This is a genomic window from Metabacillus sp. cB07, assembly GCF_016839225.1.
Lineage (GTDB): Bacteria > Bacillota > Bacilli > Bacillales > Bacillaceae > Bacillus_P > Bacillus_P indicus.
Window position 1 is genome coordinate 170,879 of record NZ_CP069296.1, and the last position, 56,480, is coordinate 227,358.

56 protein-coding genes, 11 tRNA genes, 2 rRNA genes and 2 riboswitches (2 of these 71 running past the window's edge) are annotated in these 56,480 nt (G+C 45.4%); of the genes, 57 read left to right on the forward strand and 12 right to left on the reverse strand.

What is annotated here, in order from left to right; translation table 11 throughout:
- From JOJ89_RS00965 to JOJ89_RS01065, 21 genes are all read left to right on the forward strand, one after another.
- A 23S ribosomal RNA gene (locus JOJ89_RS00965) occupies positions 1-1,968 on the forward strand (it extends 963 nt beyond the left edge of the window).
- Between the two features lie 127 nt (positions 1,969-2,095).
- Positions 2,096-2,211 (forward strand): 5S ribosomal RNA (gene rrf, locus JOJ89_RS00970).
- A gap of 23 nt (positions 2,212-2,234) precedes the next feature.
- Positions 2,235-2,309 (forward strand) — tRNA-Asn (locus JOJ89_RS00975).
- A gap of 1 nt (position 2,310) precedes the next feature.
- Positions 2,311-2,383, forward strand: a tRNA-Thr gene (locus JOJ89_RS00980).
- A gap of 18 nt (positions 2,384-2,401) precedes the next feature.
- Positions 2,402-2,476 (forward strand) — tRNA-Glu (locus JOJ89_RS00985).
- Between the two features lie 39 nt (positions 2,477-2,515).
- A tRNA-Val gene (locus JOJ89_RS00990) sits at positions 2,516-2,591 on the forward strand.
- A 27-nt stretch (positions 2,592-2,618) separates the two neighbouring features.
- Positions 2,619-2,694 (forward strand) — tRNA-Thr (locus tag JOJ89_RS00995).
- A 9-nt stretch (positions 2,695-2,703) separates the two neighbouring features.
- A tRNA-Tyr gene (locus tag JOJ89_RS01000) sits at positions 2,704-2,788 on the forward strand.
- Positions 2,789-2,902: 114 nt separating this feature from the next.
- Positions 2,903-2,977: transfer RNA gene (locus JOJ89_RS01005), tRNA-Gln, on the forward strand.
- 52 nt (positions 2,978-3,029) lie between these two features.
- A tRNA-Lys gene (locus JOJ89_RS01010) sits at positions 3,030-3,105 on the forward strand.
- Positions 3,106-3,119: 14 nt separating this feature from the next.
- Positions 3,120-3,200: transfer RNA gene (locus JOJ89_RS01015), tRNA-Leu, on the forward strand.
- Positions 3,201-3,207: 7 nt separating this feature from the next.
- Positions 3,208-3,282: transfer RNA gene (locus JOJ89_RS01020), tRNA-Gly, on the forward strand.
- A gap of 5 nt (positions 3,283-3,287) precedes the next feature.
- Positions 3,288-3,360: transfer RNA gene (locus JOJ89_RS01025), tRNA-Ala, on the forward strand.
- A 184-nt stretch (positions 3,361-3,544) separates the two neighbouring features.
- A complete protein-coding gene (gene rocF, locus JOJ89_RS01030) occupies positions 3,545-4,444 on the forward strand; it encodes an arginase (RefSeq protein WP_029286226.1) in 900 nt (299 codons plus the stop codon).
- A 212-nt stretch (positions 4,445-4,656) separates the two neighbouring features.
- Entirely contained in the window at positions 4,657-5,220 is a 564-nt protein-coding gene (gene sigW, locus JOJ89_RS01035; protein ID WP_029286228.1) for an RNA polymerase sigma factor SigW, read from the forward strand.
- Between the two features lie 16 nt (positions 5,221-5,236).
- A complete protein-coding gene (locus JOJ89_RS01040) occupies positions 5,237-5,848 on the forward strand; it encodes an anti-sigma factor family protein (protein ID WP_029286231.1) in 612 nt (203 codons plus the stop codon).
- Between the two features lie 173 nt (positions 5,849-6,021).
- Positions 6,022-6,843, forward strand: a complete 822-nt coding sequence (gene cdaA / locus JOJ89_RS01045; protein ID WP_029286233.1) for a diadenylate cyclase CdaA — start codon at positions 6,022-6,024, stop codon at positions 6,841-6,843.
- Entirely contained in the window at positions 6,836-8,104 is a 1,269-nt protein-coding gene (locus JOJ89_RS01050) for a CdaR family protein (protein ID WP_029286235.1), read from the forward strand. The genes cdaA and JOJ89_RS01050 overlap by 8 nt, the downstream gene beginning before the upstream one ends.
- A 32-nt stretch (positions 8,105-8,136) precedes the next feature.
- Positions 8,137-9,483, forward strand: a complete 1,347-nt coding sequence (gene glmM / locus JOJ89_RS01055) for a phosphoglucosamine mutase (protein WP_203289341.1) — start codon at positions 8,137-8,139, stop codon at positions 9,481-9,483.
- Positions 9,484-10,019: 536 nt separating this feature from the next.
- Positions 10,020-11,822, forward strand: coding sequence for a glutamine--fructose-6-phosphate transaminase (isomerizing) (glmS, locus tag JOJ89_RS01060; protein ID WP_029566305.1), 1,803 nt, complete (start codon positions 10,020-10,022; stop codon positions 11,820-11,822).
- Between the two features lie 115 nt (positions 11,823-11,937).
- Positions 11,938-12,357, forward strand: coding sequence for a hypothetical protein (locus JOJ89_RS01065; protein ID WP_029566306.1), 420 nt, complete (start codon positions 11,938-11,940; stop codon positions 12,355-12,357).
- 66 nt (positions 12,358-12,423) lie between these two features.
- On the opposite strand, the gene guaC is transcribed toward JOJ89_RS01065, so the two are convergent.
- Positions 12,424-13,407 (reverse strand): GMP reductase, encoded by a 984-nt coding sequence (guaC, locus tag JOJ89_RS01070; RefSeq protein WP_029286243.1) that lies wholly within the window; start codon positions 13,405-13,407, stop codon positions 12,424-12,426.
- 961 nt (positions 13,408-14,368) lie between these two features.
- On the opposite strand from guaC, the gene safA reads away from it, so the two are divergent.
- From safA to JOJ89_RS01090, 4 genes are all read left to right on the forward strand, one after another.
- Positions 14,369-14,989, forward strand: a complete 621-nt coding sequence (gene safA, locus JOJ89_RS01075; RefSeq protein WP_081414245.1) for a SafA/ExsA family spore coat assembly protein — start codon at positions 14,369-14,371, stop codon at positions 14,987-14,989.
- Positions 14,990-15,150: 161 nt separating this feature from the next.
- Positions 15,151-16,296 (forward strand): AI-2E family transporter, encoded by a 1,146-nt coding sequence (locus JOJ89_RS01080; protein WP_029566308.1) that lies wholly within the window; start codon positions 15,151-15,153, stop codon positions 16,294-16,296.
- A gap of 113 nt (positions 16,297-16,409) precedes the next feature.
- Complete coding sequence (locus JOJ89_RS01085) at positions 16,410-16,835, forward strand: organic hydroperoxide resistance protein (protein ID WP_029286248.1); 426 nt, start codon at positions 16,410-16,412, stop codon at positions 16,833-16,835.
- Between the two features lie 191 nt (positions 16,836-17,026).
- A complete protein-coding gene (locus tag JOJ89_RS01090) occupies positions 17,027-17,950 on the forward strand; it encodes a ring-cleaving dioxygenase (protein ID WP_029566310.1) in 924 nt (307 codons plus the stop codon).
- Between the two features lie 46 nt (positions 17,951-17,996).
- Here the strand turns inward: JOJ89_RS01090 and JOJ89_RS01095 are convergent, their stop codons facing one another.
- From JOJ89_RS01095 to JOJ89_RS01110, 4 genes are read right to left on the reverse strand one after another with little or no spacing between them, the layout of a single operon-like run.
- Positions 17,997-18,494 carry a GNAT family N-acetyltransferase gene (locus JOJ89_RS01095; RefSeq protein ID WP_029566311.1) on the reverse strand — a complete coding sequence of 166 codons (498 nt, stop codon included), beginning with the start codon at positions 18,492-18,494 and terminating at the stop codon, positions 17,997-17,999.
- Between the two features lie 53 nt (positions 18,495-18,547).
- Positions 18,548-18,994, reverse strand: coding sequence for a DUF4385 domain-containing protein (locus tag JOJ89_RS01100; protein ID WP_029566312.1), 447 nt, complete (start codon positions 18,992-18,994; stop codon positions 18,548-18,550).
- A gap of 40 nt (positions 18,995-19,034) precedes the next feature.
- On the reverse strand, positions 19,035-19,994 hold the full coding sequence (locus JOJ89_RS01105; RefSeq protein WP_203289342.1) for a tetratricopeptide repeat protein: 960 nt from the start codon (positions 19,992-19,994) through the stop codon (positions 19,035-19,037).
- Positions 19,994-20,947, reverse strand: coding sequence for an ATP-binding protein (locus JOJ89_RS01110; protein ID WP_203289343.1), 954 nt, complete (start codon positions 20,945-20,947; stop codon positions 19,994-19,996). The genes JOJ89_RS01105 and JOJ89_RS01110 overlap by 1 nt, the downstream gene beginning before the upstream one ends.
- Positions 20,948-21,191: 244 nt before the next feature.
- On the opposite strand from JOJ89_RS01110, the gene JOJ89_RS01115 reads away from it, so the two are divergent.
- Both JOJ89_RS01115 and JOJ89_RS01120 read left to right on the forward strand, forming a co-directional pair.
- Positions 21,192-22,166 carry a ring-cleaving dioxygenase gene (locus JOJ89_RS01115; protein WP_203290226.1) on the forward strand — a complete coding sequence of 325 codons (975 nt, stop codon included), beginning with the start codon at positions 21,192-21,194 and terminating at the stop codon, positions 22,164-22,166.
- Positions 22,167-22,357: 191 nt separating this feature from the next.
- Positions 22,358-23,086, forward strand: a complete 729-nt coding sequence (locus JOJ89_RS01120; RefSeq protein ID WP_203289344.1) for a YqcI/YcgG family protein — start codon at positions 22,358-22,360, stop codon at positions 23,084-23,086.
- Positions 23,087-23,130: 44 nt separating this feature from the next.
- Here JOJ89_RS01120 and JOJ89_RS01125 read toward each other — a convergent pair whose 3' ends face one another.
- Complete coding sequence (locus JOJ89_RS01125; RefSeq protein WP_242524645.1) at positions 23,131-24,372, reverse strand: MFS transporter; 1,242 nt, start codon at positions 24,370-24,372, stop codon at positions 23,131-23,133.
- 207 nt (positions 24,373-24,579) lie between these two features.
- Between JOJ89_RS01125 and JOJ89_RS01130 the strand changes: the two genes are divergently transcribed.
- From JOJ89_RS01130 to JOJ89_RS01155, 6 genes are all read left to right on the forward strand, one after another.
- Entirely contained in the window at positions 24,580-25,191 is a 612-nt protein-coding gene (locus tag JOJ89_RS01130; RefSeq protein WP_029566318.1) for a class I SAM-dependent methyltransferase, read from the forward strand.
- On the forward strand, positions 25,192-25,683 hold the full coding sequence (locus tag JOJ89_RS01135) for a cupin domain-containing protein (RefSeq protein WP_029566319.1): 492 nt from the start codon (positions 25,192-25,194) through the stop codon (positions 25,681-25,683).
- A gap of 514 nt (positions 25,684-26,197) precedes the next feature.
- Positions 26,198-27,568, forward strand: coding sequence for an aldehyde dehydrogenase (locus tag JOJ89_RS01140; protein ID WP_203289346.1), 1,371 nt, complete (start codon positions 26,198-26,200; stop codon positions 27,566-27,568).
- Between the two features lie 128 nt (positions 27,569-27,696).
- Positions 27,697-28,422, forward strand: a complete 726-nt coding sequence (locus JOJ89_RS01145) for an ABC transporter ATP-binding protein (RefSeq protein WP_203289347.1) — start codon at positions 27,697-27,699, stop codon at positions 28,420-28,422.
- A complete protein-coding gene (locus JOJ89_RS01150) occupies positions 28,419-29,432 on the forward strand; it encodes an ABC transporter permease (protein ID WP_203289348.1) in 1,014 nt (337 codons plus the stop codon). Before JOJ89_RS01145 ends, JOJ89_RS01150 begins: the two co-directional genes overlap by 4 nt.
- Positions 29,433-29,486: 54 nt before the next feature.
- Positions 29,487-30,143 (forward strand): TetR/AcrR family transcriptional regulator, encoded by a 657-nt coding sequence (locus JOJ89_RS01155; RefSeq protein WP_029286276.1) that lies wholly within the window; start codon positions 29,487-29,489, stop codon positions 30,141-30,143.
- A gap of 596 nt (positions 30,144-30,739) precedes the next feature.
- Here the strand turns inward: JOJ89_RS01155 and JOJ89_RS01160 are convergent.
- The 3 genes from JOJ89_RS01160 to JOJ89_RS01170 all read right to left on the reverse strand — a co-directional run bounded on the left by JOJ89_RS01160 (position 30,740) and on the right by JOJ89_RS01170 (position 33,675).
- A complete protein-coding gene (locus JOJ89_RS01160) occupies positions 30,740-31,216 on the reverse strand; it encodes a CarD family transcriptional regulator (RefSeq protein WP_203289349.1) in 477 nt (158 codons plus the stop codon).
- Between the two features lie 257 nt (positions 31,217-31,473).
- On the reverse strand, positions 31,474-32,766 hold the full coding sequence (locus JOJ89_RS01165) for a Na+/H+ antiporter NhaC family protein (protein WP_203290227.1): 1,293 nt from the start codon (positions 32,764-32,766) through the stop codon (positions 31,474-31,476).
- 124 nt (positions 32,767-32,890) lie between these two features.
- Positions 32,891-33,001: riboswitch (SAM riboswitch) on the reverse strand.
- Between the two features lie 185 nt (positions 33,002-33,186).
- The gene (locus JOJ89_RS01170) at positions 33,187-33,675 is read right to left on the reverse strand and encodes an SMI1/KNR4 family protein (protein ID WP_029566325.1); all 489 of its coding nucleotides are present in this window, start codon (positions 33,673-33,675) and stop codon (positions 33,187-33,189) included.
- Between the two features lie 242 nt (positions 33,676-33,917).
- Here JOJ89_RS01170 and JOJ89_RS01175 point away from each other — a divergent pair, with 242 nt between their 5' ends.
- The 8 genes from JOJ89_RS01175 (at position 33,918) to JOJ89_RS01210 (ending at position 39,436) form a co-directional block, all read left to right on the forward strand.
- Complete coding sequence (locus tag JOJ89_RS01175; protein ID WP_029566326.1) at positions 33,918-34,544, forward strand: TetR/AcrR family transcriptional regulator; 627 nt, start codon at positions 33,918-33,920, stop codon at positions 34,542-34,544.
- Positions 34,541-35,413: a GNAT family N-acetyltransferase gene (locus JOJ89_RS01180; protein WP_203289350.1), complete on the forward strand. Its 873-nt coding sequence runs from the start codon at positions 34,541-34,543 to the stop codon at positions 35,411-35,413. The genes JOJ89_RS01175 and JOJ89_RS01180 overlap by 4 nt, the downstream gene beginning before the upstream one ends.
- 49 nt (positions 35,414-35,462) lie before the next feature.
- Positions 35,463-35,780: a DUF3889 domain-containing protein gene (locus JOJ89_RS01185; RefSeq protein WP_203289351.1), complete on the forward strand. Its 318-nt coding sequence runs from the start codon at positions 35,463-35,465 to the stop codon at positions 35,778-35,780.
- Positions 35,781-35,928: 148 nt separating this feature from the next.
- Entirely contained in the window at positions 35,929-36,306 is a 378-nt protein-coding gene (locus tag JOJ89_RS01190) for a GntR family transcriptional regulator (protein WP_029286288.1), read from the forward strand.
- The gene (locus JOJ89_RS01195) at positions 36,296-37,165 is read left to right on the forward strand and encodes an ABC transporter ATP-binding protein (RefSeq protein WP_203289352.1); all 870 of its coding nucleotides are present in this window, start codon (positions 36,296-36,298) and stop codon (positions 37,163-37,165) included. The genes JOJ89_RS01190 and JOJ89_RS01195 overlap by 11 nt, the downstream gene beginning before the upstream one ends.
- Entirely contained in the window at positions 37,162-37,860 is a 699-nt protein-coding gene (locus JOJ89_RS01200; protein WP_203289353.1) for a hypothetical protein, read from the forward strand. The genes JOJ89_RS01195 and JOJ89_RS01200 overlap by 4 nt, the downstream gene beginning before the upstream one ends.
- Before the next feature lie 130 nt (positions 37,861-37,990).
- Positions 37,991-38,590: an undecaprenyl phosphate transporter UptA gene (uptA, locus tag JOJ89_RS01205; RefSeq protein ID WP_203290228.1), complete on the forward strand. Its 600-nt coding sequence runs from the start codon at positions 37,991-37,993 to the stop codon at positions 38,588-38,590.
- A gap of 87 nt (positions 38,591-38,677) precedes the next feature.
- Positions 38,678-39,436, forward strand: a complete 759-nt coding sequence (locus JOJ89_RS01210) for a class I SAM-dependent methyltransferase (protein ID WP_203289354.1) — start codon at positions 38,678-38,680, stop codon at positions 39,434-39,436.
- 179 nt (positions 39,437-39,615) lie between these two features.
- Here JOJ89_RS01210 and JOJ89_RS01215 read toward each other — a convergent pair whose 3' ends face one another.
- Entirely contained in the window at positions 39,616-40,671 is a 1,056-nt protein-coding gene (locus JOJ89_RS01215) for an LLM class flavin-dependent oxidoreductase (RefSeq protein ID WP_203289355.1), read from the reverse strand.
- An 80-nt stretch (positions 40,672-40,751) separates the two neighbouring features.
- Positions 40,752-40,858: riboswitch (SAM riboswitch) on the reverse strand.
- A gap of 57 nt (positions 40,859-40,915) precedes the next feature.
- Positions 40,916-41,236, reverse strand: a complete 321-nt coding sequence (locus JOJ89_RS01220; RefSeq protein WP_029286402.1) for a thioredoxin family protein — start codon at positions 41,234-41,236, stop codon at positions 40,916-40,918.
- A gap of 275 nt (positions 41,237-41,511) precedes the next feature.
- Between JOJ89_RS01220 and JOJ89_RS01225 the strand changes: the two genes are divergently transcribed.
- The 7 genes from JOJ89_RS01225 (at position 41,512) to JOJ89_RS01255 (ending at position 49,857) form a co-directional block, all read left to right on the forward strand.
- Positions 41,512-42,597, forward strand: coding sequence for a D-alanine--D-alanine ligase (locus JOJ89_RS01225; RefSeq protein WP_203289356.1), 1,086 nt, complete (start codon positions 41,512-41,514; stop codon positions 42,595-42,597).
- Positions 42,598-42,696: 99 nt separating this feature from the next.
- Positions 42,697-44,064 (forward strand): UDP-N-acetylmuramoyl-tripeptide--D-alanyl-D-alanine ligase, encoded by a 1,368-nt coding sequence (locus tag JOJ89_RS01230; RefSeq protein WP_203289357.1) that lies wholly within the window; start codon positions 42,697-42,699, stop codon positions 44,062-44,064.
- Between the two features lie 315 nt (positions 44,065-44,379).
- Positions 44,380-45,087 (forward strand): alpha/beta hydrolase, encoded by a 708-nt coding sequence (locus JOJ89_RS01235; protein WP_029286396.1) that lies wholly within the window; start codon positions 44,380-44,382, stop codon positions 45,085-45,087.
- Between the two features lie 153 nt (positions 45,088-45,240).
- On the forward strand, positions 45,241-46,743 hold the full coding sequence (gene cshA / locus JOJ89_RS01240) for a degradosome RNA helicase CshA (RefSeq protein WP_029286394.1): 1,503 nt from the start codon (positions 45,241-45,243) through the stop codon (positions 46,741-46,743).
- A gap of 112 nt (positions 46,744-46,855) precedes the next feature.
- Positions 46,856-47,824 carry a UV DNA damage repair endonuclease UvsE gene (uvsE, locus tag JOJ89_RS01245; protein WP_203289358.1) on the forward strand — a complete coding sequence of 323 codons (969 nt, stop codon included), beginning with the start codon at positions 46,856-46,858 and terminating at the stop codon, positions 47,822-47,824.
- A 121-nt stretch (positions 47,825-47,945) separates the two neighbouring features.
- Positions 47,946-48,425, forward strand: coding sequence for a PH domain-containing protein (locus JOJ89_RS01250; RefSeq protein WP_029286390.1), 480 nt, complete (start codon positions 47,946-47,948; stop codon positions 48,423-48,425).
- Complete coding sequence (locus JOJ89_RS01255) at positions 48,415-49,857, forward strand: PH domain-containing protein (RefSeq protein WP_203289359.1); 1,443 nt, start codon at positions 48,415-48,417, stop codon at positions 49,855-49,857. The genes JOJ89_RS01250 and JOJ89_RS01255 overlap by 11 nt, the downstream gene beginning before the upstream one ends.
- Positions 49,858-49,891: 34 nt before the next feature.
- Here the strand turns inward: JOJ89_RS01255 and JOJ89_RS01260 are convergent, their stop codons facing one another.
- Positions 49,892-50,488, reverse strand: coding sequence for a rhomboid family intramembrane serine protease (locus tag JOJ89_RS01260; protein WP_203289360.1), 597 nt, complete (start codon positions 50,486-50,488; stop codon positions 49,892-49,894).
- Positions 50,489-50,597: 109 nt separating this feature from the next.
- Here JOJ89_RS01260 and acpS point away from each other — a divergent pair, with 109 nt between their 5' ends.
- From acpS to JOJ89_RS01305, 9 genes are all read left to right on the forward strand, one after another.
- Positions 50,598-50,963: a holo-ACP synthase gene (gene acpS, locus JOJ89_RS01265; protein WP_029286384.1), complete on the forward strand. Its 366-nt coding sequence runs from the start codon at positions 50,598-50,600 to the stop codon at positions 50,961-50,963.
- 141 nt (positions 50,964-51,104) lie between these two features.
- A complete protein-coding gene (locus JOJ89_RS01270; RefSeq protein ID WP_203289361.1) occupies positions 51,105-52,115 on the forward strand; it encodes a LolA family protein in 1,011 nt (336 codons plus the stop codon).
- A 128-nt stretch (positions 52,116-52,243) separates the two neighbouring features.
- A complete protein-coding gene (gene alr, locus JOJ89_RS01275; protein ID WP_203289362.1) occupies positions 52,244-53,413 on the forward strand; it encodes an alanine racemase in 1,170 nt (389 codons plus the stop codon).
- 159 nt (positions 53,414-53,572) lie between these two features.
- Positions 53,573-53,854 carry a CopG family ribbon-helix-helix protein gene (locus JOJ89_RS01280; RefSeq protein ID WP_029286378.1) on the forward strand — a complete coding sequence of 94 codons (282 nt, stop codon included), beginning with the start codon at positions 53,573-53,575 and terminating at the stop codon, positions 53,852-53,854.
- Between the two features lie 4 nt (positions 53,855-53,858).
- Positions 53,859-54,209, forward strand: a complete 351-nt coding sequence (ndoA, locus tag JOJ89_RS01285) for a type II toxin-antitoxin system endoribonuclease NdoA (RefSeq protein ID WP_029286376.1) — start codon at positions 53,859-53,861, stop codon at positions 54,207-54,209.
- A gap of 139 nt (positions 54,210-54,348) precedes the next feature.
- A complete protein-coding gene (locus JOJ89_RS01290; RefSeq protein WP_029286374.1) occupies positions 54,349-55,185 on the forward strand; it encodes an STAS domain-containing protein in 837 nt (278 codons plus the stop codon).
- Complete coding sequence (locus JOJ89_RS01295) at positions 55,182-55,547, forward strand: STAS domain-containing protein (RefSeq protein ID WP_029286372.1); 366 nt, start codon at positions 55,182-55,184, stop codon at positions 55,545-55,547. The genes JOJ89_RS01290 and JOJ89_RS01295 overlap by 4 nt, the downstream gene beginning before the upstream one ends.
- Positions 55,548-55,549: 2 nt before the next feature.
- A complete protein-coding gene (locus tag JOJ89_RS01300) occupies positions 55,550-55,951 on the forward strand; it encodes an anti-sigma regulatory factor (protein WP_029286370.1) in 402 nt (133 codons plus the stop codon).
- Positions 55,952-55,962: 11 nt separating this feature from the next.
- Positions 55,963-56,480, forward strand: partial view of a PP2C family protein-serine/threonine phosphatase gene (locus JOJ89_RS01305; RefSeq protein WP_203289363.1) — the 5' portion only. The gene runs 490 nt beyond the window's last position; the window shows 518 of its 1,008 coding nt (coding positions 1-518); it begins with the start codon at positions 55,963-55,965; the stop codon falls past the right edge of the window.

The window sequence follows — 56,480 nt, forward strand, 5'->3', positions numbered from 1 at the left end:
ATGCCAAAGACTTGCTCCTCGGGAGTCAGACTGCGAGTGATAAGATCCGTAGTCAAGAGGGAAACAGCCCAGACCGCCAGCTAAGGTCCCAAAGTATACGTTAAGTGGAAAAGGATGTGGAGTTGCTTAGACAACCAGGATGTTGGCTTAGAAGCAGCCACCATTTAAAGAGTGCGTAATAGCTCACTGGTCGAGTGACTCTGCGCCGAAAATGTACCGGGGCTAAACGTATCACCGAAGCTGCGGACTGTTCTTACGAACAGTGGTAGGAGAGCGTTCTAAGGGCGTCGAAGCCAGACCGGAAGGACTGGTGGAGCGCTTAGAAGTGAGAATGCCGGTATGAGTAGCGAAAGAGGGGTGAGAATCCCCTCCACCGAATGCCTAAGGTTTCCTGAGGAAGGCTCGTCCGCTCAGGGTTAGTCGGGACCTAAGCCGAGGCCGAAAGGCGTAGGCGATGGACAACAGGTTGATATTCCTGTACCACCTCCTCACCATTTGAGCAATGGGGGGACGCAGGAGGATAGGGCAAGCGCGCTGTTGGATATGCGCGTCCAAGCAGTTAGGCCGGGAAGTAGGCAAATCCGCTTCCCATATAAGGCTGAGCTGTGATGGCGAGGGAAATTTAGTACCGAAGTTCCTGATTCCACACTGCCAAGAAAAGCCTCTAGCGAGGTGAGAGGTGCCCGTACCGCAAACCGACACAGGTAGGCGAGGAGAGAATCCTAAGGTGAGCGAGAGAACTCTCGTTAAGGAACTCGGCAAAATGACCCCGTAACTTCGGGAGAAGGGGTGCTTTTTAGGGTGAATAGCCCTGAAAAGCCGCAGTGAATAGGCCCAGGCGACTGTTTAGCAAAAACACAGGTCTCTGCGAAGCCGCAAGGCGAAGTATAGGGGCTGACGCCTGCCCGGTGCTGGAAGGTTAAGGGGAGAGGTTAGCGCAAGCGAAGCTTTGAACCGAAGCCCCAGTAAACGGCGGCCGTAACTATAACGGTCCTAAGGTAGCGAAATTCCTTGTCGGGTAAGTTCCGACCCGCACGAAAGGCGTAACGATCTGGGCACTGTCTCAACGAGAGACTCGGTGAAATTATAGTACCTGTGAAGATGCAGGTTACCCGCGACAGGACGGAAAGACCCCGTGGAGCTTTACTGCAGCCTGATATTGAATTTTGGTACAGCTTGTACAGGATAGGTAGGAGCCTTGGAAGCCGGAGCGCAAGCTTCGGTGGAGGCATTGGTGGGATACTACCCTTGCTGTATTGAAATTCTAACCCGCAGCCCTTACCGGGCTGGGAGACAGTGTCAGGCGGGCAGTTTGACTGGGGCGGTCGCCTCCTAAAATGTAACGGAGGCGCCCAAAGGTTCCCTCAGAATGGTTGGAAATCATTCGCAGAGTGTAAAGGCACAAGGGAGCTTGACTGCGAGACCTACAAGTCGAGCAGGGACGAAAGTCGGGCTTAGTGATCCGGTGGTTCCGCATGGAAGGGCCATCGCTCAACGGATAAAAGCTACCCCGGGGATAACAGGCTTATCTCCCCCAAGAGTCCACATCGACGGGGAGGTTTGGCACCTCGATGTCGGCTCATCGCATCCTGGGGCTGTAGTCGGTCCCAAGGGTTGGGCTGTTCGCCCATTAAAGCGGTACGCGAGCTGGGTTCAGAACGTCGTGAGACAGTTCGGTCCCTATCCGTCGTGGGCGCAGGAAATTTGAGAGGAGCTGTCCTTAGTACGAGAGGACCGGGATGGACGCACCGCTGGTGTACCAGTTGTCTTGCCAAAGGCATCGCTGGGTAGCTATGTGCGGAAGGGATAAGTGCTGAAAGCATCTAAGCATGAAGCCCCCCTCAAGATGAGATTTCCCATCACATTTGTGAGTAAGAACCCTGAAAGATGATCAGGTTGATAGGTCTGAGGTGGAAGCGCGGTGACGTGTGGAGCTGACAGATACTAATCGTTCGAGGACTTAACCACAGTCTAACTAAGCGTAAGTTGCACGTGAATCTTGTTATCAAACGTTATTCAGTTTTGAAAGAATAACTTCTTTCAAAAAAAGCTTGAAATCTTCGGATTTCATAGTATAATAATTTTTGTCACTATGTCTGGTGATGATGGCAAAGAGGTCACACCCGTTCCCATGCCGAACACGGAAGTTAAGCTCTTTAGCGCCGATGGTAGTTGGGGGTTTCCCCCTGTGAGAGTAGGACGTTGCCAGGCTTGTGAACAAATCATTATATTATTCCGCAGTAGCTCAGTGGTAGAGCTATCGGCTGTTAACCGATCGGTCGTAGGTTCGAGTCCTACCTGCGGAGCCATGCTTCCATAGCTCAGTCGGTAGAGCACTTCCATGGTAAGGAAGAGGTCATCGGTTCAAGCCCGGTTGGGAGCTTACATTACAACTTCAACTGGCCCGTTGGTCAAGCGGTTAAGACACCGCCCTTTCACGGCGGTAACACGGGTTCGAATCCCGTACGGGTCACCATTGTTTTTTTATGTGAAATACTAAACATTCTTTTCTTCTGGAGGATTAGCTCAGCTGGGAGAGCATCTGCCTTACAAGCAGAGGGTCGGCGGTTCGAGCCCGTCATCCTCCACCATAAGAATTAAATAATCTTACTTCAAATGCCGGTGTAGCTCAATTGGTAGAGCAACTGACTTGTAATCAGTAGGTTGGGGGTTCAAGTCCTCTCGCCGGCACCACTGAAATGTGGAGGGGTAGCGAAGTGGCTAAACGCGGCGGACTGTAAATCCGCTCCCTCCGGGTTCGGCGGTTCGAATCCGTCCCCCTCCACCATTTTATTTAGACAAGCTGGAATTGAATAGTTTTTGTCTGGACTGTAAATAATAAGGTTAGTTAACATAAACCTTTTTACGGTCAATTCCAATTTTATAAATTACATACTTTCATTGGGCTATAGCCAAGCGGTAAGGCAACGGACTTTGACTCCGTCATGCGCTGGTTCGAATCCAGCTAGCCCAGCCATTTTCTTTTGAACTGTGTGTCTGCGCAGGATCTTAAGACTGAATTCATTTATGTGCCATTAGCTCAGTCGGTAGAGCATCTGACTTTTAATCAGAGGGTCGAAGGTTCGAGTCCTTCATGGCACACCATTTTTCCTTAATATGCGGGTGTGGCGGAATTGGCAGACGCGCTAGACTTAGGATCTAGTGTCTTTGACGTGGGGGTTCGAGTCCCTTCACCCGCATGATGTTGCGGAAGTAGTTCAGTGGTAGAACACCACCTTGCCAAGGTGGGGGTCGCGGGTTCGAATCCCGTCTTCCGCTCCATATTCGGGGCCTTAGCTCAGCTGGGAGAGCGCCTGCCTTGCACGCAGGAGGTCAGCGGTTCGATCCCGCTAGGCTCCATCTTTAAACCTAAGACTATATGGTCTTAGGTTTTTTTGTTTTCCAAAAATGGTTCGGAGGAGTTATTGAGTCATTTATTTAACAGAAAACTCTGTATATATATACATAATTTTGTCGAGTTGAGTCATCTCCCTTTTTGAACGTACAATAGAGGCACAGGCTTCTAATAAGGGGGATGATTGAGATGAAAGAAAGAATATCAATTATTGGAGTACCAATGGATCTTGGACAAATGCGCCGCGGTGTCGATATGGGGCCGAGTGCGATTCGATATGCCGGTGTTGTTGAGAGATTAGAAGGGCTCAGCTATAAGATTGAAGATAAGGGCGATATTGAGATTGGTCGTGCGAACAGAGAAGAAGAAGCAGCCAATAACCTGAGAAATTTGAAAGCGGTGTCAGAGGCCAGTGTGAAGCTTTCAGATCAGGTGGATGAAGCGATCAAATCGGGTTCTTTTCCACTTGTTTTCGGCGGAGACCACAGCATTGCAATCGGGACGCTTGCAGGGGTGTCAAAGCACTATGAGAATCTCGGAGTCATCTGGTACGATGCCCATGGCGATTTAAACACTGGAGAAACGTCACCATCAGGCAATATTCATGGTATGCCTCTTGCTGTCAGCATTGGAATCGGTGATGAGGCACTCACGAGAATTGGAGGCTACACACCTAAAGTAAAGCCTGAGAACATTGTGATTATAGGTGCCAGGTCGCTTGATCAGGGTGAGAAAGAGCTGATTAAGGAAAAGGGAATCAAAGTATATACCATGCATGAAATTGACCGCCTTGGTATGACGAAGGTGATGGAGGAAACCATCGAGTATTTGAAGGAACGTACGGATGGAGTTCATCTATCATTGGATCTTGACGGACTTGACCCTCATGATGCACCTGGTGTCGGAACACCTGTTATTGGCGGCATCAGCTACAGGGAAAGCCATCTTGCCATGGAAATGCTTGCAGAATCAGAGATTATCACATCAGCAGAGTTTGTTGAAGTAAATCCGATTCTTGATGAAAAAAATAAAACCGCAACAGTTGCTGTTGCTTTAATGGGCTCTTTATTCGGAGAGAAGCTCAAATAATAACGGGTACAAAAGGCATAGCCGATTGAGGCTATGCCCTTTCCATTTTTACGGGATTCTTTTAAGATAGATTTAAGATAAACCTCCTCAAAAGCCATCTACAGGACACCTAAAATTTGTTAAACTATTTTTATGTGAAAAAAAATGAAACCTTTTATTCGGCTTATACGTAATAAGGGGAATCCGCGATTTGTGCGGAGGTAAGGGGTATCATGGAGACGATCGTAAAAAACAGAATTAAACAAGTGAAAAAAGGCGACCAGAATGCATTTGCCGAAATTGTAGATCTGTACAAGGACAAGATTTATCAGCTTTGCTACCGCATGCTTGGGAATTCTCATGAGGCTGAGGATATTGCTCAGGAAGCGTTTATACGGGCATACGTCAACATTCACAGCTACGATATGGATAAAAAGTTTTCAACATGGCTGTACCGCATAGCAACGAACCTGACAATTGACCGGATCAGAAAGAAAAAGCCCGATTACTATCTGGATGCAGAGGTTGCCGGAACAGAGGGGCTCACTATGTATTCCCAGGTTGCAGCGGATGTTGCGCTGCCTGAGGATCAGGTTGCGACAATGGAACTTCAGCAAATGATTCAGAAAGAAATTTTAAAGCTCCCTGATAAATATCGGTCGGTCATCGTATTAAAGTATATAGATGAGCTTTCTTTAATTGAAATCAGTGAAATTCTCAATATGCCGATCGGGACGGTAAAAACAAGAATTCACAGAGGACGGGAAGCTCTCAGAAAGCAATTAAGGCATTTATAAGTAGAGGTGATGTTAAGTGAAATGTTCAGAGGAAATGATCGAGCGGATTCATCAGTATCTTGATCATGATATTAAGCAGGCGGATGAAAGGATCCTCAGAGAACATCTTCAGTCATGCACTGAATGTGCACAGCACCTGCATGAACTGGAGAAATCCATCGCCCTGGTGCAAAGCACCTCACATATTGAAGCTCCGTCTAATTTCACGCAGGCAGTTATGAACAGCCTTCCTGAAGAAAAGAAGCGAGTAGGTGTTGGCAGGTGGCTTAAAGGTCATCCGATGCTTGCGGCTGCCTCCCTGTTTGTGCTGCTGATGACAGGAAGCCTGTTTTCTTCCTGGTCGGGAGATTCAGACTTCAGTGTATCCAAACAGCCGAATCTGGTTGTTGAAAATAATACGGTTATCGTTCCTGAAGGCGAAACGGTTCAGGGAGATGTAACAGTCAAGGGCGGTACATTGAAGATCGAGGGAAAAGTAGAGGGAGATGTGACTGTCATTAACGGTGAGCGGTATATGGCTTCAGCCGGCCAGGTGACAGGCAAAGTTGAAGAAATTGATGAAGCCTTTGAGTGGATCTGGTTTCAAATGAAGTCTCTTGCAAAAGAGGTCGTCGATATTTTTCAGTAATGGGCCCCGGCGGCCTTTTTTTATTGTCTGAAAGGGGTGCCGTGATATATGGACTCTGGAGCGCAGGCTGTCCGTCCTTAAATGACTACAATACGGTTTAATTGCAGATTATATGATATAATATCGTAGTTATAGTCCTGTGCAAATGACTAAAACTGATGGAGGAAGAGAATATGGCACTTGAGGATTTTCCATTCTTGCACTACCTCGGCATCGCCGTTGATATTCTCCTGGTTTGGTTCGTTATATATAAGTTGATTATGGTGATACGGGGCACGAAGGCCGTTCAGCTTTTAAAAGGCATTATCGTGATTATCCTCGTTCGGACACTCAGCCAGTATTTAGGGCTGCAAACATTGCAATGGCTCATGGACCAAGCGTTAACATGGGGTTTTCTTGCGATTATTATTATTTTCCAGCCTGAGCTGCGGAGAGCACTGGAGCAGCTGGGACGGGGAAAACTTTTCTCAAGAAGCGGGGCCCCAGAGGAGGAAGAACAGCAAAAAATTATTGATGCCATCCTGAAAGCAACGGATTACATGGCAAAACGCCGTATCGGCGCACTCGTAACAATTGAAAAAGAAACAGGGATGAGCGATTACATAGAAACGGGCATACCGCTTCACTCAGCTTTATCTTCTGAGCTTTTAATCAATATTTTTATCCCGAACACTCCGCTTCATGACGGAGCTGTCATTCTTCAGAAAAACCAGATTGCAGCAGCAGCCTGCTACCTGCCTCTTTCTGAAAGTCCGTTTATTTCAAAAGAGCTTGGAACGAGGCACCGCGCAGCAGTCGGCATCAGTGAAGTAACAGACAGTATTACAATCGTTGTATCGGAGGAAACCGGAAGTATTTCGGTAACGAGAAACGGCGAGCTTCACAGAAATTTGACGGTTGAAGCTTTGAGTGAGATACTCGTTTCGGAATTTGGAAAACAGGCGAAAGCCGCTTCTTCAAACCTGTGGCAGTGGAGGGGGAAGAAGAATGGATAAGATGATAAACAATCATTGGGTCATGAGAATCATCGCGCTGCTTATGGCGCTTATGCTCTATATATCTGTCAACATCGAATCTCCTGCACCAAAGAAGCAGACGACAGGACCTGTTACATCTGTCTTCCCTTCTGCACCTTCTCAATCATCTAAAGGGACAGAGACCATTCAGGATGTAGAAGTAAAGACGTATCAGGACCAGGACAATGTGGTGATAACAGGTGTTCCGGAGACCGTCGATGTCACATTAAGCGGGCCGACCAACTCCCTTTTGAAAGCAAAGCAGCTGAAGGACTTTGAAATTTATGCCGAGCTGTCTGACCTTTCAATCGGCTCACACAGAATTGAACTGAAGCATAAAAATATAGCGGATAACCTGGAAGTGAATTTAAATCCTTCGGTCATTACGGTGAATGTAGAAGAAAAAGTAACACGTGATTTCCCGGTTGAAGTGGATTTTATTAATAAAAACCAGATAGTAGCCGGATATACGGCACAGGATCCGATTGTAAAGCCAAGTGTTGTCAGGGTAACAGGATCCAAAACCCTTATTGACAGCATTGCGCTGATCAAAACAAGAGTGAACCTGCAAAATGCGAATGAAACATTGGAGCAGGAATCAAAGGTGACGGTGTACGACGAAGACGGCAATATCCTTCCTGTTGAAGCCTATCCGTCCGTTGTAGACGTGACGGTGCCGATTACAAGCCCGAGCAAAAAGCTGCCTTTAAACATTAAAAATGAGGGCGAGCTTGGTGAAGGAATCAGCATAGCGAGCATTGAGGCTGTGCCGAATGAAGTGACCGTCTATGGTCCGCAGGATGTTCTGAATCCTCTTGAATTTATTGACGGGGTGACAGTGGACCTGAGCAAGATCAAAGATGACACCGTACTGGATGTTGATATCCCCGTTCCTGACGGTGCGACTAAAGTAAGCCCGGAAAAAATACAAATTAAAGTTGACGTTGATAAGGAAGAAGAGCGCGTATTTGAGAATCTGCCTGTCCGGATCAGAGGACTTGGTGAAGGGAAAATCCTTCAGTTTACAGATCCTGAATCAAGGGAGCTTGATCTGAGTGTAACAGCAGCGCCGAACGTCCTTGAGAAGATGAAGGCTTCCGACCTCGAGCTTTTCATCAATGTGAATGACCTGTCGGACGGTGAACACGACGTGAAAGTTGAAGTGAACGGACCTCAGGACATTAAGTGGAGCCTGCCGCAAGAGCAAGTGAACGTAAAGATTTCTTCTAAGCAATCATGATGATTGAAACAGTCAAAAGGAGCGATACTAGAATGGGAAAGTATTTTGGAACTGATGGTGTAAGAGGCGTTGCAAACAGTGAGCTGACACCTGAACTGGCATTTAAAATTGGACGCTTTGGAGGATATGTTCTGACAAAGGATTCAACACGTCCAAAAGTGCTGATTGGAAGAGATACACGCATTTCGGGACACATGCTTGAAGGTGCCCTTGTAGCGGGACTTCTTTCAATCGGAGCAGAAGTTATGCGTTTGGGAGTCATTTCAACTCCAGGCGTTTCATATTTGACAAAAGCACTTGGAGCCCAGGCTGGCGTGATGATTTCAGCATCCCACAATCCTGTTCAGGATAACGGCATTAAATTCTTTGGCCCGGACGGATTTAAATTGTCAGATGACCAGGAGTTTGAAATCGAAGGACTGATGGATCAGGCAGAAGATACACTTCCAAGACCTGTAGGATCAGATTTGGGACAGGTAAACGACTATTTTGAAGGCGGCCAGAAATATCTGCAGTTCCTGAAGCAGACAGTTGATGAGGACTTTACAGGTCTTCACGTTGCGCTTGACTGTGCACACGGAGCGACTTCATCCCTTGCAACGCACCTTTTTGCAGACCTTGATGCAGATGTTTCCACAATGGGAACAACGCCGAACGGCCTGAATATCAATGACGGTGTAGGATCTACTCACCCTGAAGCACTTGCTGCCTTCCTGAAAGAAAAAGGAGCGGATGTTGGACTTGCATTCGACGGCGACGGCGACCGCCTTATCGCTGTTGATGAAAAAGGCGATATCGTCGATGGCGATCAAATCATGTTCATCTGTGCAAAATTCCTTAACGAACATGGCAGATTGAAAAAAGAAACGGTTGTATCAACGATCATGAGTAACCTTGGTTTCTACAAAGCAGTTGAAGCGAACAACATGAAGAGCGCTCAAACAGCTGTCGGTGACCGCTACGTTGTAGAAGAGATGAAAAAAGGCGATTATAACCTTGGCGGAGAGCAGTCAGGGCATATCATCTTCCTTGACCACAACACAACGGGTGACGGCCTTCTTACAGCCATCCAGCTTGTAAATATCATGAAAGTAACCGGAAAATCTCTTTCTGAGCTTGCTTCAGAAATGGCGAAATTCCCGCAGCTTCTGATTAATGTCAGAGTGACAGATAAGCATGCTGTTACGGATAACATGAAAGTAAAGCAGATCATTGCCGAAGTGGAGCAGGAAATGAACGGTGACGGCCGCATCCTGGTGCGTCCTTCCGGTACAGAGCCGCTTGTCCGCGTGATGGCTGAAGCTCCGACTGCAGAGCTTTGCGAGCAATATGTGTCACGCATCGTGGCCGTTGTAAAAGCTGAAATGGGAACAGAATAAGGATTGAAAGACCTGCCGGCAGCGGCAGGTCTTTTTTAGCTAATATTCACAGACATATTTGCATCTTTTGCTGCCCCATACTAAATATACCTCATTGTCTCCTCCCGACAGGTTTGAAAAACCGGATGAACAGGGTATGAAAGCGGGGGAACAATCTTTTTCGTAATTCATATACTAAAGGGTGCATCTTTCTGAATCACAAAACGAATTGACGATTTGATTGTCGTATAGTAAGATTACTTTTGTGTTTTGATTTTAGACAGAGAAAGGAGCATAGTTAGTACGTTTTACGAAAAGCGCCTGAACTGAGCAGAACGAAAAAAGCTTAGTTGACGAGGATGGAGGATTATCGAAAGTTCGGCGGATGCCTCCCGGTTGACGATTACAGCCGCAAGCTCTCTCCTGAAAACAAAGAGGCAACTTTTTGCACAAAGGGAAGAACGTAATCACCTAAAAATATAGACATGTGTGAGGGGACAGATTAACAGGTCCCCGAGACTTGGCCTGTCCCCCGCCTAATGGGAGGATACTTTAGTATGTGCGGAATCGTTGGTTATATTGGACAAAAGGATACAAAAGAAATTTTGCTTCGCGGTCTTGAAAAGCTTGAGTACCGCGGTTATGATTCAGCTGGTATTGCTGTAATAAATGAAGACGGAGTTCATGTGTTTAAAGAAAAAGGCCGCATCGCTATTCTTCGCGAAGAAGTAGATGCGAATGTTCTTTCTACAGCTGGAATCGGTCACACCCGCTGGGCGACTCATGGCGCCCCTAGCAAACGCAACTCACATCCCCATCAAAGTGCTTCAAGCCGTTTTACGCTTGTTCACAATGGTGTCATTGAAAACTATTCAAGCCTTAAACGTGAATACCTTCAGGACGTAGCTCTTGCGAGTGACACAGACACAGAAGTTGTGGTACAGGTTATTGAGAAGTTTGTAAACCAGGGTGCAGATGTTGAAGAAGCGTTCAGCAAAACACTGTCGATCTTAAAAGGCTCTTACGCCATTGCCCTTTTAGATGAGCAAAATCCGGAAACAATCTTTGTTGCAAAAAACAAAAGCCCGCTTCTAGTCGGTCTTGGTGACGGCTTCAATGTTGTTGCATCAGATGCAATGGCTATGCTGCAGGTTACAGACCAATTTGTAGAGCTAATGGATAAAGAAATCGTCCTTGTAAAACGCGAAGCTGTTACGATTAAGAACCTTCAGGGTGAAGTTATTGAGCGTGCTCCATATACAGCTGAGCTTGACGCAAGCGATATCGAAAAAGGAACATACCCTCACTACATGCTTAAAGAAATCGATGAGCAGCCGCTTGTTATGCGGAAGATCATTCAAAAATATCAGGACGACCAAGGCAAGCTGTCGATGGACCCGGCTATTGTCGATGCAGTGAATGCTGCTGACCGCCTTTACATCGTGGCGTGCGGAACAAGCTATCATGCCGGACTTGTCGGTAAACAGTTCATTGAAAAATGGGCAAAGAAACCTGTTGAGGTTCATGTTGCAAGTGAATTCTCTTACAACATGCCGATTCTTTCTGAAAAACCGCTGTTTATCTTTATTTCACAAAGCGGTGAAACAGCAGACAGCCGTGCTGTACTTGTTCAAATTAAAGAGCTTGGCTACCAGGCACTAACGATCACTAACGTACCTGGTTCTACGCTTTCACGTGAAGCAAACCACACGCTTTTGCTTCATGCAGGACCTGAAATTGCCGTTGCTTCTACAAAAGCATATACTGCGCAATTAGGCGTACTTGCGATCCTTGCAGCAGTTACAGCTGAAGCAAGAGGCATTGACCTAAGCTTTGATATCGTAAAAGAAATGGGTATTGTCGCAAACGCAATGGAAGTCCTTTGCGATCAAAAAGAAGAAATGGAATACATTGCACGCGAATACCTTTCTACAACACGCAACTGCTTCTTCATCGGCCGTTCAGTCGACTACTATGTAGGACTTGAAGGCGCCCTGAAGCTGAAAGAAATCTCCTACATTCAGGCAGAAGGTTTTGCCGGAGGAGAGCTTAAGCACGGAACGATCGCACTAATTGAAAACGGCACGCCGGTTATCGCGCTTGCAACACAGGAGCATGTTAACCTAAGCATCCGCGGAAACGTGAAAGAAGTAGCAGCACGCGGAGCCAACCCATGCATTATCGCCCTTAAAGGCTTAGAAGAAGAAGACGACCGTTTCGTTCTTCCTGCTGTACACGAAGAACTGACGCCGCTTGCTTCTGTCATTCCGCTGCAATTGATCTCTTACTACGCAGCTCTTCACAGAGGTTGTGACGTGGATAAACCGCGTAACCTTGCTAAGAGTGTGACGGTTGAGTAAATCATACAGATAAATAAAAAAAACGGAGAAGGTCATTAAGATCTTCTCCGTTTTTTTTTGTTTAGTGGAACTTCTGTCACATATTTTCGTCTAAAGTGAGTAAGGGGGAGTTGTTATGAGATTACATAAGTTTATCTTCATTTTGACAATAGGGGTTTTATTTTTTCTAACAGGATGTGCAGAGGATCCTGACTATGAAGAACAATATATTGAAGTTGAAAAATGGGCAGGCGTTGATAACATTTATAAAGTTGATAGAGAAATTACCAGCACTAAAGAGGTTGATAAGGTCAGGAAAACTGTGAATCAAGCTGATTGGTCAAAAGCAAAAGCAAGCATGGCGCGTCCTGCTGATTACAGGTTTACCTTTCAACCTAAGGATCGCAGAATCATAACAAAAGCTGCTCTATATGAGCTTTGGATAAGTCCGAATAAAGACAGAGTGGAACTCGTCATAGACGTTGAGAGCAAGTATGCTCAATTAAATAAGAAAGATTCCGCTGTGGTGATTGAGATCGTGACTGGAGATGAATAAGAAATCTTTCTTTAAATATACAAAAAAGGAGCGGGGCTTGAATGAAACCCCTGCTCCTTTTTTCTATTAATAAACCTTATCCCCATTAAAGATCGAATTTTTCACAACGACGTAATCCACCGTGCGGATGGCATCAAGTTTCGTTCCGCCTGCATAGGAGATTGATGACTGCAGATCCTGCTCCATTTCAGTGAGCGTGTCCTTCAATGAGCCCTTGTGTTCAACGTACATTTTTTTGCCTTCGACGTTTTTCTTTTCGCCTTTTTGGAATTCAGAAGCTGATCCGAAGTATTCTTTGAAAAGCTTTCCGTCCATTTCGATGGTTTCACCAGGAGACTCCTCGTGTCCTGCGAACAGGGAGCCGATCATGACCATGGATGCTCCGAATCGAACAGACTTCGCAATGTCACCATGTGTGCGGATGCCGCCGTCTGCGATGATTGGCTTAGTTGCCGCCTTTGCACACCAGCGAAGTGCAGCAAGCTGCCAGCCGCCTGTTCCAAACCCTGTCTTGATTTTCGTGATGCACACTTTGCCCGGTCCGATTCCGACTTTTGTAGCGTCAGCGCCGGCGTGCTCAAGCTCTCTCACTGCTTCAGGAGTTCCAACGTTGCCTGCGATGACAAAGCTTCCAGGAAGATGTTTCTTAATATGTTTGATCATTTCGATGACCGCGTTTGAATGACCGTGGGCGATATCAATTGTAATATAATCAGGCACCAGATTCTCAGCCGCAAGTTCTTCAATAAAGCCGTACTCTTCCTCTTTAACACCGACGCTGATTGAAGCAATCAGGCCGCGTGATTTCATATCCTGGATGAACGCGCTTCTTTTCTCAGGCTGAAAACGGTGCATGATGTAGAAGTAGCCGTTTTCTGCAAGGTTTACAGCAATTGTTTCATCAATAATCGTCTGCATATTGGCAGGTACGACAGGAAGTTTGAATGTATGGTTTCCAAGAGCAATGGTTGTGTCACACTCAGAACGGCTGTTCACAACACATTTTGCAGGTATTAATTGAATATCTTCATAATCGAATACATTTTCCATGTAAAATACACCCCTAAATACGAATGTTATTGTTAAGATAACTTTTAATTGTTCGTCCATTTGGTACTTTACATCATTTGTATGGTTATGTCAAAGATTTTTAGAGAAAAAAACGAAGATTGATAGGAGGAATTCTAAATTTAAGTAAACCTTTACAATGGGAAAAAGGAGGTGTTTGCGTACATTAAGTGCTGTGACATGCGGTAAGCCGAAAGTGTTCTAAACCCGAGTTAGCAGCACATACCGGGTATCCGGAACAGGAGAAAGTGCGGTAAACCCGAGTTAACAGCATAAAGCGGGTATCCGGAACAGGAGAAAGTGCGGTAAACCCGAGTTAACAGCATAAAGCGGGTATCCGGAACAGGAGAAAGTGCGGTAAACCCGAGTTAGCAACACAAACCAGGTATCCGGTGCAGCCGAAAGTGCGGTAAACCCGAGTTAACAGCACAAACCGGGTATCCGGTGCAGTCGAAAGTGTTCTAAACCCGAGTTAACAACACAAACCGGTTATCCGGTGCAGCCGAAAGTGCGGTAAACCCGAGTTAACAGCACAAACCAGGTATCCGGAACAGGAGAAAGTGCGGTAAACCCGAGTTAACAGCATAAAGCGGGTATCCGGAACAGGAGAAAGTGCGGTAAACCCGAGTTAGCAACACAAACCAGGTATCCGGTGCAGCCGAAAGTGTTCTAAACCCGAGTTAACAACACAAACCGGTTATCCGGTACAGCTGAAAGTGTTCTAAACCCGAGTTAACAGCACAAACCGGGTATCCGGAACAGCTGAAAGTGCGCTAACGATTTGCAGGCAGGACCTCGGCGGATTCGGTTACTGCTTCGATCGCCGATGTGATGCACTTCATTCCTCCTGCTGACTGACTAATCAAGTGCCGCTAGTCAACCCCTTTTTTTCGGTAAAAACTACCGCTATTCTTGCAAACTAGTATTCGTATAAAATAAAGCTATGAAAACACTTAAATCTTTTTCTCTTATGTTGTTGGTTGTCGCTCTAGCCTTTGGATTCAGCAGTCAAGCAAGTGCTGCAAGTACATACACAGTTAAAAGCGGGGATACGATGTGGAAAATCGCATCGAAGTATCAGGTTGGCGTTTCTGAATTGATTAAAGCCAATCCAAATGTTAAGAATGCTAATATGATCTATCCAGGACAGTCTCTTAACATTCCTTCTGGAAGCGCTTATCAAAGCATGGAAAGCGAAGTGGTTACGCTTGTAAATAAAGAGCGTGCCAAATACGGTTTAAAGCCGCTTGCCGCCAACTGGGAGGTTGCCCGTGTTGCACGGTACAAATCAGAAGATATGCGTGACAAAAACTACTTCAGTCACACATCGCCTACATACGGCTCTCCATTTGATATGATGAAGAGCTTCGGCATTCAGTACAGTTATGCAGGTGAGAACATTGCTGCCGGACAGTCTACAGCTCAAAGTGTTGTAACTGCCTGGATGAACAGTGAAGGACACCGCAAAAACATTCTGTCTTCTAATTTCAAGGAAATCGGTGTCGGGTACGCCAAAGGCGGATCTTACGGCCACTATTGGACGCAGATGTTTATCAGCAAATAATGGACAAGGAGGAGACAGGGCAATCCGTTTACGGGTTGCCCTTTTTTATGCAGGAAAAGATTCTTATCATAAGCGGGAGTTCTGTTTTCATTTTTTTAAAAAACCCACTATAATAAGCTTAGATGAAATTTCGAGTGCATAGAGAGAAATGGAGGACACTCATGAAGCAGGCAAGCCCGAGAGTAGGTACGTTTAAGAGGTTTATCCTTAACAATAGATTTGTTCTGTTTCTTCTGATTCTGCTTTTGATTGGATTAAACATTCTTGTTTTTATGCAGGTATCGTTTATCTTTACACCGATTGAAGTGCTGATTAAAACCATTCTTCTGCCCATCATCATGGCAGCGATTGTCTATTATCTGCTGAATCCCGTGGTGGATTTTTTTGAACGGAAAGGCGTACGGAGAATTTATTCTATTTTGCTCCTGTTTGTTGTGATTGCAGGGCTGCTGACCATCCTGATTGTGTCGGTCATTCCGTTTTTAAAAGCGCAGGTTCTGAGTTTGATTGAAAGTTTTCCTCAATATACAAAAGATGTAGAGCTGCTTGTCATGCAGGTGGTCGGCAGCGATTTTGTTGATCAGGCACAGAAAACGCTGAATATTAATGTAGCGGATCTGTCAAAGCAGATGTCTGAGCAGGCTTCCACAATCATCAACAATATGTTTGCGGGAATCGGGAATATTGTAGGGATTGTGAAAGACTTCATCCTGGCGATTGTCACACTGCCGTTCATTTTGTTTTATTTGTTAAAGGACGGAAAAAAACTTGGGCCATATGTTCTTAAATTTTTGCCCGTTAACCTCAGAAGTTCTACATTTAAAGTGATGCATGAAATGAATCAGCAGATCAGTTCATATATCCGCGGACAGATTATTGTCAGCTTCTGCATTGGCGCGCTTATGTATGTCGGCTTTTTAACGATCGGTCTTGAGTATGCTTCCCTGCTTGCCCTGATTGCTGCATTTACAAGCGTTGTGCCGTATCTTGGGCCGGCGATTGCGATTACGCCAGCGTTTATTATTGCCCTTGTCACATCGCCGTTTATGGTTTTGAAGCTGATCATCGTATGGACCATTGTTCAATTGATTGAAGGGAAGTTTATTTCTCCGCAGATTATGGGACGTAATCTTCATATCCATCCGATTACGATTATTTTCGTGATATTGACGGCTGGAAATCTATTTGGGGTAGTAGGAATTATTCTGGCAGTGCCGGGATATGCCGTGCTCAAGGTTATTGTGACCCACCTGTTTGAATGGATGAAAATCCGCAGTAATATGTATGAACAGAAAGGGATTGAATGAAGCATTTCTTCTTTAGAAGAGATGCTTTTTTGCATACTCAAACGAATAAACTTTTCAATAAAGGGTATATAAAAAAGAGCAAGAAAGTTTGAATATGAAAGGGAGTATGGAACATGTCAGAAGCATTATTTACTACATCAGTTACAGCAGTAGGCGGACGTGAAGGGAAAGTACATTCATCAAATGATGTCATCAACATGGATATTGCAATGCCGGGCTCACCGAGAGCAGACAGAGTGCCGAATGCAACAAATCCTGAGCAACTGTTTGCAGCGGGATATGCGGCCTGCTTTGACGGCGCCCTTCAGCATATGGCAAGAAAAGAAAAAGTGAAGTTTGATTCTGAGGTAACGGCCAATGTCAGCTTCCTGAAGGACGAGTCAGACGGGGGCTTCAAGCTCGCGGTAAAACTCGACGTAAAGGGAACAGGCATTGAAAAGGACAAGCTTGAGGATCTTGTGCATAAAGCTCATGAATTCTGCCCTTATTCAAAGGCGACAAGAGGAAATATTGATGTAACTCTTGAAGCGCAGGCTTAAATTCTTATAAAAATGGTGCTTACTCATTTGAGTAGGCACCATTTTTTGTAGCCTTGCTTCACTTGTTAATCATTTAGGACAATGTTGACATTCAGCTGAGAATACCTTAAAATTATCTTGGATTCGAGATATTAACTCATGTTTATATAGATAAAGGAAAGAGAAACTATTTTTAAAGGAGAGATGTTTCAATGAAAACAGCGGGTATTCACCACATTACGGCCATTGTCGGCCATCCGCAGGAAAACGCTGATTTTTATGCAGGGATTCTTGGGCTTAGATTAGTGAAACAAACGGTTAACTTTGATGATCCTGGAACGTACCATCTTTATTTCGGAGATGAAGGGGGACATCCTGGAACGATTATTACTTTTTTCCCTTGGCCGGATGCGTATCAGGGCACGATTGGAGACGGCCAGGTCGGTGTAACGTCTTATGCTGTTCCAAAAGGAGCTCTGCCGTTTTGGGAAGAAAGACTTGGGAGATACGGCGTGCCGTTTGAAAAGATGGAACGGTTTGGCGAGTCATTCCTTGTGTTTGACGATCCTCATGGACTGCATCTTGAGCTTGTTGAGAGGGAAAAAGGAAAACAGAACGCATGGGAGTTTGGCGGTGTAACAGCCAATGTTGGGATAAAAGGTTTCGCAGGTGCAACTCTCCTGTCCTCACGTCCTGAAAAAACGGCAGAACTTCTTGAAAAGGTGATGGGATATGAAAAAGTGGCCGAAGAGCGGGACTTTATCCGTTTTCGTTCAACGGCTGATATCGGAAACATCATTGATTTGAAGATGACTCCGATTGGTCGGGGGAGAATGGGAGTAGGCACGGTTCATCACATTGCTTTCCGGGCAGAAGACGACAGCAATCAGCTTCAATGGCAGCAGCATGTCGCAAGGAGCGGCTACCAGGTGACGCCTGTGCAGGACCGCCAGTATTTTAATGCAATCTACTTCAGGGAGCACGGTGAGATCCTGTTTGAAATCGCAACAGACCCTCCTGGATTTGCCCATGATGAAGAAGTGCTTGGCGGAAAACTTATGCTGCCTGAGCGGTATGAGCCGCAGAGGGATAAGATTGAGAAGGTGCTTGCACCGTTTGAAATAAGAGAAGTGTAAGAACCAGAAAACCCGGACTTCGCATGAGTCCGGGTTTTACGTGTTTTTAAAGAAACAGCACCATGTGTTCTTCATCAAAATAGGTGCCGTTCGCTTTCAAGGCTCTTTTTTCATAGCCATATATTGAAAAGCCAAGAGAGGCATAAAGATGCCTTGCAGACTGGTTGCTGCTGACAACAGAAAGCTGCAGCTGCTCTGTGTCCTCAAGCTGACCGGCGCGGGCAATAGCCGCCGACATAAGCTGCCTGCCAATGCCCTTTCCCCGGTAAGGCGGAGAGACGTACATCGCGAAGATGGAGGCTTTATGTTTGAGTTTCGCTTTCGTTTCAGGGACTAGCGTAACAACCCCTGTAAGTGCATCCCCGTCAAAAGAGCCAAACGTAAACGTATGCTCAGCGTCGAGCCTTGCTTTGAAGAGGTCTATTGGATAAAGAAGCTCTTCTTCGTAGCTTGAGCCAAACGCTTCCGGGGTGGTTTTCAGGCCTTCAAGGCGGATGCTGCGGTATGCGGCGGAATCGTGTCCATTTAGAATGCGGATTTTCATAGGCTCCTCCAAAAGTGGTTTTAAGTAAGATTGCAGTGCCTGAACGAATTCATTCAGCCATACTTTTTCTGATGCTCTTTTTTCAATTTCAAATAGTCTTCATCTTCTCTGATCTTTATCCATTTCTCCTTGAAGATAGAAGCGGATTCCGCTTTTTCGTCGTCAATGTCACGCTCGTGAAGGTCGCCGTCCTCCTTGTACTTTCGCCCGCCTTTATAATTGGCGTAGCGTCTGGCACGTGTGTAGCCCATCTGGATGAATTTCCGCGCCATGTCCATTCCGACAAAATCGTCTTTTTCTTTGTATTCTTCATACATCGCGTAAATCGTTTCTGAAGATTCCCTCGCAATTTCAGGCGTTTTAAACCGCCAGTGGGGAAGGATTTCTCCTTTATAGGGTTCAACAAGCAAAACGCCCTGCTCGCCTCTGCCGACCCGGTATTTTTCGGGATTCTTGCGAAAATCCGTATGTTCGAAGTCCTCATCATAATTAAATGCCATGTCCATCACCTCTGTACTCTTTACCCGAAAACAAAGAATGTTATCTGAAAATGGCAGCAAACAAACCGGTTAGGACGAGTGCGGCAAACATGGCGGCTGCGATAGCCTTCCCCTTGTTGATTTCAGGTTTTGCTTTCTTATAGCCAAGCCTCCGGCTGACAAGCTTCCCGGCTGTGTAATTGCTGAAGTAATAGGGAACAAGAATCACGATCACATACAGCCAGAAAAGCGGATTGAACACAATGAAGAAAAAAAGGAACACCGGCCAGAAAAGAATTCCGGCTTTTCTTCTGATGAAAGAATGAGTCTGCAGGATACGAAGCAAAAACCTGTACAGAGCATAGTCCGTTTTCAGCATCTCGAGGTATTGCTCTCTGTAATCCTGATCATCAGGGTCAATTGCAGCAGCGCTGCGGCTCAGCTCCCTTGCCTGCTTGAAATCGCCGCGGTTGAAGGCGGTATTGGCCAGAGTATAGTACACGTAGGGATTATCTTCATTGCTTTTCAAAGCCATCTGCTCGTATTCTTTCGATTTTTTCTTTTTCCCGAAAAGCAGGAGGAGATTGCTGTAGGCTGCAAGGTATGTGGCATCTTCGGTTTCATGAACAAGCGCAATCTCCATGAGCCCCAAAGCTTTCTTCCCTTTATTTTTCTGCAGGGCTCTCATTGCTTTGAGGTAATAGAGGTGAGCTGTGTCCGGATAGAGATGGAGAGCACTTTCTGCAGCCGCATCAAATGCTTTCCATTCACCAAGATTGAAGAGAGCCATGACAAGGATGAGGTGACCGGTGAAGTCTTCCGGATCTTTACGGAGGGCTTCTTTTGAAAAATGGACAGCTGCAGGAAAATCCTCTTTATCTGCATAGATTCTGGCAAGAAGCGAATACGAACGGGCATCCTCAGGATCAGACGCAATCAGGGCATGTGCTTCTTTGGTGGCCTGGCTGTAATTTTTCCAGTCTGTCAGTTTGCGGATCCTCTCCTCATAGATGCTGAACATCAGCGGATGCCATGTGCTTTCATATAGTCCAGAACGTGCTGATAATCCTTATTTGTATCGCTGAACGTTGCATAGTTCTTGGCGGTTGAAAACCATTCAAGCGTCGTAGGGTTCCGGTTCCTTGCGGCTTTCAGGACATCTGCATGCGACATTGGCTGCAGGGAGCCCTGCTCGAGTGAGCGTTCAATGGCTTTTGATACGGCATCATCCACAACCTGAGTCAAATCAGCTCCTGAAAAGTGAGAGGTTACCTTAGCCACTTTCGATAAATCAAGCTTCTCCTGAGGCTTATCTTTTGTTTTGAGCGTCAAAATCAGCTCGCGCTCTTCCTGTGAGGGAGGCGGGATGAAAAGAAGAGAATTGAACCTTCCCGGCCTCCGCAGCGCCGGATCAAGATACCAGGGTGTATTCGTCGCCCCGATGATGTAAACCTGATCGTTGAACGACTGCAGTCCATCAAGCTCCAAAAGAAGCTGATTGACAATCATCCGGTCGTGGTGCTGGCTCATGCGGTGCCGGTTTCCCCCAAGGGCGTCTAGCTCATCAATAAACAGCACACAAGGCTTCTGCTCCCGTGCTTTCTCAAAAACATCATGCAGATTGTGCTCGCTCTGGCCGACATACATGGATAGAATGGCCTGCAGCTCAAGGTGGATAAAACTTGCATTGATCTCACCTGCAATCGCTTTTGCCAGAAATGTTTTCCCGCATCCCGGAGGCCCGTACAGCAGAAGGCTGCCGCCGCTCTTTTTACCAAAGGCCTGAAAAAACTCAGGCGACTGGATCGGCATAATAAAATCCATGCGAATCCGCTTTTTTACATCCTCAAGTCCGCCGACATCATCAAATGTCTCCTTCGGCTGAACCGTCTCAACCAGGCTGTTTTTATCCTTATCAAACTGAATCACTTTCAAATTTCTGCGCTTTTTATCATCATCTGATCTCACAACCATACCTCCTGTACTGAACAATCATTCTTCTTTGATACTAGCAAAATATGAAAGTATTTCCAAGATGAAGAATACCTGGTTGGGGAGGGAGTTAAAACGACCGGGAATGCAGGATTTACATCCAACTATTGCAGATTTACAGCCAACATCCTATCAAATCCCAAATCATTGACATCTGCCTGCAGCGGGTGTATAGTATACCTATAATATCTCGAATTCAAGATAATTTTATGGAGGGATTTACATGCTGCCGTTAAAAGGGATTCACCATGTATCAGCCATTACAGCAAAAGCACCTCAAAACTATGAGTTTTATACGAAAACACTTGGTCTTCGCTTAATTAAGAAAACAGTCAATCAGGACGATGTATCTGTGTATCATTTGTTTTATGGGGATGAAAAAGGAAACCCGGGCACAGAGCTGACGTTTTTTGAAATCGCCAATGCTGGCAGAGTCCATGAAGGAGTCAACAGCATTTCGGCTACGTCGCTCCGCGTGAAAAGCGATGCGGCACTCTCCTACTGGAAAGAGCGCTTTGAGAAGCACAGTGTGGAGCACGGGGAGATTGCTGAAGCATTTGGCCGGCTGACTCTTTCATTCAGGGATTTTGAAGGACAGCGTCTGATTCTGGTATCTGATGAGAACAACGCGGGAGTTGCCGCCGGAACGCCTTGGGAGAAGAGCCCGATCCCGGCTGAATATGCGATCACCGGACTTGGTCCAGTCAAGCTGACAGTGGCTGTTCCTGAAAGAACGATTGAAATTCTGACAGACATTCTCGGTTTCCGGGCGAAAGGCAGGTATCCGTCTGACGTACCCGGCCAGCCGGACATTCAGGTGTTTGAAACGGGAGAAGGCGGCACAGGAGCAGAGGTTCATATTGAAGAGCGCCTCGACCTGCCCCAGGAGCGTCTTGGACGCGGAGGGGTTCACCACGTGGCCTTCCGAGTTGAAAATGAAGAAGAAATGCACAAGTGGATTCAGAAACTGAAAGCTGAACGCATACCGAGTTCAGGATTTGTAGACCGTTTCTACTTCCGTTCCCTGTACTTCCGCGAGCCGAACGGCATCCTGTTCGAGCTTGCAACAGATGGCCCGGGATTTGATACGGATGAGGAACTTGAGCATCTCGGCGAAGCACTCGCTCTTCCTCCATTCCTTGAGCCGCGTCGTGCTGAAATTGAAGCAAAGCTGAAGCCCCTGGATACATCACTCAGCTGACACAGTAAAACCCCGGCCTGATTTTCAGGACCGGGGTTTTAGGTTTATTCATTAACTGTACAATAAAAACTTAAAGGACAAGGTCTTAATTAAACGTTTGTTTAATATTTATTTAATGGATTAAAGCACTTGATTGCAGGGTATGGAAAGAGAGACAAGATGCTGTTCACAATCTATTAAGGAGTGAAACGATGATCACGGTGCCTAAATATTTGCTTGAAAAAGAAGATATGACCAATCCTGAAATCGTTCCCGAATGGGTCATCAGGGAATATCAGAATTTCAGAAGTGTCGTCACAAATAAAACCTTTCCGTGCTACTTCGGCATGGCAGCCGAAAAAAAAGGAGAGCTGAGATATGCGTACATATCAAAAGAAGACTGGTCCAATCTGCCGGAAGCCCTGATTGCGTTTAAAAAGCTGTTTGATGAAGCCGAGAAGCTCATTCGCCATGGTCTGTTCGTGTTCGTTGAACCGGAGGAGGACGAGAAATCGATTCCGTACTACCGGGAGTATTTCTGGAATGTGCTTCAGTACCTTCATGATATCGACAAAGAGCCTTGGCCGAAGGATTACCCGCAGGATCCGGATCATCACCTTTGGGCCTTTTCGTTTGCCGATGAGCCGTACTTCGTCTTTGGAAATGCCCCTGCATACAAGCAGCGGAAAACAAGAGATCTTGGGGCAAGCTTAGTGCTTGGTTTCCAGCCGCGCCGCATTTTTGAAGGGCTCGAAGGCACGTCAGAGGGAGGCAGCATGTCCCGCGAAAAAGTAAGAGAGCGGGTTGAAAAGTGGGATCAGCTTCCAAAGCACCCGAACATCAGCCACTACGGGGATCCCGATCACAGAGAGTGGAAGCAGTACTTTATCGGAGATGACATTGAGCCGATTAAGGGGAAATGCCCATTTCATCATAAGTAAGAAGAAGCTGCCTGGATTGCCCGGCAGCTTTTTTTCTGTGTGTACTATCTGTACTCCCTCAAATCCTTCAGCCTGAACCACCCGATCAGACCGATGACAGTAAGAAGGAAACCGCAAATAAGAAGCACTTGGCCGCCGCCAAAGATATCGGTGAAAAACGAAGCTGCGGCCAGACCGGCAGGAGGGAGGACACTTGTAAGAGCACCAATCGTCCCGAACACTCTTCCCTGCATGCTGCTCGTTACCTGAAGCCTGAGTATGACATTTATGAGCAGGGTACTGAACGAAAATAAAAATCCGATCAGCAAAATGACAGGAATCCCAATCATAGCCGAATCCACTTTTCCAAGGATGACATAGAGCGGTCCAAGCGCGATTGTACTGCCAAGAATGATCATGCCTCTGTGAACCAGTTTCTTTTCAAAAGCCATAATCAGTCCTGCCCCGGCCATATAGCCAAGCGGGATGCTTGCTTCAATCAGGCCGAATTCTGCAGGACCCGCTTTCCACTCTCTGATGGCAATCACCTGAATGATCATCAGGGATGTGGTGAAAAACAGAATGAGAACAGGTGATAGAATCGTGATCGCCCGTGCGAACGGTTCTTGCCATATATATGAGAATCCAGTGAGGAAATCCTGCTTAAACGTTGTTTTCTCTGCAAAGGTCTGCCTGTGCTCGGGAAAATGTTTCACCGCGAGAACGAGAATGACAGATACAAAGAACATAAGCGCATCAATTAAAATGGCCGCAACCCCGCCAAAGGCAGCCACAACGATTCCCCCTGCAGCAAATCCGAGTGTTCTTGCAATGTTGTCTGCAAGACTCATAGCACCTGTTGCTGCCTGGATTTTCTCTTTGCCGACCACATCAATGAGCGAGGCGTTAAATGCAGGACCTTTAAACAGCCCGGATAGCGCAGTGCCTGCAGTAAGCAGGATGATGACCCAGAACGGGGTTTCCACAGCAATTGCTGCGGCGAGGCAAACCACAAGCAGACCCCTGATCAAGTCTGATATCCACATCATTTTTTTCCGGTTCATCCTGTCTGCCGCTGTGCCTGCTATGGAGGCAAAACACGTGGTCACAAGCATATGAGTGATTAGGACCGCAGACATAAGGGCTGCACTGTCATAAGTTTTGAGCACCCAGATATTCAGGGCAATCGTGTGAAACGTTCCTCCGAAAATGGAAAGAGTATACGCGGTGAAGAGCGACAAAAAGGTTTTATTTGTCCATAAGCTTTGCTGCTTCAGCGAGACGTGAACAGACTGAGGTTCACCCATTGTAGTCATCCCCTTTACTTAATCGTTTAAGTTATGCTGGTTCACTATCTATTTAAAAAGTAAAAGCAAAGAACTGACTTAAACGTTTAAGTTAAGAATATGCAGTTTCACCTCAGCTGTCAATCTCTCTTTTTTGAGGCGGGGATTGTTTACAATCATCCAATCGGTGATAAAGATAAGAAAAAGACGGAAATAGAGGTGCGGGACATGTTTTCAGCATTCACAAAAAATTTCAGCAGGCCAAAAGGATTTTTAGGAATTGTGGCAGGAAAGATCATGGCACTTGAGAATACGGCGATTAATAAATGGACGATAGGCAAACTGAGAATCAGGCCGGGAAACCGCATTTTAGAAATTGGATTCGGGCCGGGCTACAGCATTGGTTTCATGCTGAAGCATTATCGCAGAGTCATTATAGACGGGGTGGATGTCTCTGAAACGATGAAGGAGCAGGCGGAAAAGCAGTTCAGCACCTATGTGAAAAATGGACGCGTGAAATTAATGAAGGCCGATGCCGAAACAGTCGAGCTACCTGCGAACACATACGACAAGCTGCTTTCAGTCAACAATTACACGATTTGGAATGACCCGAGAGCAGGGCTTGAAAATCTCACGAGATCCCTGAAGCCCGGAGGAATGGCGGCAATCACGATGCAGCCGAGGGAAGAGGATGCTTCAGCGGAAAAAACGAAAATGTTCGGCAGGCAGATCCGCGATGATATGCTCGCCTGCGGATATGAAGATGTTAGGGTATCCTTTAAAAAAGTGCGTCCTGAACTGACTGTCTGCGTGACAGGCATTAAAAAAGGAGGAAGATGAATGAACGTCCAGCATGAGCTGTTTGAAGGAGACGGAACTATTCCGAACAATACAGAACTTCCGCTGCTCGTATATAAAACCGCTTTTTCTGATAAAGAAGAATTTGAACATGCTTTGAAAAGAAACAGCTGGAACGGAGCATGGGTCAACGGTGTCTATACTTATCATCACTTTCACAGTTCCGCCCATGAGGTGCTTGGCGTACTCGGCGGAAGGGCCGAGGTGCTTTTTGGAGGAGAGGAAGGACGCAAGCTTCTATTGGAAAAAGGGGATGTAGCCATCATTCCGGCCGGAGTCGGCCATAAATGCCTGCAAAAAGATGCGGACTTCCAAGTCATGGGGGCCTATCCTGACAATCAGGAAATGGATATGTGCACCGGAAAACCGGAAGAATACGAGGAAGCCATCAGCCGGATTAAGCAAGTGCCGCTGCCTTCACATGATCCTTTTTTCGGGGAAAATGGACCGATGTTTGAGTATTGGAAAGGTTGATTCTTGTAGGTGCTGAGGGAGTGGCGCAAAAAGCTTGTTGCGTTATAAGGGAAAGTGGCACAACTCCCTAGAATGACGCCACAAAGCTGTTCGCATTATAAGTGAAAGTGGCGCAACTCACCGGAGTGACGCCACAAAGCTGTTGGCAATATAAGTGAAAGTGGCGCAACTCGCCGGAGTGACGCCACAAAGCTGTCTGCAATATAAGGAAAAGTGGCACAACTCCCTAGAATGACGCCACAAAGCTGTCTGTAATATAAGGAAAAGTGGCTCAACTCGCCGGAGTGACGCCACAACCCTGATTGCATCATAAGTGAAAGTGGCGCAACTCCCCGAAATGACGCCACAACCCTGTCCGTACCCTAAGAAAAGTGGCGTCACCGGCCGGACTGCCGTTTAAACTTGCCTGTTTGAATGAATCCAGGTGTCAAAGGTTTGACACGATCACTTCATATCGTGTACTATACGTTTATGAGATTAAACATATAAACACTTGAAAGGCGGTAATAATAATATGGACAACATACAATCCATTCTTGCGGCCCAAAGAGAGTATTTTTTAAAAGGACATACAAGAAAACTCGAAGACCGCAAAAAAAACCTGGTTCGTCTCCGCAAGTCGATAAAAAGAAACGAGCAGGCCATTATAGATGCACTGAATAAAGACTTAAACAAATCTGAGTTTGAGGCTTATACAACGGAAATCGGGATCCTTCTTGAAGAGATCTCTTTTGCCGGCAAACATTTAAAAAAGTGGGCAGCTCCTGAAAAAGTAAAAACGGCGGTTACCCATATCGGCACGAGAGGAAGAATTGTTCCTGAACCTTATGGAACCGCGCTGATTATCGCCCCGTGGAACTATCCCTTCCAGCTTGCTTTATCGCCGCTTGTCGGTGCCATATCGGCAGGGAATACGGCCGTATTAAAACCTTCTGAATTCGCTCCTGCTGTATCCGGCCTGCTGAAACGTATGATTGAAGAGACGTTTCCAAAGGAGTACATCGCCGTTATTGAAGGCGGAATTGAAACCAATCAGCAACTGCTGGCAGAGAAATTCGATACGATTTTCTTTACCGGCAGCGTGCAGGTCGGCAAAATTGTGATGGAGGCAGCATCGAAGCATCTGACACCTGTTACTCTTGAACTTGGCGGGAAAAGTCCATGTATTGTCCACAATGACGCTGACCTTAAGCTCTCAGCCCGCAGAATTGCTTTCGGAAAATTTACAAATGCAGGTCAAACCTGTATTGCACCTGACTATTTAATGGTTCATGAAGACATAAAAGAGGAATTTATGACCCTGCTCAAGTCAGAAATTGAGCAAATGTTCGGCAAGGATCCTCTCCAGAATGAAAAGTACAGCCGAATGATCAGCGAAAAGCATTTTGACCGTCTGACAGAGTTCATCAAGGAAGGGACCATTTTTTATGGAGGCGGGTCAAAGAAAGAGACGCTTACTATTGCTCCGACCATCCTTGGGGATGTAAGCACAGATTCTCCTGTCATGCAGGAGGAGATCTTCGGACCGGTTTTCCCTGTACTCCAGTACAGGGAGCTTGAAGAAGCCATCTCTTTTATCCAGGCACGTCCTAAACCGCTTGCGCTTTATTTATTTACTTCAGGCAAGGAGACAGAAGAGCAGGTGGTCAGCAGGGTTTCTTTTGGAGGAGGCTGCATCAATGATACGCTCATGCATATCGCAACTCCGCACCTGCCGTTTGGAGGAGTAGGAGAAAGCGGAATGGGCAACTATCACGGCAAATTCAGCTTCGATGCTTTTTCTCACTATAAAAGCGTTCTGAATCAGACAACCAGATTTGATTTTAGCTTCCGTTATCCGAATGCGAAAAACAGCTTGAAGATTGTGAAGCGGCTATTGAAATAGAGGCGAACCTTTTTTAAGGTTTGCTTTTTTTCTGCAAAAAATAAGTGATTACTCACTTTACAAAACGTCCTCTGTGTCATATATTATAAGTGAGTAATCACTCACATGTAAAGATCGGAGGGGAAACGATGAGTGAACCAGCTATCGTACTTCAGTCTGTTTCAAAGTCATTCGGAAAGAAAGAAGTTATTCAAGATGTAACATTTAAAGTCGATAAAGGGGAGATCTTCGGACTGCTCGGACCATCCGGTTCAGGAAAAACAACAATCATCAAAATGATTGTGGGAATTGAAGAGCCAACCAATGGAGAGGCAAGTGTCCTTGGCGTCCGGATGCCGGATTTGAATATGCTTAAGAATATAGGATTTATGGCGCAGTCAGATGCTTTGTACTCTGAGCTTACCGGAAAAGAGAATGTGTCCTTTTTTGCTTCGTTAAGCGGACTGAGAGGAAAGAACAAAAAGGAAAGAATTGAATACGTGCTTGATCTTGTCAATCTTGCTGAGCATGCCGGAAAGCGGACCGGAGACTACTCGGGAGGAATGAAGCGCCGGTTATCGCTTGCTATTGCCATGCTGAATGAACCGCAGGTTTTAGTTCTTGATGAACCGACCGTTGGAATTGATCCGATTCTAAGGCAGTCCATATGGGAGGAGCTCGAGCGGATCAGGCAGTCCGGTACGGCTATTGTCGTGACTACGCATGTGATGGATGAAGCAGAAAAATGCGGCAGAATCGGTTTTGTGAGAGATGGAAAGCTTATTGCAGCGGGTACGCCAGAAGAACTGAAAAGCGAAGCAAAAACGGCGACCATAGAAGGGGCATTTTTAGCATACGGAGGTGAGCGAAAATGAGAGTGATGGCCATTGTGATCAGAATCATTCAGCAGTTTTTCCGCGATAAGCGGACACTTGCGCTTATGCTTGTGGCGCCCCTGTTTATCTTGACGCTGATGCACTTTATTTTTGACAGTGAAGCCTATACACCGAAAATCGGAGTGCATGGAGCTCCTGAACAGCTTGTCGCTGCTTTGGAGAAAAATGGCGCAGAGGTGGAGGAGTTCAGCAAAAATGCAGGCAAAGACTACATCGAAGAGAAAGATCTTGATGCATTTCTTGGTGTTGATCAAGGGAAACAGGAGATATTGGTTGAGGGATCAGATCCAAGCGTCAGTAAGTCTGTACTCGGGCTGATACAAAAAAGCGCACAGCCCGGACAGCAAGGGAAGGCAGACATTTCATACGTGCATGGATCAGAGGAAATGTCTTCTTTTGATTACATTGGTCCGGTTCTAATTGGTGTCTTTATTTTCTTCTTTGTCTTTTTAATTTCAGGTGTTTCGTTTCTGCGCGAACGCACAAGCGGGACACTCGACCGGATTATGGCAACGCCGCTTAAACGCTATGAGCTTGTCCTTGGTTATGTGATAGGGTTTGGTATCTTTACAACCTTTCAGGCGATCCTGATTTCCGCTTTCTCGATCAGTGTTCTGGATATGATGATGGAAGGCTCTTACTTTTACGTGCTTCTCATAACCTTCTTGCTTGCCATGACCTCTTTGACGCTCGGCACGCTCCTTTCTGCGTTTGCCGGCAATGAGCTGCAGATGTTTCAGTTCATTCCGCTGATCATCGTCCCGCAGGTGTTCTTTTCAGGTCTGTTTAAGCTGGAAACGATGGCGGAGTGGCTTCAGGCCGTCAGTTACGCTATGCCTCTGAAATATGGTGCCGATGCTCTGCAGGAAATCATGATCAGGGGAAATGGCTGGGAGCATATTGCGAATGATGTATATGTGCTGCTTGGATTTGCCGTTTTATTTCTTGTTCTGAACATCTTTGCTTTGAAAAAAGTGAGAAGACTGTAGTGACTGCTCATTTTCAGATATAATTAATGTATTGATGAATGAGGAGTTTTTTAAATGAGTGAACACTTTTCCATTGAAGAGCTATTGAGGCTGACCGATGAAGATGTGAAAATGAGCGATAAACAGAAAAAGGTCGTGGAAGCGGCCATTGAAATATTTGCCGATAAAGGATTTGCAGCTGCATCAACAAGTGAAATTGCGAAGAAAGCCGGTGTCGCAGAGGGCACAATCTTCAGGCATTATCAGACGAAAAAGGATCTGCTGTTTGCAATCGTAAAGCCAACGATCACCAAATTTGCAGCTCCGTTTCTCGTGAAGAACTTTATCGGAGAGATTTCTAAGCAAAAGCATGAAGATCCCGAGCAGCTCATGCGATTTATCCTGGAGAACCGGTATGAATTTGTGAAAAAAAATCAGCCTGTCGTAAAAATTCTTCTTCAGGAAGTATTCTTTCACGAAGAATTTAGAGGGGAAATCAGAAAAGTTATTGAAACACACGCCATGGAAAAGCTGAAGGAGCTTATCGTTTTCTTTCAGGAAAAAGGGGAAATGGTTAAAATGCCGCCTGAAACGGTGCTGAGGATGATTGTGACCAGCATTATGGGCTTTTTGTTTGCAAGGTTTATTCTTCTTCCGGATTTGGATTGGGATGATGAGGCGGAAAAAGAATATACCATTCAGTTTCTGCTGTATGGATTAATGAAAAAATAAAAAGAGGCTGGGACAAAACCCTCCTCTGAACTGAAAAAGCCGGTGACATTTTACGAGGAGTAAAATGTCACCGGCTTTTATACTTTTTAAATTAAAATATGAAAATTCACTGCCAACCACTAAGGCAGCAGGGTGAATTCCTGAATAACACAGAAAAAGGTGAATTATTCGAAGCCCAGCCTCTTTTATATTTGACCATATGGTGTTACCAATTCGATTATCTTTTTTACATTAAGAAGAAAAAATCACCATTCAATATTGATTATTTTTTTCTGGAAATAACCGGACTGGATACTATTTTGTATACCTAAAACAATGAAAGCCCTACCTCTCTTTCATCCTTACGGCTCCTTGTCCGCGCCAGTGTGAGTCAGGATTGCAAAAATAACTATTTTATCGAGTTTTTTGATGAAACTTCAAACGTTCGTAAAAGAAATTAAAAAAATAGAAATGGATTAGATTGCAGAAATAACAAAAGAGGTGAATGCTCTAATAGTGAGCTGAAGAAGTGGGCTGTTTTTGAAAAGATTTGCTTTTAATAATAATCACATTCCCGTAAGATTCAGGAAGTTGTAAGACATTATCTATAATCAGCCTTAACAGAAACTATTTATTTGATGATCAGTGATTCCTTTAATGACTCCCAGTTCACTAATCAAAAATTCATGTGCGCTATCCAGCATTTTTTTTTCGCTTGTATTAAGTGCTTTTTCTTTCTTCATACGCATTAAATCACGTATAACTTCAGCACCTTCTTGTATGTTGCCGGTTTTAATTTTGTCCGTGTTCACTTTATACCTTTGTTTCCACGACAGTAATCTATCTGATTCTCCATGCTGAAAAATGTGTATGATGTGCTTTAATGCAAGTATGTCAGTAACTGGGCGTATACGTGAACTCAGTATTTTATCCGTAGGAATCATGACTTGCATATTGCCTATTAACATATTTATGACATAATATTGCTGGTTTTTCCCTGATATTTCCTTATCTTCTATAGCTTTAATGATACCGACTCCGTGCATTGGATAAACAATGTTATCGCCAATTTGAAACAAATAATCCACCTCCATATATGGTAACCTTCTAAAGCTTAACATATAGATTATTTTTTATCAAATTTTTAATGATATCATAAATTTATTTTTGGTGTCAACTACTTTTTCCTTTGAAGATCAAAAAAAGAAAATGCAGCAGGAAACGTGTCGGATTACCAATAAAGGGAAGGTGGATTTTCCTGCGAATATCAAAAAAAGCATACTAATTTCTATGCAAATTAGTATGCTGATTGATATATGATTTACCGTGTTATTTAGGACGCTGTTTTTTCTTACGCTGCTTTTCTTTTAAACCGCGGAAACTGTATCAAAATCGCCACAATACCACATAGAGCAATCAGTACCGGATAAAAGGAGTACGGCAGAATGCTTGTCGGGGAGATGGAAGCAAATTCAGCCGCTGAAAGGATCTGCGCACCGTATGGGATCAGTCCCTGGATGCTGCATGAGAAGATATCGAGAAGACTTGCTGATTTACGTTTATCGATTTCATACTTGTCCGCCATATCTTTGGCAAGAGGGCCCGTTGCAATAATCGAGATTGTGTTGTTTGCCGTTGCAAGGTTCGTAGAGCTGACAAGGCCCGCAATCGCAAATTCTGCCCCTCTTTTAGAAGAAATACGCTTCGTCATGGTTTCAAGAATGAAGTGAATGCCGCCGTTTCGCTTGATCAGCTCTACCATACCGCCAATCAGGAGCGAAAGAATGACAAGCTCAGCCATTCCCATGATGCCGTCTGTTATTTTCTGCAGAAACGCTGTTAGTGTGTAGCTTCCGTCTGCCATTCCAATAACTCCGCCGAGGATAATGCCTCCTGCTAAAACAGCAATGACATTTACTCCAAGCAGTGCTGCTGCAAGAACCCCGATGTATGGAAGCATTTTTACCCAGCTGTACGCTTCAGGTGTAACTGGTGCCTGTCCGCCCAGTGTGATGACGACAAGCACAATGCACGTAATAATGGCTGCGGGCAGCACGATAAAGAAATTTGCTTTGAATTTGTCCCGCATTTCTGTTTGCTGTGTTCGGACAGCTGCAATAGTTGTATCCGAGATGAACGACAAGTTATCTCCGAACATGGCCCCGCCAATAATGGCACCCATTGCAAGAGCCACTGAAATGTCTGCCTCTGTACTTATTCCGACTCCAATCGGAGCAAGAGCGGCAATCGTACCTGTAGAGGTACCCATCGCAAGCGAGATAAACGCGCCGATGATGAACAGCCCTGCAATCAGCAGGCTCTGAGGCAGGAAGGACAGTGCCAGGTTAACCGTCGACTCAACGGCGCCCATTCCTTTTGCCACTTCCGAAAAAGCACCCGCAAGAATAAAGATAAAGACCATGATCATTAAGTCAGGGTGTCCCGCTCCTTTTGAGAAACTCTCCACTTTTGATGTGAAGCTTTCTTTCCGGTTCATGATAAGGGCTGCTGCTGCGGCAACAAGGATTGCCACAAGGATCGGCATTTTATAGAAGTCTCCTGTGATGATGCCCGATCCCACAAATAGTCCGATGAAAATAACGAGGGGCAAAAGTGCCCAGCCGTTAGCTTTTGTCTTCATAATAACCACCTTTCGTTTCTTCCGTAATCATAGTGTTCCGCTCTCTGCAGATAAAAACTGACTGCATAAAAAAAGATCTCTTCTTGATAACAAGAAGAGATCCTATATCCGGAATGGAAATAAGCTCTTCTCATTTTTCAAGCGCATGGCTTGCTGGAATTGGCACAGCACTCACAAGGATTGCGAGTCCGCTGCCGAGGCATCACAGGGCCAGTCCCTCTGCCTCTCTTAATAAGAAGATGATATGTGTGTTTTAAAAAATACCTTTACTACATTAAGGGGTTGCGGTGCAAAAGTCAAATGGCAGATTTAACTCGAGTTAAGATCTAAATTATTTTAATTTTTTGTTAATGATGCAATGTGGAAATAAAGAAGTGGAAAAAGTGCCGATACAATTCCGTATCGGCACTTTTTCTATTTATTTCATTTTAACCAGAATAATTCACCTTCAAATTTAATTAGTTTTTCTATAAACTCTTCAAAGGTCATTTTAAGGTTTTGTGGAGGATTGCTAGTATCAATGTCCTCATACAATAAATAATCTTTTTCCCCTCTTTCAACTTTTTGTTCGTCTATTAAAAAATATCCTACATCTGCGTATCTAATTACACAAAAGTATTTTTCCGGAATTAGATGAGAAATAGAGAGAGTTTCTTGTATTATTTCCTTTAAACTATGGACAAAAATGCCACTCCCCCAATCATCAGTGAATATTCTTCCACCATTATGTAAGGTCAAAAACGTCTTATAGTCATCCGGTAAATCAAATTTAAACTCATTTATTTCTTGTAATGAAGCGGGTTCAAAAAACAAACATTTCTTATCTGCTGCCGTACCATCATTTAAATGAATTCGAAATCTACCATCTCCATCTAGATTCGCTTTCAAAGATTCCAAAGTCTCTATGATCATTTTCCACCTCAAAAAGGTAATATTTATTCCGCCAAGGAGTAACAATTTGTTGATGCATTTCTCTTCGAAGGGCGTATAAATTTATCATATCATTATTTCCTCCTCTTTCCAGCGGTCTTATATGATGCACATTCAAAAGCAGTTTTTACTCGATCTATAATCAAAATTGTTTGAATTTTTCACTGTGTATGGAATAATATGGACTATATAGTCGGTTTTAAAAAAAGAAGGGCGGGCTGCAAATGGCTCCAATTGTATCAGAGGAATATAAGGAGAAGAAGAAGCGGCATATTCTGGACAGCTCTCTGAAGGCATTCGGGGAAAAAGGATTTCAGCTGGCCACCATCGATGACATTGTAGCTGAATCCGGATTGAGCAAAGGAGCCATCTATAACTATTTCAAAAGCAAGGAAGACATTTATCTGCAGCTGATGCAAAGGAAGACGGAAGAGAATATAGCAGGGTTAAAAGAACGTTTCCGTAAAAAGGAAACGGCCGAAGAGAAACTCAGACAGTTCTTCAAAAACTATCTGGAGATCAAGCTTTCACCGGACTGGCAGCGGATGATCGGGGTTCACCTTGAGTTTTGGATTCATTCAGGACGGGATGAAGAGCTGAAACGGGTGATGACCGCACGGTATGAAGAGGTTTACCGGACGCTGCTGATGGAGGTTTTGCAGGAAGGAATTGATCAGCTGGAATTCCGGCCGGATGCGGATCCCGCTATTATCTCGTCATTGGTATGGGGAACAATTGACGGCACCTGCCTTCATTATTCTGTCATCGGAAACGATTATCCGTTCCGGGAACAGATGAAGACACTTGAAGAAATGGTGTTTATGTACGTAAGAAAAGGGGAGAGAGAATGATTACATGTAAACGGCTGTCCCAATGTACACTTCAAGATGCACTGATTGCATGGAACAAGGGGTTTGAAGGCTATGATTTTGATATGACTCTCACACTTGAAGCCTTTCTGAACAGACTTGTATTTGAGAATCTTTCACCCGCGCTGTCCATTGTGGCTTTTGACGGAACCGAACCCGTCGGACTGATCTTAAACGGCGTCAGGTCCATTGACGGCAAAAACGTCTCCTGGAACGGAGGCACCGGAGTTGCCCCTGCATTCCGAAGCAAAGGCGTCGGGAAAAAGATGATGGAAGAAGTCCTGTCCATCTATGAAAAAGAAGGAGTCCACACGGCTACACTTGAAGCACTTTCGCATAATGACCGGGCAATCAAGCTGTACGAGAAGATGGGATATCAGACGGCAGATCAGCTTGTTCACCTCGGATATTCGGCTCCATTGACACTCGATCCGCCCGCTCTAACGCATGATATTCACTGGAAAAAGCCGCATAATTTAGCGGAGCACTCTTTTTGCAGCAGGCTGATTCCATGGCAGGTGCAGTGGCAGAACATTCGTGACGGTGAAGCGCTGCTTGCGGTTGAGAACGGAAAAACGATTGGCTATGCCCTTTCAAAACGCAAATACGACGAGGAAGGAAAGCTTTCCGGGATTCTCCTGTTTCAGTGCGAAGCTCACCCTGAGCATGAAAACAAAGAAGATGTCCTTAAATCTCTGCTGCACGAAGCATTTGCGTTTTCAAATAAAGCTGACGTCAGCAGGACAGCCGTGAATTTCCCGAGAGCTCATTCTGTCTGCGGCATTCTTGAAGACGAGGGATTCATCGTAAAAGCAGAGCAGGTCTTTATGGTAAAAGAGATGACTGCATAAAGTTCAGTCCTCTGCAGACCCTATGAGAAAAAGAAAGCGGGTGCTGCACATGAACCGGATTCTTATTCTTCTGCTCCTTTGTCTTCCGGCCGTTCTTGTTCAGGGACAGACTCAAGCCTCGGCTGAAGCTCACGTTCAGTCGTACGAAGAGTACGGAAGAGTAGCTATGAAAAAAACGATGGAAAAATACCCCGGTGCACAGATCACCGATTATCTTCATGTCGGGAAGAAGACAAAAGGCATCATCTCAACAGAAACCTTCAAGCTTGTTCTTAAGGAGCGGGGCAAAACGTTTGAGATTTTCGTCTATGTGGAGTACAGCGAAAAGACGAAAAAGGTAACGAACGTAACATTCAAAGACGCATAAAAGAAACGGATGGCAAATGCCTCCGTTTCTTTTTTTGCCTATTTATTGAAAAAGTTTACAAATAAGTTTGACAATGATTGCCAATGAGATATATAGTTAATTACATAAGTAACTAACCAATGAACAGACAGGAAGAGGGGTCAGTCACATGAATCCATTTTTAGACACTGACAGGCCGATATTTCAGCAGATTGCAGAACAGGTTGAAGACGATATCATCAATGGCTTAGTGCAGGAAGGAGAAAGGGTGCCGTCAACGAATGAATTTGCAGCGCACTATCAGATCAATCCTGCAACTGCAGCAAAAGGAATTAATCAGCTGGTTGAAAAGGGCATTCTTTTTAAGAAAAGGGGAATTGGGATGTTTGTAGCAGACGGGGCAAAGAGCAAGCTGGTTCATCAGCGCAAGGAGCAGTTTTTTGAAGCCTATATCCTGCCGCTGAAATCCGAGGCGCAAAAGCTGAATATCAGTGTGAGCGATTTGAAAGAAATGCTTGAAAAAGGGGGCGGAGCAAATGAACGTTAGCATCACGGGATTAACAAAAGAATATTGGAAAAAGAAAGCATTGGACGCCATTACAATGCAACTTGAAGGGAATAAAATCTACGGTCTTCTCGGCAGAAATGGAGCAGGCAAAACCACGCTGATGCAAATTCTTGCAGGGCAGGTCATGCCTGATGGCGGCGAGGTTCTGATCGGGGGCCAGAAGCCGTTTGAAAATCAGGCAATTACAGAATCGATCTGCCTTATCAATGAAAGCGAAAATTTTAAAAAGGGAATGAAAATCGGCGACATCTTCAAGTTTGCCGGGTACTTTTACCCGAACTGGAGCCTTGAAACAGCTGAAAAACTCCTTGAGGAATTTTCACTGGATAAGAAAATGAAAGTTAAATCCCTGTCAAAAGGAATGGAGTCTGCGCTCGGAATCACAGTAGGACTCGCAAGCCGCTCTCCTATCACCATCTTCGATGAACCGTATATCGGCCTTGATGCTGCAGCCAGAAGCCGGTTTTATGATCTTCTGCTGGAGGAATATGAGGTCCGGGAAAGAACGTTCATCCTTTCCACACACCTTATCGATGAAGTCAGCAGGCTGCTTGAAGAAGTGCTGATTGTTTCGGACGGAAAGCTTTTGATGCAGAAAAATGCCGATGAGCTTCGCGCGGAATCGTTTATCGTGAACGGCCCAAGATCAGATGTATCCGCATTTACAGCAGGAAAGAATGTCATTCACCGCAAAGCATTCGGCAGCATGGAACAGGCAGTGCTGTATGGAGAGAGTAAATCAGAGGCCCAAAAAGCAGGACTCAAAGTAGAGCATGTGCCTGTGCAGGAATTGATGGTTTACTTGACCGAAAAAACGAAAGGCGGGGTATCAGCATGATCAGACAGTGCCGCGGCATACTGTTGTTTGAAGTATTGGACATCCGGAATTCCCTTACGATCTTCTGGAGTATTCTCATTGCATGTATGGCTTTATCCTACGGAATTCAGTTATCAACCGGAGGCAATTTGACGGTTTCAAGCGGAATGGCGGTTTACATTTTCAGCTCGATTGCCGGTTTCCTGACAGTAAAAGAAACGTATCCGTTCAGCATCAAAATGGGCGCGACAAGACGGAATTATTATGTGACGACAAGCTTGTTCCTGCTGATGCTTGCATTGTTTATGGCTGCTTCCCATACTGTATTAATTATGGTGCTCGAAGCAATGGAAGCTTTTGGACCGGGCGAGCTGAAATTGTTCTATCTTTCGATGATCCTTGAAAGTGAGTTTCCGTATTTGACTAATTTTTATGTGGATACTGCCATTTGCTTCTTTCTTCAGGCCATGTTCTTTGTGCTTGGAAGTATTTTTTACCGCTTTGGCCTCCTTGGCGGATATGCTGCTATCGGTCTTGCTGCCGTCCTTCTCTTTATTCCGGCCGTTCGGGATGAATTTATCGCAGTAATATTCAAATTTGGAGGAGAACAGGCGCTTGCATACCACGGAGGCCTGATGGGGGTTGGAGCACTTCTATTAGTGTTAGGATGGTTTATTCTCATAGGTGCCGCTGCCAAATCAGTAATGACAAGATAAAGAGAAAGCAGACCGTTTTCGGTTTGCTTTTTTCTGTTTTTAAGAGATTAGAGGAAGAGGAACAAGCATATATATGTGTGAAAGGCTTGGCCGCACAGGCTGCTGAAATATGAAGAGAAAAGGAGCCATTATGAAGGAGCTAATTTACTCACTGCTTGAGACGCTTGCAGATCTTGGTTATTACGGGATTGCGCTCGGTTTGATGATTGAAATCATTCCGAGTGAAATTGTGCTTGGCTACGGAGGATATTTGATCTCACTCGGCCGGGTAGACTTTACAGGGGCTGTGATCGCCGGCGTTGTTGGCGGAACCTTAGCGCAGCTGTTTCTTTATTGGATGGGGTATTACGGAGGAAGGCCTTTTCTTGAGAAGTTTGGAAAATACCTTTTCATCAGCGGCCATCATCTGGATCTATCTGAAAAATGGTTTGAAAAATACGGAGCTGGGGTTATTTTCACGGCAAGATTTATCCCGGTTGTGAGGCACGCCATCTCCATTCCTGCCGGGATTGGGAAAATGCCGCTGTGGAGATTCACCGTGTACACGGTGGCAGCCATGATTCCCTGGACCATTTTCTTTTTATATATGGGCATTCAGCTTGGCACGAATTGGACGCAAATTAAAGAAGCCGCAGAGCCGTTTGTGCTGCCGATGATTCTCATTATGACGCTTGCTGGCATTGGCTATTACTTAATGAAAAAAAATGAAGCAGGAGAAAAAAGAATCTAAGCGAATTAAACAAACGTTTGATTAAATGTATGTTCAATGCGTTTAGGGCTATTAATAATAGTAGAATGCGCGGCAAGGGGGATGTGAATGTTCAGCCAGTACAGCAAGCTAGCAACAGAAGTATATGATATAGACAAACCGGTGGGCCATTCCTTTGGCGATCTGGAGTTTTACCGGGAACGTCTGCGTGAAGTGCAGGGAAGAATTCTTGAGCCGGGAGCGGGTTCTGGAAGAGTGTACATTCCTTTGCTCCAGGACGGATTCGCCATCGAGGGCATCGATACCTCTCCTCATATGCTTGATTCGTGCAGAAAACGCTGTGAGGAAAGAGGGCTTCGCCCAGTGCTCACAGAAGCAAGCATGAGTGAATTTAAGCTTCCTGGAAAATTTGAGGCTATTATTTTGCCTGCAGGCACTTTTCTGCTGATTGAAGACCGGAGGGAATCTGTCCATGCGCTGAAGAATTTTTATGAGCATTTAACAGAGGGCGGCCGTCTCATTCTCGATCTTGACCTGCAGCCGGAAAAACAGCTGAATCAAGTGTTCACCAGCACGTGGGAAACGCCCGATCAGCACATCATCACAATGGAGGCAAAGCAGGTTGAGTACAGCGTGCTAGAGCAGTATTCCGTGACCTATCTGAAGTATGAAAAGTGGAAAGACGGAAAGCTTTCAGAAACCGAGCTGCAGAGGTTTGCCATGAGGTGGTACGGAGTGAAGGAATTTAAGCTGGTACTAGAACGCCTCGGCTTTACAGACATTGTAATTTCTGCGGACTATACATATGGAGCAGCACCGGAGCATGACCGGCAGACGATTACATTTGAAGCTGTAAAACCGGAATGATGAAAAGGGCACTGGAGATCCCACAAGCGCAGCGAGGAAGCTTCAGGCACTCCCCACGGAAAGCAAGTGACTGAAGCGCAAGGGAACGGGTACGTTAAGTGATAAACTTAAAATAACGCACAAAACGCTTGGCATATAAGTTCCAAGCGTTTTTGTGCGTCTATTTATCTACTGACTTTTCAAAGCGAAAACGTGCTCTCTTTCCGCTTTTTCTCCACAAGCGGCATGACCTGTAATGAAAAACGCTCCATTTCTTCGAGCTGAGGCGAGAACTGGAGAAGCAACAGATGGAGTCCTGCCTCTTCATACTCAAGGATCTTGTCAGCAATCTGCTCAGGAGTGCCAATCAAATTTGGACGAAGGCCGCGGTTTGAAACCGAGTAGTCATACAGCTCAAGCTTTTGTTCAAGCTGGGACTTTGTTGTGAAGTCTTTGTAACCTGCATAGGCGGAAGATTCTTTTACATCAGTTATCCGCTTCAGCTCCTGCTGCACTTCTTCTTCGGTATCCCGGCAAATGATGTAGGCAGCCATTCCGAAAGATTGAAAGGGCTCTTTTCCGCGTGCTGCCCGCAGCTGCTTCATGCCGTCAATCTTCGTTTTGATTTCGTCCGCCGTTCCCCCGTGCATCACATAGGCATCGCAATGCTCAGCGATCGTTTCTTTTCCGCGCGGGCTTTCTCCACCTGCATATAGAATTGGATTAGGCTTTTGCACCGGCTTCGGTGAAAGGCGGGCATCCATCAGGTCATAAAACCTTCCCTGATACGTAAACGTTTCTTTTTCCCAAAGCCCCTTCAGGACTTCAATAAATTCTTCTGTCCGGTCGTAGCGCGCGTCGTGCTCTGTGAAAATGCCGCCGTACTGGCGCGCCTCTTCTTCCCACCACGCAGAAACAACGTTCAAGGTAAACCGCCCATTGCTGATGTGGTCAATGTTTGCTGCCATCTTTGCCGTGACAGCAGGGTTGTGGAAGCCGGGTCTGACTGCTGTCATAATTTCAATTTTCTCTGTGACGGCGGCAAGAGCGGCAGCAGTCGTCCAGGCTTCAAGCGAATCATGCTCAGGTCCCTTAATATCATTTAAGTAAAGCTCGGCGATAAGGGTGGTGTCGTAGCCCCACTCCTCTGCTTTTTGGATAACTTCCTTTGCGTAGGCGTAAGTAGGAGGCATTTTTTCATCTTCTACATTTCTGAGCCATCCCCCGAAGATTGGCAGCCAAAAACCGTATTTCATTGCGGAATCCCCTCTCTAATCTGCATAAAAAAGCCCCTCTTGTTAGACAAGAGAGGCTGGTTCTGCTGTGCAAGTTCTAGCTCTCATCTCTCAAACAAACTGTTTGCTGGAATTGGCACGGTTTCTGCTGTCAGATCCGTTGCCGAGGCTTCAAAGGGCCATATCCCTCCACCTCTCTTGATAAGAAACGTATGAAATTAGTTGTATCATAAAATAATTTGATTAGTATGTCAATTCTAAAAAGTCAGCCCAGCTTCTCCTGAAGGAACTCCGTCACCTGGTCGGGAGTCTTTGCATTCGCGCTGTGAAGGTGTCCAAGCTTCTCGCCGTTTTTAAAAATCAGGATGCTCGGAATCCCCATAACCTGGTACTTCTCTGCAATTTCAGGGAACTCATCTTTATTGATTTCATACCATTCATATGAGGAATAGGATTCCATAATTTCGCCGATAAACATGTTCATTCTTGTGCAGTCAGGGCACCAGTCTGCGAAAAATTTGATTAGCACCTCTTGATCTTGGGTAATTAATGTTTGGAACTGTTCTTCTGATGTAATTGGTTTCATGAATCAGACCTCCTTGCCCTTATTTTAATACAAAACGGGTATTTTGCATGCAGGAAATGCCTGATGCATGAAAAAGTGCGCAATGATTGCCGGCAAAAAACAGGATAAAGACAAACGCACTTACATAGCCTGCCTTACTGAAATTGGAAACGCCTTTAAAGGACGCAAATTGTGCCTTTGCCCGAATGTTATAAAGAAATCCATGATGGGCTATAACAATTTGGGCCGAAAGTGATAATATAGTAGAGATGAACTTTTCTTAGGGGGATATCCGCATGAAAATTAAAGTTGGATTATTATATGGAGGCAAGTCCGCAGAGCATCAGGTTTCCCTGCAGACGGCACTTGCTGTTATAAAAGCACTTGATACGAATAAATTTGATATACATCCGATCTACATTTCCGAAAAAGGCGAATGGTTCCGCGGACCCAAGCTTACTGAGCCGGCAGCTTCACCTGCTGAGCTTCAGTTCAGCCAAAATGGCACAGCGGTTTCTCCGGTTGCGCTCAATCAGGATCTTTTCCCTGCAAAAGCAGATGAAACGAACGAACAAATTGATGTAGTATTCCCGCTTCTTCACGGACCGAACGGTGAAGACGGCACTGTTCAGGGCATGCTTGAGCTTCTGAACCTTCCGTATGTCGGAAACGGTGTCCTTGCGTCTGCAGCAGGAATGGATAAAGTGATCATGAAAAACTTGTTTGCCCAGGCAGGACTTGAGCAGGCTAACTATGTTTCCTACATTAAGAGCGAGTGGAAAAAGGCGCCTGAAGAAGCTTACGATAAAGTGGAGCAGGAGCTTGGTTATCCTTGCTTTGTTAAGCCTGCCAATCTGGGCTCAAGTGTCGGCATCAGCAAATGCAAAGACCGTGCGTCACTTGAAAAAGCATTCGCAGAGGCATTTGATTATGACCGTAAGATCATCATTGAAGAAGGCATCATCGGACGCGAGATTGAAATCGGCGTCATCGGAAATGATGAGCCGATCTGTTCGGTTGTCGGTGAAGTTGCTCCTAAAAAAGAATTCTATGATTATAAAGCGAAATACGAAGACGGCGACACGGACATGATGATTCCTGCGCAGGTTACGGAAGAAGAATATGAACTGATTAAAGAGCTTGCCATTAAATCCTTTAAGGCAATCGACGGATCAGGACTTGTACGCGCAGACTTTTTCCTGACAGAAGACGGAAAAGCGCTGATCAACGAAGTGAACACAATGCCGGGATTCACGCCATACAGCATGTTCCCGCTTCTTTGGAAGCATACAGGCGTTGAGTACCCTGAGCTTATCGGGCGTCTTGTCGAGCTTGCCCTTGAACGCCACGAAGGCAAGCAGCAAATTAAACACACGTTTTAAGGAAAGCCTGGAAACACTATTCATTAAAGAATAGTGTTTCTTATTCATTGTCCAGAAGGCTTGAACAAAGTTTACATAAAAGAAGGGAGATTACAGCGCATGATTAAACGTTCTTTACGCGACATTCAGACAATGGCGGGAGGATCAGGCCTTGCGCCCCAACATGAAAACACCATGATCCACGGCATTACAACGGATTCCAGAAAGATTGAAGCAGGCACGCTGTTTGTGCCGATAGCCGGAGAAAACTTCGACGGCCATCATTTCGCCGAAAAGGCTCTTGCTGATGGAGCGGCGGCCACTCTTTGGAACCGTTCAAAACCGAACCCTCCTTCAGGTGCCGTCATTCTGGTTGAAGACACATTGGAAGCTCTTCAAACCCTTGCAAGCAGCTACCTTGACCAGCTGAACCTGAAAGTTGTAGGCTTGACAGGAAGCAATGGAAAGACAACCACTAAAGATATGGTGGCAGCACTGCTTTCAACAACGTACCGTGTCCACAAAACGCAGGGGAATTTCAACAACCATATCGGCATGCCTCTTACGATTCTCAGCATGACGGAAGATACTGAGGTAGCTGTGCTTGAAATGGGCATGAGCAACTTCGGGGAAATTGAACTGCTTTCAAATCTTGCAAAGCCGGATGCTGCGATCATTACCAACATAGGGGAATCCCACATGATGAATCTGGGCTCAAGAGAAGGAATCGCAAAAGCGAAGCTTGAAATTGTCAGCGGCCTCAAACCCCAAGGTGTGCTGATCTATGACGGGGAAGAGCCTCTGCTTGAAGAGCGTGTTCAGAACGCTTCATATAAAAAGGTTTCATTCGGAGCTTCTGCTGAAAACACGTATTCTCCCGAGGGAATCAGACACACAGAAAAAGGCACGTTTTTTACCATTCGCGGACGCGGGGAAGAACTGTTCCTGCCTGTGCTTGGAAAGCATAATGTCGGGAATGCTCTCGCTGCCATTGCTGCAGCTGAATTCCTTGGCGTGACAGAGGAGAAAATCAGCGAAGGGCTGAAGAATATTCAAATGACGGGCATGCGCCTTGAATTGACGAAAACAGAAGGCGGCCTTGCCGTTATCAATGATGCCTATAATGCAAGCCCGACATCTATGAAAGCTGCCATCAGGCTTGCGGGCGACTTGGACGGATACAGCCGGAAAATTCTTGTTCTTGGAGATATTCTCGAGCTTGGGGATGACATGCAGGTTCAATTTCACCGTGAAGTTGGCGAAACAATCGATGCAGCCGAAACGCAGCATCTTTTCACATACGGTAATCTTGGGGCAGAAATAGCCGAAGGGGCAAGAAAGAATCTTGATGACGGAGTGATTCACGTCTACCAGGATAAGCAGGAGCTCATTAAAAGTCTGAAGCAGACGGCGAAAGCGGGAGATCTTGTTCTTGTAAAAGCCTCGCGCGGAATGAAGCTTGAAGAGGTTGTTCAAGCTCTTCTCTAATTATGAAATAAAGCAGCCGGTCCTTCTTTTGTCTGTCAGAGAAACACGAAAAGAAAGAGGGAAGGACCTTGGTCCATGACGTTCAGAAAATAAATGGAGAGATAACGAGTACGACAAGTCCGACACCGATGGAATACGGCGTAAGCTCACTTACAACTTCATATGCACTGTTTTTTAATACGGTCATGATGAACGCTCCTTTTTGTTTTGAAATATAGTAACCCAGGGTACTTTTTATATACCCGGGTTCTTTTTTTTCAATCCTCTTATTTTTAAAACCCGGTATAAAAATATGTTCATTCGGGAGAGAGTGATATGAAAGGATGCCTTTGTATACACGGTTTTACTGGAGCTCCTTATGAAGTGGAGCCTCTCGTCAGCTATTTGCAGGAACGGACGGACTGGGTGCTGAAGACGCCGACGCTTCCGGGTCACGGAGAAACGCCGAGCCTGAAGGGGATCGAATTCAGCGAATGGATTGCGCACGCTGAAAATGAGCTCAGGGATTTGCTTGAAGAATGTTCCGAGGTCTATATCATAGGCTTTTCAATGGGCGGCTTGATTGCAGCGTATTTGGCCTCGAGGTATCCGGTTGAAAAGCTTGTGCTGCTTAGTGCAGCTGCACATTACTTAAATCCTCGCCAGATGCTGCTTGATGTGAAAGGGCTGCTTGCAGATGCCATCCGGGGAGAAGGCGCAAAGAATGAACTTTTTATCAGATACAGAAAAAAAGTGATGGAAACGCCGATTGCTGCAGCTCTGCAATTCAGGAAGCTCGTCAGGTATATTCGTCCATTATTGGAGAAAATAACTATACCTGTACTGATTGTTCAGGGAGAATGTGACGGAATGGTGCCTGTCAAAAGCGCTGTTTATATTTATGAAAAAGTCCGTTCAAGGCAGAAGGAGCTTTGCTTTATGCCGTGTTCGAAGCATCTGATCTGCCACGGGGAAGAGTTTCCGGAGCTTGCAGAAGTGATAGAAAATTTCTTAATGGCACAGACTAAGACAAGTGTGAAATAATACGCCTTGTTGTAAAAGTATATAAAAAGTGATATGATTGAATTTAAGTGTTTACGGGCTTTTATAAGCTAACGTTTTGCCCGATGGGGCGTTTTTTGTTTCACCATACATGAAAGTCTGTGAAGCTATAAGGATTAAAAGGAGTAGAACAAATTGACAATTACGTTTCAAGAACTAGGTATCAGCCCATTATTAATGGACGCCATTAACCGCATGGGATTTGAAGAAGCTACACCAATTCAGGCACAAACGATTCCGCTTGGGCTTCAAAATAAAGATGTAATCGGCCAGGCGCAAACAGGTACAGGGAAAACAGCTGCATTCGGTATTCCTCTTATCGAAAAGATCGACGTTAAACAAGATAAGATCCAGGGAATCATCATTGCACCGACCCGTGAACTTGCTATCCAGGTATCAGAAGAGCTTTACAAAATCGGTTCATCAAAACGCGTACGTGTACTTCCGATCTACGGTGGACAGGACATTAACCGCCAGATCCGCTCATTAAAGAAATTCCCTCACATCATCGTTGGAACTCCAGGCCGTCTAATTGACCATATTAACCGTAAAACATTGAAATTATCTGATGTTCAGACTGTTGTTATGGACGAAGCGGACGAAATGCTGAACATGGGATTCATCGAAGACATTGAGAACATTCTTTCAAATGTGCCATCAGAGCACCAAACTTTGCTTTTCTCAGCTACAATGCCTGATCCGATCAGACGCATTGCTGAAAAGTTCATGACGAACCCTGAGATCGTAAAAGTAAAAGCGAAAGAAATGACCGTTACAAATATTCAGCAATTCTTCATCGAAGTACAGGAGAAGAAAAAGTTTGATGTGCTTACACGTCTTCTTGACATCCAGTCACCTGAACTTGCGATTGTTTTCGGACGCACAAAGCGCAGAGTAGATGAGCTTTCTGAAGCACTAATGCTAAGAGGCTATGCTGCTGAAGGAATTCACGGCGACCTTACTCAAGCTAAGCGTATGTCTGCACTTCGCAAATTCAAAGAAGGTGCGATTGAAGTGCTTGTAGCGACAGACGTTGCTGCCCGCGGACTTGACATCTCTGGTGTTACTCACGTTTACAACTTCGATGTTCCTCAAGATCCTGAAAGCTATGTACACCGTATCGGCCGTACTGGACGTGCAGGTAAAACAGGAGCTGCGATGACATTCGTAACGCCAAGAGAACAGGATATGCTGAAAATCATCGAGCGCACAACGAAGCGCAAAATGGACCGCATGAAGGCTCCGACTCTTGATGAGGCTCTTGAAGGCCAGCAATCTGTATCTGTTGATAAAATCCGTCAAGCTATCGCTGACAACAACTTATCATTCTACAAGCGCACAGCTGAAGCTTTGCTTGAAGAGTTCGATCAAGTTTCTGTTCTTGCAGCAGCGATCAAGCTTATGACGAAAGAGCCGAACCAGACTCCGGTTAACCTGACAGAAGAATCTCCGCTTTACAAGCGCGGAGGCGGCAAACGCTCATCATCTTCTTCAAGCAACCGCAGCGGCGGCGGCAGAAGAGACGGCCAGCGTCCTTACAATAAGAACAACAAGCGTTCTTACGGACAGCAGGGCGGAAAGCCGAACAATAACAGCGGAAAACGCCGTTATTCAAACTCTTCATCATCATCTAACTAATACAAAGTTAAACGCACTGTGCTTCCTGCACAGTGCGTTTTTTGCATTCAAAAAAGTAATCGCATCCGGAAATGGGAACCCTAAACCAAAACAGGAAAAGAAGGTGTTCTTTTTGACCATTGTCCGGCTTGGCTATGTAGCCATGAGTGTGAATTTAACCAATTGCTCCCCGTCGCAAACAATGACGTTCGCTCAATTTCAGCGACTGCAGGACAGAGAAGCGGCCATCGAAAAGCTGGCCAGAATTTCCGCCTCAAACCTTGCAAATTGCCTTAGAATTCTCAAGCACAATACGGGGAATGATATCCGCTTTTTCAGATTCAGCTCAAAGCTCATTCCGCTTGCCAATCACCCTGAAGTGAAGGATTTTCATTATTTGCGGGACTTGAAGGAGCCGCTTCAGGAGCTTGGCAGCTGGATCCAAAAAACAGGGATGAGGGTTGATTTTCACCCTGATCATTTTGTTCTTCTTAATTCGCCTAAACCTGAGATTATGAATACGTCACTCAGAACACTGAGCATGCATGAGGCTCTTCTAAGAGGGATGGGTGTCCCGCATGAGCACAGATGTGTCATTCATGTGGGAGGGGCATACAGCAACAAGGAAAAAGCGCTCGAGCAGTTCATTCATAACTGGGGGTATGTGCCTGTAAAGCTCCAGGAAATGCTGATACTTGAAAATGATGATACCGTTTTCACTCTGCAGGATACATTGTATTTATGCGAAAAGCTTGCCATTCCGCTCGTGTTTGACTATCACCACCATCTCGCAAATCAAGAAAAGGATTCAGACTGGAGGAGTCACTGGGACAGGGTGACAGCGAGCTGGGAGCAGTCGCCTCTCCCGGTTAAAATGCATATCTCAAGCCCTCGCAGCGAAAGTGAGTTCAATGCCCATGCGGAATACGTTGACCCCGAGCTGTTCATGGCGTTTTTGTCTGAAATCAAAGGGAGCGTGCCCCAGATTGACTGTATGATTGAAGCAAAGAAGAAGGATGATGCTCTTTTTGCATTGATGGACAAGATGTGCGCCTATCCGAATGTGGAAAAGATTGACGGAGCTTCTTTTTATATCCGCTAGTGCTGTTTCTGTTCAAGTTCCCCGCATCCCGCTATAATAAATATGGAATCATTTAGTAATAAGTGAAACATATCTATTTCATAAACGTATAAAAAGAGAGATTTATTTAGGGGGAACACAGATGAGAGACGCACCTAAGCACAGGATCAGTGAACGGGCTTTAAAAGTATGGAAGCTTTCTGCCCTTATTCAGTCAATTATATTTCTGGCAGCAGCCGGGGGACTTGCCTATGCGGTTTATGCATTCGATTTTCCAATCTGGATCACGATTGCTGCATTCGGACTTTGGCTGGTGTTTTCAATTGTTTTTATTTTTATCACTCCGAAAATTCAGCACCGTACATGGCGGTATGAAGTGCATGAGAACGAAATTGATATTCAGTCGGGGCTGTTTATCGTTACACGCGTGATTGTACCGATGGTAAGAGTGCAGCACGTGAACACAAAGCAGGGACCTCTGCTCAGGAAGCATGACCTTGCAACTGTGACGGTGAGCACGGCAGCGACCGTTCATGAAATACCCGCACTTGATGTGGCGGAGGCGGACCAGCTCCGCGACTTCATCTCAAAGCTTGCGAGGGTGACAGAAGATGATGTCTGAACCGAAAAGACTGCATCCCGCAGCAGCCATTCTGACATTCTTTAAACAGCTTAAAGACGGTCTGTTTCCGTTCGTTGTTCTTTTCTTTGTGAATGACTATAAGCTATATTTCTTCATCGGCCTTGCTGTCGTTCTGTCGGTCATGGTCATATTCAGCATCATCAGCTGGACGAAATACACCTACAGATTTGAAGAGAATGAGCTTCGGATTGAATACGGTCTTTTTGTGAAAAAGAAAAAATACATACCGGTTGAGCGGATTCAGTCCACCAACGAAAGTGCCGGCATTGTCCAGCAGCTGTTCGGACTTGTTAAACTCCAGCTCGAGACAGCAGGCGGAGGGATTGAAGCGGAGGCTGTGCTGACTGCCGTGACGCGAAAAGAAGCACGCCGCATAAATGAGGCTCTGGCAGAGCGGAAAAAAGAAGCTGGAACTGAAGCGGAGATGGAAAATCCGGTTGAAGAGCGCGGATCTATTTATAAAATCGGCATGAAAGAGCTCCTTGTGGCAGCTTCAACCTCAAGCGGCATTGGTGTTGTGCTCTCAGCCGCTTTTGCATTCATCTCCCAGTTCGACGAGCTGATTCCGTTTGATAAGCTGATAAACCGCGTGTCGTTTTTAACGGATGCCAGCATCACGGTTTACGCCATTATCGTATTTCTCGCTTTTTTGATCGCCTGGGTTCTGAGTATTATCGGGGTGTGCCTGAAGTTTGCGAACTTTACGGTCGTTAAAAAAGATGAGGACCTGATCATATCCAGAGGTTTATTTGAAAAGCACCAGCTTACAATCCCGCTTGAGCGGATACAGGCTGTGAAAATCAGCGAAAATCCAATCAGGGAGAAGCTTGGCTACGCTACTGTCCATCTTTTGAGTGCGGGGGGCAGCTTAAGCAATCAAAACATGTCGGCCGTCTTATTCCCGCTGATCAAAAAAGCAAAAATAGCAGAGATGTTAAAGGAGTTTGCGCCTGACTATACAATGGAGGAACAGCTGACTCCGCTGTCTAAAAGAGCGAAGAGGGGCTATCTTCTTATCTACACCATCCCGTTCGTCATTCTCTCCTGCATCATCGGCTATTTCTTTGAGCCATGGGGCTATCTCGCCTTTTTAACCATTCCTGCCGCATTGGCAGCAGGCCTTGCTGCGTTTCGCTCCGGCGGCTGGAATATAAGGGGAGACCAGCTCACGCTTGTCTCCCGGACCGTGGTCAAAACCACTTATTTGGCTAAAAGAAAGAGAATCCAGGTCCTGGAATGCAAACAGTCGTATTTTCAAAAGCGGCTTGAGCTTGCTTCCATGCAGGCGTCCACTACGTCTGGTTTCGGCGGCACTCATTTTCACGTGAAAGGCGTGGACCTGAGAGATGCCGGGGAAATGTTTGAATGGTATTCTTATGAAAAAAGCGCAAGAAAAGACGCCGTCCTTTAATGGGACGGCGTCTTGCTGTAAACAACGGATACGGCTAACGCCCCGGCCTCTTCAAAAAAAGAGGGGCAATCAGGGCGCCGCCTACTGCACCGAAAATATGGGCAATAATGTTAATGTTCGTATTGATGAAGGTCATCACAATGCCAATAGCTAAAATCGTGATGATCAGCTGTGAGTTTGATGAATCTATCAGGTCTTTGCGGAAGACAACGATGTACAGGTAAATCCCGAACAGGCCGAAAATAGCGCCTGACGCGCCAACATGGGTATAGCTTAAGTCTTCAATGACAAAAAAGGTGGCAAGGTTTGCGATCATTCCGGTTGCAAGATACGCGATAAGAAACCTTGCTTTTCCAAGCATCCGCTCAAGGGCAGGCGCGAAGAGAATGATGGACACACTGTTAAACAGAATGTGGGCGAAGTTTGCATGCAGGAAGATTGGTGTAATCAGCCGCCACCATTCGCCATTGGCAACGCCCCCGTTGTACCCTACAATAGAGGCAAAGAAGAACGTCATTTCAGGAAATGGCAGTAAAAACAGCAGCCAGATCAGCACCTGGATACAGACAATGGCTGTTACAACAGGATACAGACGAATGAACGTCCGGAAATCTTCAGATCTTGTAAACATAGAACATGTCTCCTATTCTATAGGCTTCTTCTATATTACCACGGTTATGAGCATAGACGGCATATTAGTACACTGCGGCAAACACATCAGAAAGAAAGAAGGCGGTTTAATGATCAAAGGAATCGGCCTTGATATTGCGGAAATAGACCGGATCGGAAAAATGATTCTCAGGCAGCCGAAGTTTATTGACAGGATCCTGACAGACCGGGAAAAGGATGCCTATCACTCTTACTCCGGAAGAAGAAAAACAGAGTACGCAGCAGGAAGATTTGCTGCCAAAGAAGCATTTTCAAAAGCAATGGGCACCGGCATAGGCGGTGCACTCAGCTTTCAGGATATTGAAATTATAAGAGATGAATTTGGCAGGCCAATGATTGTAAAGCCTGATATGAAAGGATTTTACGTGCACCTGTCCATAACCCACACAAGGGAGTATGCGGCAGCTCAAGTAATAATTGAAAGCTCGTCAAGCTAGTCTGCATATTCACGCCCTGACCCTCATATATTTGTACAGCGGTAGGAGAGACAAGTCGTTTGATCGACCCGTGCCGGAGCACGGTGCTTTCAAGGAGCGTTTCTTCCTTTTTACGTCATATGAGACAAAGGGGCTGAATAGGTGAAAAAGCACTTTTTATTGCTGGTGGTGGGGATCATTGCCGTCCTGATGCTTGCAGCGTGCGGCGAGAAATCCAAAACGGATGTTGTGGAGAATCTGGACAAAAAGGTAGAAGAGCTGTCGGGGTATAAAGCAAAGGCGCAGATGACCCTGCAGACAGGAAGCGAGCCTCAGATCTACGAGGTGGAAATCTGGCATAAACAGCCGTCCTTCTACAGAGTGAATCTGAAAAACGCAGAGAAAGACCAGAGCCAGATGATTTTAAGAAACAATGAAGGCGTATTTGTGTTAACGCCGGCTCTGAAGAAAAGCTTCCGCTTCCAAAGCGAGTGGCCGCAGAACAGCAGTCAGGCATACTTGTTTGAATCGCTTGTAAAAGACATTAAGAGTGATGCAGATTCAATCTTCAAATCAACGAAAAATGAGTATGTGTTTGAAACGAAAACCAATTACCAGAACAGCCAGATGCTTCCGCTCCAGGAAATAACTTTTAACAAAAAGGACCTGAAGCCGTCTGTTGTAAAAGTGATGGATACAGACAGAAACCCTCTGGTTGTCGTAGAATTCACGGATTTTGACTTCGGTGCGAAGTTCGATAAAAATTCATTCGACATGGAGAAGAATATGTCATTTGCGAGTGTGGATGTTGAAACGTCTGCAGCTGTTGACTCTAAACCATTCTCGGTGAAATATCCGCTTGAGGAAATTGAAGGCGTGAAGCTTACCGAGGAAAAAGAAATGACAACAGAAAACGGCAAGCGGGTCGTACAAACGTATGACGGAGAAAAATCGTATACGTTTATCCAGGAAAAAGCCGTTGCGGCAACTGTCGCTACTTCTTCCTCCGTAAACGGCGAGCCGGTGGACCTTGGAGTTGCGGTTGGAGCGCTCACAGAACAGTCGCTGACTTGGTCGTACGACGGAGTAGAATACATGATTGCTTCAAAGGATCTCTCTCAGGAAGAAATGATCCGGGTCGCACAATCCGTTCAGGGGCAGGCAATCAAGTAAAAAATCGGATGGCGCATGAGCCATCCGATTTTTTTATGGCCAAAACAAATCCCTTTTTGATTTGACAACGAGCCATAAAACCTCTCATAATCAGCAATAGATAAAGACTACCACGAGGAAGTGTAGACATGGAAATGGCTTTTTACAGAGATACTTGGGCGGAGATTGATCTGGATGCCGTCATGAGCAATGTTCGCAACATGAAAGCACATATCGGAGAGGGCAGGAAGCTGATTGCTGTTGTGAAAGCGAATGCATACGGCCACGGTGATGCAGAAGTGGCAAAAGCGGCGCTTGAAGCAGGAGCGGACATGCTTGCGGTAGCATTTCTGGATGAAGCAATTGCCCTTCGCAATGCCGGATTCCAAACGGAAATACTTGTGATGGGGGCATCCCGGCCAACAGATGTGCAGCTTGCAGCCGACATGAACATCATCCTGACGGCACCATCTTTCGAGTGGCTGGAGGAAGCAGGCCGCAATGTTCATACCGGGACATTAGCCGTTCATTTAAAGCTCGATACCGGCATGGGACGCCTTGGGATCCGGACAGAAGAGGAACTTCACAAGGTTTTTTCTTTTTCAGAAGGAAAACAGTGCTTGAACATAGAAGGTGTTTTTACGCATTTCGCTACAGCGGATGAACTTGATACGGCCTATTTTGATGAACAATACAAGGCTTTTGAAACATTGGCAAAAGCAGCTGCATCCTATGGGGAAGTGATGATTCACTGCGGCAACAGCGCAACGGGCCTGAGATTTCCGGATAAGCTTGTCCATGCAGTCAGACTTGGGATCTCGATGTACGGTCTAAGCCCTTCAAGTGAAATGAAACCGCTGCTTCCATTCAAGCTAAAAGAAGCGTTTTCTCTTCATTCAAAGCTAGTTCATGTAAAAAAGATAAATAAAGGCGACAAAATCAGCTACGGAGCTACCTACACGGCAGAGGAAGATGAATGGATCGGCACGATTCCCATCGGATATGCAGATGGCTGGGTGCGCCGTCTGAGGGATTCGGACGTGCTTGTGGACGGAGAAAGAGTGCCAATTGTTGGAAGGATCTGCATGGATCAATGCATGATCAAGCTGCCTTCGGAAAAAGAAATCGGAACGAAAATTACGCTTATCGGCAGTCAGAAACATGAGATGATTCCGGTGGATGAAGTGGCGGAAAAACTCGGAACCATCAACTATGAAGTCACTTGTACAATAACTTCTCGCGTTCCCCGTATGTTTTTGAGAAATAAGAGTATAATTGAAATGAGAAACACTCTATTGGACGGAAGAAAAAAAGGGTAAGACGATTTTTAAAAGGGGTCTCATTGAATAAAAGAGCCTGTCCTAAAAAGTCAGCAGGACCGAATTATTAGAAAATAACTTTGCTTCTTGCATTGATAGTGTTATTATTGTATGTGGAATGGAATAATAGGTGTGTAAGTTTGGTGGAGGTGTATGTTTGTGTCTGAATCCAGCGCAACAACAGAAATCTTAATTCGACTGCCGCAAGCATTGGTCTCGGAGTTAGACGGTCTTGTGAAACAGGAAAATGGGAATCGGAGCGAGTTAATTTATCAAGCAACGAAAATGTATATCCGCGAACGCAAAAAGCGTCAGATTCGCGAGTCTATGAGACGCGGTTACATGGAAATGGCCAAGATTAACTTAAACATTGCTTCCGAAGCATTTCAGGCTGAATCAGAGGCTGACCACACCGTTGAACGCTTAGTAAGCGGGGGTTAATCCTTTGATTGTCAAACGCGGCGACGTTTATTTTGCTGATTTATCACCTGTTGTCGGCTCTGAGCAAGGCGGGGTCCGTCCGGTACTGATCATTCAGAATGATATCGGAAACAGGTTCAGTCCTACGGTCATCATAGCAGCCATCACTGCTCAAATTCAGAAAGCGAAGCTTCCAACCCATGTGGAAATTGATTCAAAGCGATATGGATTTGAACGTGACTCTGTTATCCTGCTGGAACAGATCCGAACAATTGATAAACAGAGATTGACTGATAAGATTACACACTTAGATGATGAAATGATGGATAAAGTGGACGAAGCTTTGCAAATAAGCTTGGGACTCATTGATTTTTAACGAATAAAAAGGTTCTTTTTAAGGAAGTTGCTGCCAGAAAGCAACTTTTTTTTATTTTATTGACATAAATCGGTATAATGTAAGGTGGAATACTTGTTACCTTTTTTTGCCCATTTACTAAGAGGGGGATCACGGACACATGACAGAAAAGTCCAATCAATTATTTGAATATGTAATGGCTCATCAGAATGAGATTCTAAAAGAATGGAAAGACCGTCTGAAAGAGCTTGGAGATCAAAAGTACTCCAGTCTTCTGTCAGACCAGGCTTATGATAATGCGTGCAATGAATACCTTCAGATTTTAATCAGCCATATGCACAGTCCGGGAACCGATTTTTCAGAGAGAGTGTCTGATTTTGCCCATAAAGCAGTTCAGCTCGGCTGGAGCCTGAAGTTTATTTCAGAAGGCTTGAAACAGCTGTCTCTAATTATTTTCACGAGACTGACAGAGGACTTGTCTGAAGAGCAAAAAATGCAGGTTGTATGGGAGTTTGACAGACTGCTGTCCCCAATTAACAATGAACTGATTCATCAATATGCCGCTTCATGGGAAAGAACGGTATCCTTGCAGAAGATTGCGCTGCAGGAACTGTCCGCTCCGCTGATTCCTGTCTTTGAAAACATTACAATTATGCCGCTTGTTGGTACAATTGATACAGAACGTGCAAAACAGATTATGGAAAACCTGCTCACAGGCGTTGTTAAGCACCGCGCCCAGGTTGTGCTGATCGACATTACCGGTGTGCCGGTGGTCGACACAATGGTGGCGCATCACATCATCCAGGCTTCTGAAGCTGTGCGTCTGGTAGGGGCTAAATGCCTTCTTGTCGGCCTAAGACCGGAGATTGCCCAGACGATCGTAAACCTTGGCATCGATCTAAGCCAGGTCATTACTAAAAACAGCCTTCAAAAGGGAATGGAAGCCGCTCTTGAAATGACCAAAAAACAAATTGTTGAAATGGGGGATCCGGAATGAGAACTCCACGAATACCTATACTAAAGCTTCATAATTGCCTGCTTGTATCCATTCAGTGGGAGCTTGATGATCAGACTGCCCTGCAGTTTCAGGAAGATCTGCTTCACAAGATTCATGAAACAGGAGCAAGCGGCGTTGTTATAGACCTGACTTCTGTTGATGTCATCGATTCGTTCATCGCCAAGGTGCTTGGTGATGTGATCGGCATGTCGAAGCTTATGGGAGCAAAGGTGGTTTTAACAGGCATACAGCCTGCTGTTGCCATAACACTTATCGAACTTGGAATCCATCTGGCAGATGTACAGACCGCGCTGGATCTTGAAAAAGGGCTTGAAACTCTACAACAGGAGCTGGGGGAATAAGCATGGATAACCAATCCTGTGTAAAAATCATTACGGAGTGGGACATTGTGGCTGCCCGCCAGCTTGGCCGCAATGTTGCTAAAGAGCTCGGGTTTGGTACGGTCGACCAAGCGAGGATTACGACAGCTATCTCCGAACTTGCGCGTAATATATATTTGTATGCTGGACAAGGCCAGATTTGCATTGAGCAAATTTCCGAATTCAGCAAAAAAGGATTGAAAATAATAGCCATTGATAACGGGCCTGGTATACCGGATGTGCGAAAAGTAATGGAAGACGGCTTTTCAACTTCCGGAGGACTTGGAGCCGGTTTGCCTGGAGTTAAACGCCTGATGGATGAGTTTAGTATCGATACCGTCTTAGGAGAGGGAACGGATATCCAAGCTGTTAAATGGCTTCGCTAGGAGGAAGCTGCATGGATTTTAAGGATGTCATTGAGTCAAAATATCAGGAACTGCTCAGCCATTACCTGAATGAACTGACTGAAACGGCTTTGTACCAGGGACAGAAGTTCAGCAGGAAAGCAATTGCTGAGCAAATCCCCCCTGAGGAGATTATCAGTCTTCACCGGAAGGTTCTTCAGGATCTTTTTCCTGATGTTGACCAGGAGGTGCTGAACTCGCTTGATTTTCTGCTTGAGGTCATGATGGGATACGGTCTTGCCTATCAGGAGCATCAAAGCCTCAGGGACAAGCAGCAGGAGATCAAGTCAGAAATTCAGGTCGCTGTAAACGTGCAGCAGATGCTTCTTGAAACATCTGTGCCGAGTGTTCCAGGTCTTGATATAGGCGCAATAAGCGTTCCGGCAAAGCATATGAACGGAGATTACTATCACTTTGTCTATGACGAGGAAACGGTCAGCATCGCAATAGCAGATGTTATTGGCAAAGGAATTCCGGCTGCGCTTTGCATGTCGATGATCAAATATGCGAT

Excerpts from the sequence above, each read along its gene's own strand:
- rocF (WP_029286226.1), top strand. The coding sequence starts at position 3,545 with ATGAAAGAAAGAATATCAATTATTGGAGTACCAATGGATCTTGGACAA.
- sigW (WP_029286228.1), top strand. The coding sequence starts at position 4,657 with ATGGAGACGATCGTAAAAAACAGAATTAAACAAGTGAAAAAAGGCGAC.
- cdaA (WP_029286233.1), top strand. The coding sequence starts at position 6,022 with ATGGCACTTGAGGATTTTCCATTCTTGCACTACCTCGGCATCGCCGTT.
- JOJ89_RS01050 (WP_029286235.1), top strand. The coding sequence starts at position 6,836 with ATGGATAAGATGATAAACAATCATTGGGTCATGAGAATCATCGCGCTG.
- glmM (WP_203289341.1), top strand. The coding sequence starts at position 8,137 with ATGGGAAAGTATTTTGGAACTGATGGTGTAAGAGGCGTTGCAAACAGT.
- glmS (WP_029566305.1), top strand. The coding sequence starts at position 10,020 with ATGTGCGGAATCGTTGGTTATATTGGACAAAAGGATACAAAAGAAATT.
- JOJ89_RS01065 (WP_029566306.1), top strand. The coding sequence starts at position 11,938 with ATGAGATTACATAAGTTTATCTTCATTTTGACAATAGGGGTTTTATTT.
- guaC (WP_029286243.1), bottom strand. The coding sequence starts at position 13,407 with ATGGAAAATGTATTCGATTATGAAGATATTCAATTAATACCTGCAAAA.
- safA (WP_081414245.1), top strand. The coding sequence starts at position 14,369 with ATGAAAACACTTAAATCTTTTTCTCTTATGTTGTTGGTTGTCGCTCTA.
- JOJ89_RS01080 (WP_029566308.1), top strand. The coding sequence starts at position 15,151 with ATGAAGCAGGCAAGCCCGAGAGTAGGTACGTTTAAGAGGTTTATCCTT.
- JOJ89_RS01085 (WP_029286248.1), top strand. The coding sequence starts at position 16,410 with ATGTCAGAAGCATTATTTACTACATCAGTTACAGCAGTAGGCGGACGT.
- JOJ89_RS01090 (WP_029566310.1), top strand. The coding sequence starts at position 17,027 with ATGAAAACAGCGGGTATTCACCACATTACGGCCATTGTCGGCCATCCG.
- JOJ89_RS01095 (WP_029566311.1), bottom strand. The coding sequence starts at position 18,494 with ATGAAAATCCGCATTCTAAATGGACACGATTCCGCCGCATACCGCAGC.
- JOJ89_RS01100 (WP_029566312.1), bottom strand. The coding sequence starts at position 18,994 with ATGGCATTTAATTATGATGAGGACTTCGAACATACGGATTTTCGCAAG.
- JOJ89_RS01105 (WP_203289342.1), bottom strand. The coding sequence starts at position 19,994 with ATGTTCAGCATCTATGAGGAGAGGATCCGCAAACTGACAGACTGGAAA.
- JOJ89_RS01110 (WP_203289343.1), bottom strand. The coding sequence starts at position 20,947 with ATGGTTGTGAGATCAGATGATGATAAAAAGCGCAGAAATTTGAAAGTG.
- JOJ89_RS01120 (WP_203289344.1), top strand. The coding sequence starts at position 22,358 with ATGATCACGGTGCCTAAATATTTGCTTGAAAAAGAAGATATGACCAAT.
- JOJ89_RS01125 (WP_242524645.1), bottom strand. The coding sequence starts at position 24,372 with ATGGGTGAACCTCAGTCTGTTCACGTCTCGCTGAAGCAGCAAAGCTTA.
- JOJ89_RS01130 (WP_029566318.1), top strand. The coding sequence starts at position 24,580 with ATGTTTTCAGCATTCACAAAAAATTTCAGCAGGCCAAAAGGATTTTTA.
- JOJ89_RS01135 (WP_029566319.1), top strand. The coding sequence starts at position 25,192 with ATGAACGTCCAGCATGAGCTGTTTGAAGGAGACGGAACTATTCCGAAC.
- JOJ89_RS01140 (WP_203289346.1), top strand. The coding sequence starts at position 26,198 with ATGGACAACATACAATCCATTCTTGCGGCCCAAAGAGAGTATTTTTTA.
- JOJ89_RS01145 (WP_203289347.1), top strand. The coding sequence starts at position 27,697 with ATGAGTGAACCAGCTATCGTACTTCAGTCTGTTTCAAAGTCATTCGGA.
- JOJ89_RS01150 (WP_203289348.1), top strand. The coding sequence starts at position 28,419 with ATGAGAGTGATGGCCATTGTGATCAGAATCATTCAGCAGTTTTTCCGC.
- JOJ89_RS01155 (WP_029286276.1), top strand. The coding sequence starts at position 29,487 with ATGAGTGAACACTTTTCCATTGAAGAGCTATTGAGGCTGACCGATGAA.
- JOJ89_RS01160 (WP_203289349.1), bottom strand. The coding sequence starts at position 31,216 with ATGGAGGTGGATTATTTGTTTCAAATTGGCGATAACATTGTTTATCCA.
- JOJ89_RS01170 (WP_029566325.1), bottom strand. The coding sequence starts at position 33,675 with ATGATCATAGAGACTTTGGAATCTTTGAAAGCGAATCTAGATGGAGAT.
- JOJ89_RS01175 (WP_029566326.1), top strand. The coding sequence starts at position 33,918 with ATGGCTCCAATTGTATCAGAGGAATATAAGGAGAAGAAGAAGCGGCAT.
- JOJ89_RS01180 (WP_203289350.1), top strand. The coding sequence starts at position 34,541 with ATGATTACATGTAAACGGCTGTCCCAATGTACACTTCAAGATGCACTG.
- JOJ89_RS01185 (WP_203289351.1), top strand. The coding sequence starts at position 35,463 with ATGAACCGGATTCTTATTCTTCTGCTCCTTTGTCTTCCGGCCGTTCTT.
- JOJ89_RS01190 (WP_029286288.1), top strand. The coding sequence starts at position 35,929 with ATGAATCCATTTTTAGACACTGACAGGCCGATATTTCAGCAGATTGCA.
- JOJ89_RS01195 (WP_203289352.1), top strand. The coding sequence starts at position 36,296 with ATGAACGTTAGCATCACGGGATTAACAAAAGAATATTGGAAAAAGAAA.
- JOJ89_RS01200 (WP_203289353.1), top strand. The coding sequence starts at position 37,162 with ATGATCAGACAGTGCCGCGGCATACTGTTGTTTGAAGTATTGGACATC.
- uptA (WP_203290228.1), top strand. The coding sequence starts at position 37,991 with ATGAAGGAGCTAATTTACTCACTGCTTGAGACGCTTGCAGATCTTGGT.
- JOJ89_RS01210 (WP_203289354.1), top strand. The coding sequence starts at position 38,678 with ATGTTCAGCCAGTACAGCAAGCTAGCAACAGAAGTATATGATATAGAC.
- JOJ89_RS01215 (WP_203289355.1), bottom strand. The coding sequence starts at position 40,671 with ATGAAATACGGTTTTTGGCTGCCAATCTTCGGGGGATGGCTCAGAAAT.
- JOJ89_RS01220 (WP_029286402.1), bottom strand. The coding sequence starts at position 41,236 with ATGAAACCAATTACATCAGAAGAACAGTTCCAAACATTAATTACCCAA.
- JOJ89_RS01225 (WP_203289356.1), top strand. The coding sequence starts at position 41,512 with ATGAAAATTAAAGTTGGATTATTATATGGAGGCAAGTCCGCAGAGCAT.
- JOJ89_RS01230 (WP_203289357.1), top strand. The coding sequence starts at position 42,697 with ATGATTAAACGTTCTTTACGCGACATTCAGACAATGGCGGGAGGATCA.
- JOJ89_RS01235 (WP_029286396.1), top strand. The coding sequence starts at position 44,380 with ATGAAAGGATGCCTTTGTATACACGGTTTTACTGGAGCTCCTTATGAA.
- JOJ89_RS01250 (WP_029286390.1), top strand. The coding sequence starts at position 47,946 with ATGAGAGACGCACCTAAGCACAGGATCAGTGAACGGGCTTTAAAAGTA.
- JOJ89_RS01255 (WP_203289359.1), top strand. The coding sequence starts at position 48,415 with ATGATGTCTGAACCGAAAAGACTGCATCCCGCAGCAGCCATTCTGACA.
- JOJ89_RS01260 (WP_203289360.1), bottom strand. The coding sequence starts at position 50,488 with ATGTTTACAAGATCTGAAGATTTCCGGACGTTCATTCGTCTGTATCCT.
- acpS (WP_029286384.1), top strand. The coding sequence starts at position 50,598 with ATGATCAAAGGAATCGGCCTTGATATTGCGGAAATAGACCGGATCGGA.
- alr (WP_203289362.1), top strand. The coding sequence starts at position 52,244 with ATGGAAATGGCTTTTTACAGAGATACTTGGGCGGAGATTGATCTGGAT.
- JOJ89_RS01290 (WP_029286374.1), top strand. The coding sequence starts at position 54,349 with ATGACAGAAAAGTCCAATCAATTATTTGAATATGTAATGGCTCATCAG.
- JOJ89_RS01295 (WP_029286372.1), top strand. The coding sequence starts at position 55,182 with ATGAGAACTCCACGAATACCTATACTAAAGCTTCATAATTGCCTGCTT.
- JOJ89_RS01300 (WP_029286370.1), top strand. The coding sequence starts at position 55,550 with ATGGATAACCAATCCTGTGTAAAAATCATTACGGAGTGGGACATTGTG.